The organism is Blastococcus sp. SYSU DS0533 (assembly GCF_054050775.1).
Window position 1 is genome coordinate 112755 of sequence record NZ_JBJGZZ010000001.1, and the last position, 55923, is coordinate 168677.

General features: G+C 74.2%; 52 protein-coding genes, 4 tRNA genes and 1 pseudogene (2 of these 57 running past the window's edge). 34 read left to right on the top strand and 23 right to left on the bottom strand.

Going from position 1 to position 55923, the window contains the following annotated elements:
• From ACI79W_RS00555 to ACI79W_RS00590, 8 genes are all read left to right on the top strand, one after another.
• Positions 1-991 carry the 3' portion of an ABC transporter substrate-binding protein gene (locus ACI79W_RS00555; RefSeq protein ID WP_456560143.1) on the top strand. Its footprint begins 185 nt before the window's first position, so the window shows 991 of its 1176 coding nt (coding positions 186-1176); its start codon lies off the left edge, out of view; it ends in the stop codon at positions 989-991.
• Between the two features lie 84 nt (positions 992-1075).
• Positions 1076-1975, top strand: a complete 900-nt coding sequence (locus ACI79W_RS00560) for a branched-chain amino acid ABC transporter permease (RefSeq protein WP_456560144.1) — start codon at positions 1076-1078, stop codon at positions 1973-1975.
• Positions 1968-2864, top strand: a complete 897-nt coding sequence (locus tag ACI79W_RS00565; RefSeq protein ID WP_456560145.1) for a branched-chain amino acid ABC transporter permease — start codon at positions 1968-1970, stop codon at positions 2862-2864. Before ACI79W_RS00560 ends, ACI79W_RS00565 begins: the two co-directional genes overlap by 8 nt.
• Positions 2851-3639 carry an ABC transporter ATP-binding protein gene (locus ACI79W_RS00570; protein WP_456560146.1) on the top strand — a complete coding sequence of 263 codons (789 nt, stop codon included), beginning with the start codon at positions 2851-2853 and terminating at the stop codon, positions 3637-3639. The genes ACI79W_RS00565 and ACI79W_RS00570 overlap by 14 nt, the downstream gene beginning before the upstream one ends.
• The gene (locus ACI79W_RS00575; protein WP_456560147.1) at positions 3636-4397 is read left to right on the top strand and encodes an ABC transporter ATP-binding protein; all 762 of its coding nucleotides are present in this window, start codon (positions 3636-3638) and stop codon (positions 4395-4397) included. Before ACI79W_RS00570 ends, ACI79W_RS00575 begins: the two co-directional genes overlap by 4 nt.
• The gene (locus ACI79W_RS00580; protein ID WP_456560148.1) at positions 4397-5137 is read left to right on the top strand and encodes an aspartate/glutamate racemase family protein; all 741 of its coding nucleotides are present in this window, start codon (positions 4397-4399) and stop codon (positions 5135-5137) included. The genes ACI79W_RS00575 and ACI79W_RS00580 overlap by 1 nt, the downstream gene beginning before the upstream one ends.
• Before the next feature lie 67 nt (positions 5138-5204).
• Positions 5205-5591 (top strand): RidA family protein, encoded by a 387-nt coding sequence (locus ACI79W_RS00585; protein WP_456560149.1) that lies wholly within the window; start codon positions 5205-5207, stop codon positions 5589-5591.
• 49 nt (positions 5592-5640) lie between these two features.
• Complete coding sequence (locus ACI79W_RS00590; RefSeq protein WP_456560150.1) at positions 5641-6903, top strand: D-amino acid dehydrogenase; 1263 nt, start codon at positions 5641-5643, stop codon at positions 6901-6903.
• 545 nt (positions 6904-7448) lie between these two features.
• On the opposite strand, the gene ACI79W_RS00595 is transcribed toward ACI79W_RS00590, so the two are convergent.
• Both ACI79W_RS00595 and ACI79W_RS00600 read right to left on the bottom strand, forming a co-directional pair.
• Complete coding sequence (locus ACI79W_RS00595) at positions 7449-7670, bottom strand: DUF3073 domain-containing protein (RefSeq protein ID WP_236828763.1); 222 nt, start codon at positions 7668-7670, stop codon at positions 7449-7451.
• A 162-nt stretch (positions 7671-7832) separates the two neighbouring features.
• Complete coding sequence (locus tag ACI79W_RS00600) at positions 7833-8897, bottom strand: Glu/Leu/Phe/Val family dehydrogenase (RefSeq protein WP_456560151.1); 1065 nt, start codon at positions 8895-8897, stop codon at positions 7833-7835.
• 136 nt (positions 8898-9033) lie between these two features.
• Here ACI79W_RS00600 and ACI79W_RS00605 point away from each other — a divergent pair, with 136 nt between their 5' ends.
• From ACI79W_RS00605 to ACI79W_RS00620, 4 genes are all read left to right on the top strand, one after another.
• Positions 9034-10026: a sugar ABC transporter substrate-binding protein gene (locus tag ACI79W_RS00605; RefSeq protein WP_456560152.1), complete on the top strand. Its 993-nt coding sequence runs from the start codon at positions 9034-9036 to the stop codon at positions 10024-10026.
• A gap of 170 nt (positions 10027-10196) precedes the next feature.
• On the top strand, positions 10197-11081 hold the full coding sequence (locus ACI79W_RS00610) for an ABC transporter permease (RefSeq protein WP_456560604.1): 885 nt from the start codon (positions 10197-10199) through the stop codon (positions 11079-11081).
• A gap of 20 nt (positions 11082-11101) precedes the next feature.
• A complete protein-coding gene (locus ACI79W_RS00615) occupies positions 11102-11896 on the top strand; it encodes an ATP-binding cassette domain-containing protein (protein WP_456560153.1) in 795 nt (264 codons plus the stop codon).
• A gap of 172 nt (positions 11897-12068) precedes the next feature.
• Entirely contained in the window at positions 12069-13436 is a 1368-nt protein-coding gene (locus ACI79W_RS00620) for a M23 family metallopeptidase (RefSeq protein WP_456560154.1), read from the top strand.
• Between the two features lie 17 nt (positions 13437-13453).
• Here ACI79W_RS00620 and ACI79W_RS00625 read toward each other — a convergent pair whose 3' ends face one another.
• Entirely contained in the window at positions 13454-13984 is a 531-nt protein-coding gene (locus ACI79W_RS00625) for a hypothetical protein (protein ID WP_456560155.1), read from the bottom strand.
• Between the two features lie 58 nt (positions 13985-14042).
• On the opposite strand from ACI79W_RS00625, the gene ACI79W_RS00630 reads away from it, so the two are divergent.
• From ACI79W_RS00630 to mftG, 3 genes are read left to right on the top strand one after another with little or no spacing between them, the layout of a single operon-like run.
• Positions 14043-14912: an MBL fold metallo-hydrolase gene (locus ACI79W_RS00630; RefSeq protein WP_456560156.1), complete on the top strand. Its 870-nt coding sequence runs from the start codon at positions 14043-14045 to the stop codon at positions 14910-14912.
• Complete coding sequence (locus tag ACI79W_RS00635; protein WP_456560157.1) at positions 14909-16222, top strand: class I adenylate-forming enzyme family protein; 1314 nt, start codon at positions 14909-14911, stop codon at positions 16220-16222. The genes ACI79W_RS00630 and ACI79W_RS00635 overlap by 4 nt, the downstream gene beginning before the upstream one ends.
• Positions 16215-17738: a mycofactocin dehydrogenase MftG gene (mftG, locus tag ACI79W_RS00640; RefSeq protein WP_456560158.1), complete on the top strand. Its 1524-nt coding sequence runs from the start codon at positions 16215-16217 to the stop codon at positions 17736-17738. Before ACI79W_RS00635 ends, mftG begins: the two co-directional genes overlap by 8 nt.
• A gap of 147 nt (positions 17739-17885) precedes the next feature.
• On the opposite strand, the gene ACI79W_RS00645 is transcribed toward mftG, so the two are convergent.
• Positions 17886-18101, bottom strand: coding sequence for a hypothetical protein (locus ACI79W_RS00645; RefSeq protein ID WP_456560159.1), 216 nt, complete (start codon positions 18099-18101; stop codon positions 17886-17888).
• A gap of 215 nt (positions 18102-18316) precedes the next feature.
• Here ACI79W_RS00645 and ACI79W_RS00650 point away from each other — a divergent pair, with 215 nt between their 5' ends.
• The gene (locus ACI79W_RS00650) at positions 18317-18997 is read left to right on the top strand and encodes a phosphodiesterase (RefSeq protein ID WP_456560160.1); all 681 of its coding nucleotides are present in this window, start codon (positions 18317-18319) and stop codon (positions 18995-18997) included.
• Positions 18998-19229: 232 nt separating this feature from the next.
• Positions 19230-20201: a hypothetical protein gene (locus ACI79W_RS00655; protein WP_456560161.1), complete on the top strand. Its 972-nt coding sequence runs from the start codon at positions 19230-19232 to the stop codon at positions 20199-20201.
• Positions 20202-20245: 44 nt separating this feature from the next.
• Here the strand turns inward: ACI79W_RS00655 and ACI79W_RS00660 are convergent.
• From ACI79W_RS00660 to ACI79W_RS00670, 3 genes are all read right to left on the bottom strand, one after another.
• A tRNA-Phe gene (locus ACI79W_RS00660) sits at positions 20246-20319 on the bottom strand.
• Between the two features lie 23 nt (positions 20320-20342).
• Positions 20343-20416, bottom strand: a tRNA-Asp gene (locus ACI79W_RS00665).
• Positions 20417-20430: 14 nt separating this feature from the next.
• Positions 20431-20503: transfer RNA gene (locus ACI79W_RS00670), tRNA-Glu, on the bottom strand.
• A gap of 84 nt (positions 20504-20587) precedes the next feature.
• Between ACI79W_RS00670 and ACI79W_RS00675 the strand changes: the two genes are divergently transcribed.
• Positions 20588-21223 (top strand): AMIN-like domain-containing (lipo)protein, encoded by a 636-nt coding sequence (locus ACI79W_RS00675; protein ID WP_456560162.1) that lies wholly within the window; start codon positions 20588-20590, stop codon positions 21221-21223.
• 24 nt (positions 21224-21247) lie between these two features.
• Here ACI79W_RS00675 and ACI79W_RS00680 read toward each other — a convergent pair whose 3' ends face one another.
• The 3 genes from ACI79W_RS00680 to ACI79W_RS00690 are packed head-to-tail and all read right to left on the bottom strand — an operon-like array spanning position 21248 to position 23727.
• Positions 21248-21580 carry a hypothetical protein gene (locus ACI79W_RS00680; protein WP_456560163.1) on the bottom strand — a complete coding sequence of 111 codons (333 nt, stop codon included), beginning with the start codon at positions 21578-21580 and terminating at the stop codon, positions 21248-21250.
• Positions 21581-21603: 23 nt separating this feature from the next.
• Positions 21604-23157, bottom strand: a complete 1554-nt coding sequence (locus ACI79W_RS00685) for a metallophosphoesterase family protein (RefSeq protein WP_456560164.1) — start codon at positions 23155-23157, stop codon at positions 21604-21606.
• A 51-nt stretch (positions 23158-23208) separates the two neighbouring features.
• Positions 23209-23727, bottom strand: a complete 519-nt coding sequence (locus tag ACI79W_RS00690) for a GtrA family protein (RefSeq protein ID WP_456560165.1) — start codon at positions 23725-23727, stop codon at positions 23209-23211.
• 190 nt (positions 23728-23917) lie between these two features.
• Between ACI79W_RS00690 and ACI79W_RS00695 the strand changes: the two genes are divergently transcribed.
• Complete coding sequence (locus ACI79W_RS00695; protein ID WP_456560166.1) at positions 23918-24793, top strand: Rieske 2Fe-2S domain-containing protein; 876 nt, start codon at positions 23918-23920, stop codon at positions 24791-24793.
• A gap of 28 nt (positions 24794-24821) precedes the next feature.
• On the top strand, positions 24822-25670 hold the full coding sequence (locus tag ACI79W_RS00700; protein WP_456560167.1) for a hypothetical protein: 849 nt from the start codon (positions 24822-24824) through the stop codon (positions 25668-25670).
• A gap of 422 nt (positions 25671-26092) precedes the next feature.
• Here ACI79W_RS00700 and ACI79W_RS00705 read toward each other — a convergent pair whose 3' ends face one another.
• Positions 26093-27592: a malate:quinone oxidoreductase gene (locus tag ACI79W_RS00705; RefSeq protein ID WP_456560168.1), complete on the bottom strand. Its 1500-nt coding sequence runs from the start codon at positions 27590-27592 to the stop codon at positions 26093-26095.
• A 309-nt stretch (positions 27593-27901) separates the two neighbouring features.
• Between ACI79W_RS00705 and ACI79W_RS00710 the strand changes: the two genes are divergently transcribed.
• The 5 genes from ACI79W_RS00710 (at position 27902) to ACI79W_RS00730 (ending at position 30266) form a co-directional block, all read left to right on the top strand.
• Positions 27902-27974, top strand: a tRNA-Lys gene (locus ACI79W_RS00710).
• Positions 27975-28170: 196 nt separating this feature from the next.
• Positions 28171-28293, top strand: coding sequence for a hypothetical protein (locus tag ACI79W_RS00715; RefSeq protein WP_456560169.1), 123 nt, complete (start codon positions 28171-28173; stop codon positions 28291-28293).
• A 53-nt stretch (positions 28294-28346) separates the two neighbouring features.
• The gene (locus tag ACI79W_RS00720) at positions 28347-28913 is read left to right on the top strand and encodes a dienelactone hydrolase family protein (RefSeq protein WP_456560170.1); all 567 of its coding nucleotides are present in this window, start codon (positions 28347-28349) and stop codon (positions 28911-28913) included.
• Positions 28914-29179: 266 nt separating this feature from the next.
• Complete coding sequence (locus ACI79W_RS00725; RefSeq protein ID WP_456560171.1) at positions 29180-29401, top strand: hypothetical protein; 222 nt, start codon at positions 29180-29182, stop codon at positions 29399-29401.
• Positions 29391-30266 carry a hypothetical protein gene (locus ACI79W_RS00730; RefSeq protein WP_456560172.1) on the top strand — a complete coding sequence of 292 codons (876 nt, stop codon included), beginning with the start codon at positions 29391-29393 and terminating at the stop codon, positions 30264-30266. Before ACI79W_RS00725 ends, ACI79W_RS00730 begins: the two co-directional genes overlap by 11 nt.
• A gap of 21 nt (positions 30267-30287) precedes the next feature.
• On the opposite strand, the gene ACI79W_RS00735 is transcribed toward ACI79W_RS00730, so the two are convergent.
• The gene (locus ACI79W_RS00735) at positions 30288-30419 is read right to left on the bottom strand and encodes a hypothetical protein (RefSeq protein ID WP_456560173.1); all 132 of its coding nucleotides are present in this window, start codon (positions 30417-30419) and stop codon (positions 30288-30290) included.
• Positions 30420-30778: 359 nt separating this feature from the next.
• Here ACI79W_RS00735 and ACI79W_RS00740 point away from each other — a divergent pair, with 359 nt between their 5' ends.
• The 3 genes and pseudogenes from ACI79W_RS00740 (at position 30779) to betT (ending at position 34104) form a co-directional block, all read left to right on the top strand.
• Positions 30779-31267, top strand: a complete 489-nt coding sequence (locus tag ACI79W_RS00740; RefSeq protein ID WP_456560174.1) for a diguanylate cyclase domain-containing protein — start codon at positions 30779-30781, stop codon at positions 31265-31267.
• A pseudogene (locus ACI79W_RS00745) lies at positions 31240-31982 on the top strand (EAL domain-containing protein). Before ACI79W_RS00740 ends, ACI79W_RS00745 begins: the two are co-directional and overlap by 28 nt.
• Positions 31983-32112: 130 nt before the next feature.
• Positions 32113-34104: a choline BCCT transporter BetT gene (betT, locus tag ACI79W_RS00750; protein ID WP_456560175.1), complete on the top strand. Its 1992-nt coding sequence runs from the start codon at positions 32113-32115 to the stop codon at positions 34102-34104.
• A gap of 9 nt (positions 34105-34113) precedes the next feature.
• Here the strand turns inward: betT and phaZ are convergent, their stop codons facing one another.
• From phaZ to ACI79W_RS00775, 5 genes are all read right to left on the bottom strand, one after another.
• Positions 34114-34941 carry a poly(3-hydroxyalkanoate) depolymerase gene (phaZ, locus tag ACI79W_RS00755; RefSeq protein ID WP_456560176.1) on the bottom strand — a complete coding sequence of 276 codons (828 nt, stop codon included), beginning with the start codon at positions 34939-34941 and terminating at the stop codon, positions 34114-34116.
• Positions 34925-36685: a PHA/PHB synthase family protein gene (locus tag ACI79W_RS00760; RefSeq protein WP_456560177.1), complete on the bottom strand. Its 1761-nt coding sequence runs from the start codon at positions 36683-36685 to the stop codon at positions 34925-34927. Before ACI79W_RS00760 ends, phaZ begins: the two co-directional genes overlap by 17 nt.
• 149 nt (positions 36686-36834) lie before the next feature.
• The gene (locus ACI79W_RS00765) at positions 36835-37920 is read right to left on the bottom strand and encodes a lysylphosphatidylglycerol synthase domain-containing protein (RefSeq protein ID WP_456560178.1); all 1086 of its coding nucleotides are present in this window, start codon (positions 37918-37920) and stop codon (positions 36835-36837) included.
• The gene (locus tag ACI79W_RS00770) at positions 37917-38504 is read right to left on the bottom strand and encodes a hypothetical protein (RefSeq protein ID WP_456560179.1); all 588 of its coding nucleotides are present in this window, start codon (positions 38502-38504) and stop codon (positions 37917-37919) included. Before ACI79W_RS00770 ends, ACI79W_RS00765 begins: the two co-directional genes overlap by 4 nt.
• Entirely contained in the window at positions 38501-40216 is a 1716-nt protein-coding gene (locus ACI79W_RS00775; RefSeq protein WP_456560180.1) for a phosphatase PAP2 family protein, read from the bottom strand. Before ACI79W_RS00775 ends, ACI79W_RS00770 begins: the two co-directional genes overlap by 4 nt.
• Positions 40217-40339: 123 nt before the next feature.
• On the opposite strand from ACI79W_RS00775, the gene ACI79W_RS00780 reads away from it, so the two are divergent.
• The gene (locus ACI79W_RS00780) at positions 40340-41245 is read left to right on the top strand and encodes an ABC transporter substrate-binding protein (RefSeq protein ID WP_456560181.1); all 906 of its coding nucleotides are present in this window, start codon (positions 40340-40342) and stop codon (positions 41243-41245) included.
• A gap of 8 nt (positions 41246-41253) precedes the next feature.
• On the opposite strand, the gene ACI79W_RS00785 is transcribed toward ACI79W_RS00780, so the two are convergent.
• Positions 41254-42435, bottom strand: coding sequence for an acyl-CoA dehydrogenase family protein (locus tag ACI79W_RS00785; protein WP_456560182.1), 1182 nt, complete (start codon positions 42433-42435; stop codon positions 41254-41256).
• A gap of 123 nt (positions 42436-42558) precedes the next feature.
• On the opposite strand from ACI79W_RS00785, the gene ACI79W_RS00790 reads away from it, so the two are divergent.
• A complete protein-coding gene (locus ACI79W_RS00790; RefSeq protein WP_456560183.1) occupies positions 42559-43266 on the top strand; it encodes a hemerythrin domain-containing protein in 708 nt (235 codons plus the stop codon).
• Between the two features lie 98 nt (positions 43267-43364).
• Here the strand turns inward: ACI79W_RS00790 and ACI79W_RS00795 are convergent, their stop codons facing one another.
• Positions 43365-44405, bottom strand: a complete 1041-nt coding sequence (locus tag ACI79W_RS00795) for a YihY/virulence factor BrkB family protein (RefSeq protein ID WP_456560184.1) — start codon at positions 44403-44405, stop codon at positions 43365-43367.
• 108 nt (positions 44406-44513) lie between these two features.
• Positions 44514-46025: an MFS transporter gene (locus tag ACI79W_RS00800; RefSeq protein ID WP_456560185.1), complete on the bottom strand. Its 1512-nt coding sequence runs from the start codon at positions 46023-46025 to the stop codon at positions 44514-44516.
• Positions 46026-46217: 192 nt separating this feature from the next.
• Between ACI79W_RS00800 and ACI79W_RS00805 the strand changes: the two genes are divergently transcribed.
• On the top strand, positions 46218-46391 hold the full coding sequence (locus ACI79W_RS00805) for a hypothetical protein (RefSeq protein ID WP_456560186.1): 174 nt from the start codon (positions 46218-46220) through the stop codon (positions 46389-46391).
• 55 nt (positions 46392-46446) lie between these two features.
• On the opposite strand, the gene ACI79W_RS00810 is transcribed toward ACI79W_RS00805, so the two are convergent.
• Entirely contained in the window at positions 46447-48243 is a 1797-nt protein-coding gene (locus tag ACI79W_RS00810) for an acyl-CoA dehydrogenase (RefSeq protein ID WP_456560187.1), read from the bottom strand.
• 117 nt (positions 48244-48360) lie between these two features.
• Here ACI79W_RS00810 and ACI79W_RS00815 point away from each other — a divergent pair, with 117 nt between their 5' ends.
• Complete coding sequence (locus tag ACI79W_RS00815) at positions 48361-48807, top strand: hypothetical protein (RefSeq protein ID WP_456560188.1); 447 nt, start codon at positions 48361-48363, stop codon at positions 48805-48807.
• A complete protein-coding gene (locus ACI79W_RS00820) occupies positions 48804-49973 on the top strand; it encodes a zinc-dependent alcohol dehydrogenase (RefSeq protein WP_456560189.1) in 1170 nt (389 codons plus the stop codon). The genes ACI79W_RS00815 and ACI79W_RS00820 overlap by 4 nt, the downstream gene beginning before the upstream one ends.
• A gap of 139 nt (positions 49974-50112) precedes the next feature.
• On the opposite strand, the gene ACI79W_RS00825 is transcribed toward ACI79W_RS00820, so the two are convergent.
• Both ACI79W_RS00825 and ACI79W_RS00830 read right to left on the bottom strand, forming a co-directional pair.
• Positions 50113-51885, bottom strand: a complete 1773-nt coding sequence (locus ACI79W_RS00825; protein WP_456560190.1) for an MDR family MFS transporter — start codon at positions 51883-51885, stop codon at positions 50113-50115.
• Positions 51882-52385, bottom strand: coding sequence for a MarR family winged helix-turn-helix transcriptional regulator (locus tag ACI79W_RS00830; RefSeq protein WP_456560191.1), 504 nt, complete (start codon positions 52383-52385; stop codon positions 51882-51884). The genes ACI79W_RS00825 and ACI79W_RS00830 overlap by 4 nt, the downstream gene beginning before the upstream one ends.
• A 175-nt stretch (positions 52386-52560) precedes the next feature.
• On the opposite strand from ACI79W_RS00830, the gene hrpA reads away from it, so the two are divergent.
• Positions 52561-55923, top strand: partial view of an ATP-dependent RNA helicase HrpA gene (gene hrpA / locus ACI79W_RS00835; protein WP_456560192.1) — the 5' portion only. It continues 588 nt past the right edge of the window; the window shows 3363 of its 3951 coding nt (coding positions 1-3363); its start codon is at positions 52561-52563; its stop codon lies off the right edge, out of view.

Here is a 55923-nt window from a genome sequence, read left to right on the forward strand (position 1 = left end):
CGCCTCGATCGGCGAGGACCAGCGTCGTGGCATCGAACTGGCCGTCGCGAAGATCAACGAGGACGGCGGGGTCCTGGGCGAGGACCTCAACGTCATCGTCGAGGACTCGGCCGGCGCGGCCAACGCCGCCATCGACGCAGCCAGGAAGCTGACCAGCGTCGACGAGGTCGCCGCCGTGATGGGGGAGTACTCCTCCGGCGTCACGGTCCCGCTCGGTCAGTACCTCCAGCAGGAGGGCGTGATCCACATGAACGTGGGGTCGTCCTCCCCGGAGATCGCCGGCATCGGCGACAAGTCCTTCTCCGTGATCGGCCTGGACACCATCGCCAGCAAGTTCGCCTCCGAGCAGCTGGCGGAGCGCGGACTCATGAAGGCGGCGGTGATGGTCCCGAACAACTCCTACGGCGAGGGCATCGTCGACCCGTTCACCGAGGCCTACGAGGCCGCAGGAGGCCAGGTCACCGAGACGATCCTCTACACCGAGGGCCAGACCAGCTACCGCGCCGAGCTGGAGCGCATCGCCGCGTCGTCGCCGGACGTCATCCTCTACAGCGCCTACGGCCAGGACTCGTCCGTCATCAACCAGCAGGCCTTCGAGGCCGGTATGCAGGAGACCCCGTGGTTCGGGATCTACCTGACGATGTGCACCTCCGACTCCGCGCCCGAGACGGTCGAGAACCAGATCGGCATGGACGTCAACTACGTGGGGCCCGAGGGGCAGGACTACCGGGACGCATACGAGGAGGAGTACGGCGAGGACTTCGCCTCCACCTTCAGCGGCTACACCTACGACGCCACGATGATGCTGGCCGAGGCCATCGAGAAGGCCGGGTCCACGGACGCCGACGCGATCGCCGAAGCGCTCGCGAGCATCGGTCAGGGCTACGCCGGCGTGACGGGTGACATCACCTTCGACGACCAGAACCAGCGGTCGGAGCAGCCCTACCTCGTCCTGAGGTACACCGACGGCGAGGTCGTCGAGGAGAGCTGAGCGGGACCCGGTCCGGGCCCGCCGCCGCGGGCCCGGACCGGTGCCTGACTCGTTCCACCAACTCCCTGCCCGGAGGGCGGACGCGTGCTTACCCAGATCATCATCGACACGCTCGTGCGCACGTCGCAGCTGAGCCTCGTCGCCGTCGGGCTCTCCATGACGTGGGGGATAGTCCGGTTCGCCAACGTCGCGCACGTCCAGTTCGCGCCCGTGGGCGCTTACCTGGCCCTCGTGGCGGCCTCGGGCATCGGCCTGGGCGTGGTCCTCGGATCGGTCGTCGGCATCCTGTCCGCCGGCGTCCTCGGGGTGCTGCTGCACCTCTTCTTCTTCCGCAGGCTGTCCTCGTTCAGCAGCGCGACGGCCCTGATCGGTTCGCTGGCGCTCTCGATCGTCATCACGGCCACCATCCAGGCGATCGCCGGCCCGCGCCCGGAGCGGCTCCCGCTGCCGCCGGCGCCCGGACTCCGCGTCGGCGAGGCGGTCGTGACCCAGGCGCAGATCTGGATCGTCGCCCTGACGGTGGTCATCTTCGCGGTGCTCTTCCTCGTGCTGGCCTTCACCGACGCCGGTCGCGCGGTGCGCTGCACGGCAGCCAACCCCGACCTCGCCTCGGCCAGCGGCATGGACGTCCGGCGGGTGTCGACGTCGGTCGTCTTCCTGGCCGCCGCCATGGCGGCCACGGGAGGCGTGTTCATCGCCGCGGACACCTCCATCTCCCTGGAGATGGGCAGCACCCTGCTGCTCGCCGTGTTCGCCGCCGTGATCATGGGCGGCATCGGCAGCGTCGCAGGCTCGCTGCTCGCGGCGGCGGTGCTCGCTCTCGCGGAGAGCACGGTGCTGCGCGTCGACTTCGGCGCCCTGGTCGGCTCCGAATCGCTGCTGGTCCCGGTGAGCTACCGGCCGGCGGTGGGGTTCGTCGCCGTCATCCTCGTGATGCTCCTCCGCCCCCAGGGGCTCTTCGGCCTGGGAGGCCGCCGTGCTTGATTTCCTCCTGTACGTCGCGACGGTCGCGGCGATCTACGCCCTGTTCGCGCTGAGCCTCAACCTCCAGGCAGGCGTCACCGGGCTGCTCAACTTCGGCCACGTGGCGTTCTTCGGCATCGGCGCCTACGCGTCCGGCATCGTCGCCCTCCACGGCGGCAGCTGGCTGCTCGGCATCGTCGTCGGCGTCGTCGCCGCCAGCCTGCTCGGCGCGGCGATCGGTCGCCTCGGCCGGACCCTGGCGGCCGACTACTGGGCGATCGTCACCCTGGCCGTGGCCGAGTGCTTCCGCCTGATCGTGGTGAACGAGAGCGCGCTGACCGGTGGACCCCAAGGGATCAGCGGCATCGCCGGCCCCTTCACCGGGCTCACGGGGATCGGTTCCTCGCTCGCCTGGCTCGCGCTGTGCGTCGCGCTCGCGGGCGTGGCCTACCTCATCGCCGAGACGCTGACCCGCATGCAGTTCGGCCGGGTGCTGCGGCTGCTCCGCGAGGAGCCGATGCTGGCCGCCTCGCTCGGGCACAACATCACCGCCGAGAAGATGCGGGTCCTGGCCGTGGCCGCCCCCATCGCGGCGGTCGGCGGCTCGGTCTACACGCTCTACATCTCCTACATCGGCCCCAACCAGCTGTTGCCGATCGAGACCTTCCTCGTCTTCACGATGCTGATCATCGGCGGGATGGGCAACAACCGCGGTGCCGTCTTCGGTGCCCTGGCGGTCCAGCTGATCTACGCCGGGAGTCGCTTCCTCAAGGACGTCTTCCCCATCCCCGAGCAGAGCGCGAGCAGCGTCCGGCTCCTGGTCGTCGGCCTCGTGCTCACGGCCTTCCTCATGACCCGCCCCCAAGGGTTGTTCGCCGAGAAGCTCCGGAGGATCGATGTTCACCAGTAGCGGCGTGGGAAAGTCGTTCGGAGCGGTCCAGGTCCTGCGGGACGTCGACCTCGAGATCGCACCGGGTGAGATCGTCGGGCTGGTCGGGCCCAACGGCTCGGGCAAGACCACCCTGCTCAACTGCCTGTCCGGCTTCCTGAACCCCGACGCCGGCACGATCGAGTACGGCGGGGCCCGGCTGGACCGGCTCGCCGACTGGCAGGTGAGCCGGATGGGCATCCGCCGCACGTTCCAGACGGCGGCGCAGCCGATGAAGATGACGGTCCTCGAGGCCATGTTGTGCGGAGCCTCGCTGCCGATCGGAAGCGCTCCCGTCCGGGGACTCCTCCGCCGCAAGGCGCGGGCGGCCGAACAGCAGATCGCTGTGACCAAGGCGCTGGAGCTGCTCGACTTCCTGAGCCTGAGCCACATGGTGGAGCAGCCGGCTGGACGGCTGTCGGGCGGGCAGAAGAAGCTGCTCAGCCTCGGCGTTGCGCTGATGACCGACCCGAAGGTCCTCCTCCTCGACGAGCCGACGGCAGGGGTCAACCCGACTCTGCGGGTCACGATCGCCGACCGCCTCAAGCGGATCAACGCGCAAGGCACCACGCTGCTGGTCATCGAGCACGACATGGCCTTCATCGGCCGCCTGTGCCAGCGCGTCTACGTCCTGGACAAGGGCAGCGTGATCGCCTCCTGCCGTCCGGACGAGTTGAAGGACAACCCCCGCGTCGTCGAGGCCTACCTCGGCGCGCCCCGCCCCGCGCACGTCGCCACGGGAGTGAGCACCTCATGAAACTGAAGGCCAGGGACCTCACGGCCGGCTACGTGCCGGGTGTGAACATCCTCGACGGGATCTCCTTCGACCTCGCCGACCGGGAGATCATGACCGTCATCGGGCCCAACGGGTCCGGCAAGTCGACGTTCCTCAAGTGCCTGATGGGGTTCGTCCCGGCACGGACCGGAACCGTCACCGTGTCCGGCACCGACTGCACGCGGGTCCCCGCGCACCGCCGCGTGCGCCGGCACCGGATGGCCTTCGTGCCGCAGTTGGACAACGTCTTCGGGCCGCTGAGCATTCGCGACAACGTGCGTGCCGGGGGACAGCACATGCGGCGACGGGAGCGGGAGCGCCGGGCCGACGAACTGCTCGGACGCTACCCGGCGCTGGGCGAGCGGCAGCAGGCCCGCGCCGACTCCCTGTCCGGCGGGGAGCGCCAGCTGCTCGCCGTGTGCCGCGCCCTCATGCCGCGGCCCGACGTCCTGCTGCTCGACGAGCCGTCGGCGGGTCTCTCCCCGGCCAAGGTCACCGAGCTCTTCGACACCATCGTCGGGATCCGGGCGCAGGAGGACGTCACGGTCCTCTGCGTCGAGCAGAACGCCGTCCAGTCGCTGGCGGTCAGCGACCGCGGCCTGGTCCTCGTCCAGGGGAAGGTCGCCCTGGAGGGCGCCGCCCACGAGTTGCTCCTCGACCCCCAGGTGAGCGAGCTCTACCTCGGCGGCCTGCCGGCAGCGACGCCCGAGGTGGAGTCCGTGGTCGAGGGGGCCCGCTGATGGCCGTCTACCGCACCACGGCGGCCCGCCCGGTCGCCTACGGCTACACGATCGGCATGCTCTGCGCGGAGTGGAACGTCCCGTTCGTACCCGGGGACCTCAACAACGCCACCACGTTCGGCTTCCCCGTGCGCTACCTGGTCGTCGACGGCGCGGCCGGCTCGGACGTGCTCACCGGCGACGCCGCCGCGTACGGCGAGCTGTTCGTGGCGGCCGCCAAGCAGCTCGAGGCCGAGGGCGTCCGGGCGATCACCGGCAACTGCGGCTACATGGCGGCCTACCAGGACGTCGTGGCGGCGGCGGTTGACGTGCCGGTCTTCATGTCCAGCCTGCTCCAGGCGCCGATGCTCCTTCGCATGCTGGCGCCGTCCCAGCGGCTCGGCGTCCTCGTCGCCAACGGCAACGGGATCAGCGAGAGCGTGCTCTCGGGCGCCGGGATCACCGACCCGTCGCGCCTGCTCGTCCAGGGGCTCGACCACCAACCGCACTTCAACGAGGTGATCCTGCAAGAGGTCGGAACACTGGACGAGGAGGTCATGCGCCGCGAGGTGGTGGAGACCGCCGTCGAGATCGCCCGCGCCACCCCCGACCTCGGCGCGATCCTGCTCGAGTGCAGTGACCTCCCGCCGTACGCCCGCGCCGTCCACGAGGCGACCGGGCTGCCCGTCTTCGACTGGGCGGGCTTCATCCGCTACGTGCACGACGCCACCGACCCGCGCGCCTACCGCGGCACCTACTGACCGGGCCGGCCCGGACCGTCCGGGCCGGCTGTTCCCGCACGTCCCCTTCCACGATCGGAGATCACCCGTGTCCGCAGACCTGAAGATCTACAACCCGAGCACCCTCGGCCCCGCCATCGCGCCGTACTCCCAGGCGGTCGTCGCCAACGGGTTCGCCTACCTCGCCGGCCAGGTGGGTCTCGACGAGGAGAACAACGTCGTCGCTCCCGGCGACATGCGCGAGCAGACCCGGGTCACGATCGAGCGGATCAAGACCATCCTCGCCGAGTTCGACGCCGAGCTGACCGACGTCGTCTCCGCCACGGTCTTCATCACCTCCCTCGACGACTTCGGCGCCTTCAACGAAGCCTGGGCCGAGGCGTTCGGTGACCACCGCCCCGCCCGCGCGACCGTCGTCGCCGGCCTGCTCCTCCCCGGGCTGGTCGTCGAGATCCAGGCCGTCGCCGCGCTCTGATCCGCTCCCGGATCCGCCTCGCGATCCGCTCAGCCCCTACGGAGATCTCATGAAGACCATCGTCCTCGGAGGCGGCGTCATCGGCGTCACCACCGCCTACTACCTGGCGCAGGAAGGGCACGAGGTCGTCGTGGTCGAGGGCCGCGACAGCCTCGGTACCGACGCCACCGGCGGCAACGCCGGCCTCATCGCCCCCGGCCACTCCTTCGCGTGGGCCTCCCCGGCCGCACCCAAGATGCTGCTCGCCTCGCTGCGCGGCGAGAAGACGGCGATCCGCGTCAAGCCGCGCCTGGACGCGAAGCTCGTGACCTGGGGCCTGCAGTTCCTGCGCGAGTGCACCCCCACGCGGGCCGAGGCCAACACGCTGGTCAAGCTGGAGCTCTGCCTCTACAGCCAGCGGCTGCTCGACGAGCTCGCGACTGCCGAGTCGATCGACTACCACCACGTCCAGAAGGGGCTGGCCTACCTCTACCGGAGCCAGGAGGAGCTCGACACCGGGGTCAAGAAGATGGACCTGCTCCGGCGCAACGGCGTCCCGATGGACGTCCTCGACGCCGAGCAGGTGGCCAAGCTGGATCCGGCGTTCGCGTCAGCGGGGGACACCTTCGCCGGAGCCATCCACGTCACGTCCGATGCGAGCGGCAACTCCGAGCTGTTCACCAATGAACTCGCCACGCGCTGCCAGGCGATGGGAGTTGAGTTCCGGCTGGGTGTGACCGCCCAGCGGTTCGTGGTGGACGGCGACCGGGTGACCGGCGTGCAGACCGACGCCGGCCTGCTCACCGCTGACAACTACGTGCTGGCGCTCGGCATCCAGAGCCCGTTCCTGGCGCGGTCCGCCGGTCAGCGGCTGCCGATGTACCCGGCGAAGGGCTACTCCCTGACCGCTGACATCATCGATCCTGATGCGGCGCCGACCGTCGGCGGTGTGGACGAGGCGACGCTGGTGGCCTGGTCCCGCTTCGGTGACCAGCTGCGCATCTCCTCCACCGCTGAGTTCGCCGGCTTCAACCGGGACTGGAAGTACTCGGACTTCTCCAACATCCTCAAGACGGGCAGGGAGATCTTCCCGGGCGCGGTGGACTGGGACAGGGCCCGGATGCGCTCCTGCATGCGCCCCATGACGCCGGACGGCCCACCCATCATCGGACGCGGCAAGCAGGCCAACCTGTTCTACAACACCGGCCACGGGCACATGGGTTGGACCATGGCCTGTGGCTCCAGCCGGATCTTGGCCGACGTCGTGGCGGATCGGAAGCCGGCGCTGGACCTGCAGCCGTTCCAGGTCCGCTCGCACCGGATGGCCGCATGACCGCACCCCGATCCACCGAGGAGGTCGCTGACCTCGCCGGGCCGGCCACGGGACCCGGTTCGTCGTGGAGCGCCGGGTCCGGGAGCGGGGCGCGTCTGCCCGACCTCGCGCAGACCTGAGGTGCGCGCGGCGGCCGTGGCCGCGCTCGGAGGACCCGAGCCGGCCATGGCCGTCGCCGGACCCGCCCACGCCATGTCGGTCACCCGGTGGAAGTCTGGAGCGCGCCGTCGCCCCGGCGGTCGTGGAGTCGAAATCCGTGACAGCGGCTCCGATGCCCTCGGCGAGGAGGTCGTCGCGGCGCCTACCTGCGCGCCGGCTCGTCTCGCCGGGGGGCACCGCGACGGCGATGCCTACCCGCGTCGGCCGGCACCGCCTGCATGCACCACGTCATGCCGCCATGAGCATGGCGAGCGGGTGCCGGCACTGACGGTCGGCCGGTCGATCGCCGAGCCTCGACCGACCGGCGATCGCCACGGCGTACCACGGCACCGCACCCTCGGGGTGCGGTGCCGTGTACGTGCAGACGAACGGTGAGCTGGTCCGCGTTAGCGGCTGGCCGCCCAGTCGTCGTCCGAGTCGTCGTCCGCCCAGCGGTCGGCGTACTCGTCGTCCTCGTCCTCGTCGTCCTTCGCCGCGCTGGGCGCGGTGTACGTCGACGGAGAACCCGCCAGCTCCCGCTGCAGCGCGGAGAGGTCGGTGTTCGGTGAGCTGTACTTGAGCTCACGGGCCACGCGTGTCTGCTTGGCCTTCGCTCGGCCGCGCCCCATCGGCTCGACCCCCTCATTACGGAGTGCGGTGGCCCAGCCAAGCGGCTGATGCGGCCCGCGTGGCGACCCCGACTGAGTGACTATGTCTCGGACAACATTACGACACGGATCGGCGTGGGGCACACGCCCTCCCCCTCCGGAGGTGGGCGAGCCCTCCGCCGCTCAGCGCGGGAGCCGGATCGTGGCCAACCGGCCGACCGCGTCGATCCGCTCCTGGGCCAGCCGGTCGGCCGCGACCGCGGGGGACACGCCCTCGGCGTCGGCGAGGGCGAACACCCGCAGGGCGACGTCGAAGATCCCCGACGCCTTTGCCCGCGCGCGGTCGAACGAGAAGCCGTGCCGCTCGTCCTCCACCTGGATCACGCCACCGGCGTTCACCAGGAAGTCGGGGGCGTACAGGATGCCGCGGTCGCGCAGCCGCTCGGCCGCCCCCGGGTCGGCGAGCTGGTTGTTCGCGCCACCGCAGACGATCCGGCCGGTCAGCGCCGCCACCGTCTCCTCGTCCAGCGCCCCGCCGAGGGCGCAGGGGGCGTAGACGTCGTGCGGTGCCCGCACCAGGGCGGCGGTGTCCGCGGCGGCGCGCACCTGCGGGTGCCGGGTCCGCACCCGCTCCACGGCACCGGGGTCGACGTCGGTGACCACCACGTCGGCGCCGTCCTGCACCACGTGGTCCACCAGCCACGAGCCGACCTTGCCGACGCCGGCGACGGCGACGGTGCGGCCGGCCAGCGACGGGGTCCCCCAGCAGTGCTGGGCGGCCGCCCGCATGCCCTGGAAGACCCCGTAGGCGGTGAGCACGGAGGAGTCGCCGCACCCGCCGTAGGCCTCCGACCGGCCGTGCGCGAAGCGCGTCTCGCGGGCCACGACGTCCAGGTCGGCGTTGTAGGTGCCGACGTCGCAGGCGGTGAGGTAGCGCCCGCCCAGCGACTCCACGAACCGCCCGTAGGCCCGGAGCAGCGCCTCGGTCTTGTCGGTGCGCGGGTCGCCGATGATCACGGCCTTGCCGCCGCCGAGGTCCAGCCCCGCCAGGCTGTTCTTGTACGTCATGGCGGCCGACAGCCGCAGCACGTCGGCCACCGCCGCGTCCTCGTCGGCGTAGGGGTAGAAACGCGTTCCCCCGAGCGCCGGCCCGAGCGCGGTCGAGTGGATGGCGATGACCGCCCTCAACCCCGACCCGTGATCGCTGCAGAAGACGACCTGCTCATGACCGGATGCCAGCACGTCCACGACGAGAGACTAGGCCGCCCGGACGGTGCGGAGCGCCCCGCCGGGAGCCTCCGACGGCGGGGCCGCGAGCGCGCGGGGCATGATCCTGGGCGGAACGGACGCGGGGGCCCGCGCCCGCGAGCACAGGAGGAACCCGATGGCCGCACCGAAGCGACTGCTGGCACTGGCCGTGGCCGCGCCCCTCATCCTCTCGGCGTGCACCACGGACGGCGGCGGTGGCGGGGGCGGGGAGACCTCGGGCGGCGGGGGCGGCGACCTCGGCGTCGCGGTGGTCACGCACGGCTCGGCCGGCGACGCCTTCTGGGACGTCGTGCAGAACGGTGCCGAGGCGGCCGGCGAGGACCTCGGCATCGACGTCGACTACCAGAGCGACGGGGATCCCCAGCGCCAGGCGCAGCTCATCGACGCCGCGGTGAACCAGGGCGTGGACGGCATCGTCGTCTCGATGGCCAACCCGGACGCCCTGCAGGACTCGATCGAGGTGGCGGTCGATGCCGGCATCCCGGTCGTCACCATCAACTCCGGCGGAGACCGCTCCGCGGAGTTCGGCGCGATCGGCCACGTCGGCCAGGACGAGGTGGTCGCGGGCCAGGGCGCTGGTCAGCGGCTGGCCGAGGACGGCGCCACCAGCGTGCTCTGCGTCGTCCACGAGGCCGGCAACATCGGGCTGGACCAGCGCTGCTCGGGCGCCGCGCAGGGCTTCGCCGAGGCGGGCGGGGCGGCGGAGGCCTTCTCGGTGGTCCAGGTCGACATCAACGACCTCACCGGCGCGCAGTCGACGATCGCCTCCCAGCTGCAGAGCGACCCCGGCATCGACGCGGTGCTCACGCTGAACTCCGCGCTCGCCCCCGTGGCGGTGGAGGCCGCTGCGGACGCCGGGTCGGAGGCCCGCGTGGCGACGTTCGACCTCAACGAGGACGTCATCAGCGGGATCCGGGACGGCGACATCTCCTTCGCCGTCGACCAGCAGCAGTACGAGCAGGGCTACCTGCCGGTCGTGATGCTGAAGCTCTACGCGGAGAACCTGAACACCGTCGGTGGCGGGCAGCCGGTCCTCACCGGCCCGGGCTTCGTCGACGCTGACAACGTCGACGAGATCGCCGACCTGGCCGCGGAGGGCACCCGCTGAGCGCCCCGGCGGGCACCGCTCCGGCCGGGGAGCGGGTCGACGAGCGGCTGAGCGCGCCCGGCCCGCTGCGCCGGCTGCTGGTCAAGCCGGAGCTCGGCGCGCTGGTCGGTGCCGTCGTCGTCTTCACCTTCTTCGCCATCCAGTCCGAGGTCTTCCGCTCACCGCGCGGCATCGCCAACTGGCTGGACCCGGCGTCGACGCTCGGCATCATGGCGGTGGCGGTCGCGCTGCTGATGATCGGCGGGCACTTCGACCTCTCCGCCGGCGTGATGACGGGGACGACGGCGCTGACCGTGGGGATCGTGGCCACGGAACTGGGCCAGAGCATCTGGGTCGCCATCGGCGCCGCCCTGGTGCTGGCCCTGGCGATCGGCTTCGCCAACGGCTGGCTGGTCACCCGCACCCGCCTGCCGAGCTTCATCATCACGCTCGGCACCTTCCTGATGCTGCAGGGCCTGAACCTCGGTCTGACCAAGCTGTTCACCGGCACGGTCACCGTCGGGGGGATCGACGACGCGCCGGGTTATGCCGTCGCGGAGTGGGTCTTCGCCTCGCGCGTGCAGATCCTCGGGGCCGAGGTGCGGGTGGCCGTCCTCTGGTGGGTGCTGTTCACCGCGCTGGCCAGCTGGGTGCTGCTGCGGACCCGCTTCGGCAACTGGGTCTTCGCCACCGGCGGGGACGAGGTCGCCGCGCGCAACGTCGGGGTGCCGGCGCGGCGCACGACGATCGCGCTGTTCATGACGACGGCGGCCGCGGCGTGGTTCGTCGGGACGACGCTCGCGGTGCGCCTCACGTCGGTGCAGGCCAACACCGGGATCGGCCAGGAGCTCATCTACATCGTCGCGGCGGTGATCGGCGGGTGCCTGCTCACCGGTGGGTTCGGTTCGGCGGTCGGCGCCGCCCTCGGCGCGCTGATCTTCGGCATGACGCTGCTGGGCATCCCGTACCTGCGCTGGGACGCCGACTGGTTCTACTTCTTCCTGGGGGCGATGCTGCTGCTCGCCGTCCTCGCCAACCGGCTGGTCCGCCGCTACGCCGAGGCGGCGCGGCGGTGACGTCCCCACCCACCCCGCCGATGACGCCCCCACCCACCCCGCCGTTGCTGGAGCTGCGCGGCGTCGGCAAGGACTACGGCTCGGTCATCGCGCTCGACGGCATCGACGCCACCGTGCGCGCGGGGGAGGTCACCTGCGTCCTGGGCGACAACGGCGCCGGGAAGTCGACCCTGATCAAGGTGCTCGCCGGCGTGCACCCGGCCGACCGCGGCGCGGTGCTGCTCGACGGCGCACCCGTGAGCTTCGGCTCGCCGCGGGAGGCGCTGGACGCCGGCATCGCGACGGTCTACCAGGACCTGGCCATGATCCCGCTGATGTCGATCTGGCGGAACTTCTTCCTCGGCGCCGAACCCACCCGCGGGTGGGGGCCGCTCCGCCGCTTCGACGTCGCCCGCGCCAAGGAGACCACCCGGCGCGAGCTCGCGGCGATGGGGATCGACATCCGCGACCCGGACCAGCCGGTGGGGACGCTCTCCGGCGGTGAGCGGCAGTCGGTGGCGATCGCGCGGGCGGTGCACTTCGGCGCGCGCGTGCTCATCCTCGACGAGCCGACGTCCGCGCTGGGGGTCAAGCAGGCGGGCGTGGTGCTGCGGTACGTCGCGCAGGCCCGTGACCGTGGGGTCGGCGTCGTGCTGATCACGCACAACCCGCACCACGCCCACCCGGTCGGGGACCGCTTCCTGGTGCTCAACCGGGGACGCAGCCTCGGGGAGTTCGCCAAGGCCGACATCAGCCGGGAGCAGCTGACCCGCCTGATGGCGGGCGGGGCCGAGCTGGACGCCCTCGCGCACGAGCTGGAGCGGCCCGGCGGCTGAGCACCGGAGTTCGGCGGGCACCGGTGTCGACATACCGATCGCGTCGAAACGGTCACCGAGCGTTCTCAGTGCGCCGTGGCGGGGGCTCCGCGTGTTGCCTTTGTGACTACCGGTGACGGTGGGACCGTTCGCAGGCCAGATCGCCCCACCCTCTTCCCCAGGGAGCGAGCACATGTCCCAGCGCCGTCCGCACGGACCGGCGACTCCGCGGGCCGGCCGCCGCCGGCCCGTCGCGGGCCGCTCACCCCGCCCGCTGCGCACCGCCCTCGTCGGGGTCGTCGCCGGAGCCGCGCTGGTGCTCACCGCCGCGCCCGCGGTCGCCGTCCCGTCGCCCCCGCCCAACCCGAGCGACAGCCAGCTCGGTGCGGCGCGGAGCCAGCAGGACGCGGCCGCCGCGGAGGTGGGCCGGATCCGTGCCCTGGTCGCCACCGCCGAGGCCGACCTGGAGCGCGTCGGCGTCCTGGCCGAGGCCGCCGGGACCGCCTACGAGGCCGCGGTGGAGGAGCTGCAGCTGGCCCAGGAGGCCGCGGACCGGGCGGCCGCCGAGCTGAGGGCCGCCGACGAGGCGGTCGCGGCCGCGGCCCGGCGGATCGCGGAGTTCTCCCGGGACAGCTACATGAACGGCGGCAGCCTGACCAGCTCCGCGGCCCTGCTGGATGCCGAGGGCCCCGGCGAGCTGATCCAGCGCGCCGCGATGCTCGACTACGTCGCGGCCAACCAGCTCGACGTCCTCGGCGAGTTCGAGATCGCCCGGGTCCGGCAGGCCAACGCCGAGTCGAGCGCGCGAGCCACCCGGGACGAGCGCGCGGCCGCGGAGGAGACCGCGGAGGCGGCGAAGGCGCAGGCCGATGCCCAGCTGGCCACCCAGCAGGCCGCCTACGCCGAGATCGAGAGCCAGAAGGCGCAGTACGAGCAGCAGCTCCAGGCGGCGCAGATCCACCTCCTCGAGCTGCAGGGTGCGCGCAACGCCTACGACCAGTGGGCCGCGCAGAAGGCGGCCGAGGAGGCCGCCGCCCGGGAGGCGGCCGAGCGCGCAGCCCGCGAGGCCGAGGCGGAGGCGGAGGCGGCCCGCAACCGTGCCGACGCCGGCGGCGGCGGCAACACCGGTGGTGGCGGCGCGGTCAGCGGCTCGGGCTACGTCAAGCCGACGTCGGGCCGGGTGTCCAGCTGCTACGGCTGGCGCTGGGGAGCCCTGCACGGGGGCGTGGACATCGCCGCTCCCATCGGGACGAGCGTGTACGCGGTCACCGGCGGTGTCGTCCGGCGCGCCGGCACCGCCACCGGCTTCGGCTACGCGGTCTACATCGAGGGCGACGACGGCGCGGTCACCGTGTACGGCCACGTCAACCGGTACTTCGTCTCCGCCGGCGAGCGGGTGTCCGCCGGGCAGCGGATCGCCGAGGTGGGCAACCGCGGGCAGTCCACCGGCCCGCACCTGCACTTCGAGGTCCACCCGAGCGGGCGGATGTACGGCGGCCACGTGGACCCGGTGCCGTGGCTCAACGCGCGCGGGGTGTTCGTCGGCGGCTGCGGCGGATGAGCCGGCGGCCGCGGCGATCAGGTGGTCGGTGCGGTCTCCTCGGTGGGCAGCGCCAGCCCGCACTCCTCGACCAGGTACCGCTCCACGTCGTCGGAGGCCTGGCCCAGCTCCTGCTCCAGTGGGGCGAGCCGCTCCTGGAGGGTGGTCAGCGCGTTCGGGTCGCTGAGGTCGATGTCCTGCAGGGTGGTCGCGATCTGCTCGGCGCCGTCGGCCAGCGCGCTCCAGGAGGTGGCGAGCTCCTCGGGCGCCTCGATCTCCCGGATCTCCTGCGCCGCGTCCCGGAAGAGCTGCGGCAGGTCGGCGGGGTTCCCGGCGGTGGCGCTGCCGGTGAGCCGCTCCCGGATGCCGGCCGCCTCCGTGCAGAACTCGCTGCCGGCGGCCGCCGAGGTCCCGGGCGCGGAGGTCTCCTCGGGGGCGGAGCTCGCCGCGGACGAGGTGGTCGCGTCGGACGCGGTGGTGTCCTCGCCGTCCGATCCCCCGCAGCCGGCGAGCAGGGCGAGGGCGGTCGCGGCGGGGAGCAGGCCGGAGCGGAGCAGGGAGCGGCGCATGGGCGGAGGGTAGCGGCCGGCTGCGCGTCCCGGGAGGTGCGCGGCTAGCGTGCCCGACGTGGCCGTCCCGACCGATCCGCGCGCCTCGTGGGGGCTCCCCGCGCCCGGTGCGCTGCCGCGCACCGCCGAGCTGGAGCCTCTGGTCACCCGCGTGCTGGCCCCCAACCCCTCGCCGATGACCCTCGACGGCACGAACACCTACGTGGTGGGCGCGCCGGGGAGCGGGCAGGCCGTGCTGGTCGACCCCGGGCCCGACGACCCCGCGCACCTGGCCGCCGTGGAGGCGGTGCTCGCCGCGCGGGCGGCGCGCTGCGTCGCGGTCCTGGTCACCCACCACCACGGCGACCACGCCGAGGCGGCGCTGCCCTGGGGTGCCCGGCTGGGCGCGCCCGTCGCCGCGGCCTCCGGGGACGTCGCAGGGCCGGCGGGGCGCCTGCTGGCGCCGGGGGACCGGCTCGCGCTCGCCGGGACGGCGGTCGATGTCGTCGGCACCCCGGGGCACACCGCCGACCACCTGGCGTTCCGCCTGGAGTCGGGCGCCGTGCTGGTGGGCGACCACGTGCTCGGCCGCGGGACCTCGGTGGTCACCCACCCCGAGGGTGACGTGGTGGCCTACCTCAAGTCGCTGCGCCGGGTGCACGACCTGGGCCCCAGCGCCCTCTACTGCGGGCACGGCCCGGAGCTGACCACCGACCCCGGTGCGGTGCTGGAGTACTACCTCGCCCACCGGGCGTACCGCGAGCAGCAGCTGCTCGACGCGCTCGCCGCCGGCGCCGGCAGCGTCGACGAGCTGGTCGCCTCGATCTACGCCGACGTGCCGCGCGAGGTCTGGCCGGCTGCCGCGCAGTCGACCCGGGCCACCCTGGACAAGCTCGCCGCCGAGGGGCGCGTGGAGCTCGCCGGCGACGGCGGGGTGCGGCCGGCGTGACCGACGTCCCCGTCGTGACGGCGGCCGGCAGCGAGCGCGACCAGCGGCGCGCCGCCGCCGCGTTGGCCGCGGCCGGCGTCCGGGAGGGGGACCGGCTGCTGGTGTCGGCGGCGGCCTCGCCCGCGCTGTTGGCCGTCGTCCTCGGGGCCCTGCGCACCGGGATCGTGCCCGTGGTGCTCGACCCGGCGCTCCCTGCCGCGGAGCGCGCGGCGCTGGCCGCCGACGCCGATCCCGCGCTGGACGTCGGCCCCGAGCCCGAGCGGCTGCTCGGCGCAGCCGAGGCACCGCTCGCCCCGGTGCCGCTGGCGCGGCCCATGCACTACACCTCCGGCACGACCGGCCGGCGCAAGGGCGTGTGGTCCGGCGTCCTCGCCGAGGCCGACGCGCGCGCCCTGGCCGGCGAGGAGATCGACCTGTGGCAGTTCGGGCCCGGGGACCGGCACGTCGTGCTCTCCCCCCTGCACCACAGCGCGCCACTGCGTTTCGCCGTCCACACGCTGCTCGCCGGTGGCGAGGTGCTCCTTCCCGGACCCTTCGAGGCCGCCCGTGCGGCGCGGGTGCTCTCCACCCTCCGGCCGACGACGGCGTTCTGCGTCCCCACCCACCTCCAGCGGCTGCTCGCGCGGGACGACGTCGACTGGTCCTCGTTCCGCCGGCTGGTGCACGCCGGCGCGCCCTGCCCCGAGCCGCTGAAGCGGGCCGTCCTCGCGGCGCTGCCCGCCGGCAGCGTCTGGGAGTTCTACGGCTCCACGGAGGCGCAGTTCACCGTCTGCTCGCCCGAGGACTGGCTGGCCCACCCGGGCAGCGTGGGCCGGGCCCGCCCCGGGCGGCGGCTGGAGACCGACGACCGCGGGCAGCTGTGGTGCGCCGTCCCCCGCTGGGCCCGGTTCCAGTACTGGCGGGCCCCGGACAAGACGGCGGCGGCGTGGCGGGGCGACCGGGTGACCGTCGGGGACCTGGGCCGGGTGGACGCCGACGGCACCGTCTGGCTGGACGGCCGGCGTGAGGACCTGGTGATCTCCGGCGGCGTGAACGTGTACCCGGCCGAGGTGGAGGCGGTCCTCGACGCGCACCCGGGGGTCGTGGAGAGCGCGGTGTTCGGCGTCCCCGACCCGGACTGGGGCCAGCGGGTGGTCGCCGCCTACGTGGGCCCCGCCGACGCCGGCGAGCTGGCGGGCTGGGCCCGCGCGCGGCTGGCCCCGGCCAAGCGCCCGAAGTCGCTGCACCCGCTGGCCGAGCTGCCCCGCACGTCGACCGGCAAGGTGCGCCGGCTGGACCTGCCGGGGGCGCTGGGTCTCCCCGGTGGCTGAGCACTGGGACGTCGTCGTGGTCGGCGCGGGCACGGCGGGCTGCCCGCTCGCGGCCCGGCTGGCCGATGCCGGCCGGCGGGTGCTGCTGCTGGAGGCCGGCGCGCACCACCCCGACCCGGCGGCGGCGCCCGCCGAGCTGCGCGACGCGGCCACGCTGCGCGCCGCGGTGAGCGGCCACCCGGCCAACTGGGACCTGCCCGGGCTGCTCCCCGGAGGTCGGGAGGTCCGGGTGCCCCGGGGTCGCGTGACCGGCGGCTCCAGCGCCGTCAACGCCGGCTACTTCGTGCGCCCGACGCCCGCGGACGCCGCCGGGTGGGCCGCCGCGGGCAACGACCTGTGGGCCTGGGAGCGGCTGCTCCCGGCGTTGTGCCGGCTGGAGAGCGACCGTGAGTACGGCCACCGCCCCGGGCACGGCGCCGACGGGCCGCTGCCGGTCACCCGCCCCGCCGGCGGGCCGCCTCTCGCGGAGGCGTTCGCCGCTGCCGCCGCCGAGATGGGGCTGCCCGCGGAGCCGGACAAGAACGCCGGCGCGCCCCCCGGCTACGGCCCGCTGCCGCGCAACGTGGCCGACGGTGTGCGGATCAGCACGGCCGCGGCCTACCTGGCCCCTCGGCGGGGGCACCCCGCGCTCACCGTCCGCGGGGACGTCCGCGTGCTCCGGGTGCTGGTCGAGCGGGCCCGCGCGGTGGGGGTGCGGACGACGGCCGGTGACGTCCGCGCCGACGAGGTGGTGCTCTCGGCCGGGGCGGTGGGGTCGGCGCACCTGCTCATGCTGTCCGGCATCGGCCCGCCCGGCCGGCTCCGCGCCGCCGGTATCGACGTGCAGGTGGCCGCGCTCGGTGTGGGCTCCCGCTGCTCGGACCACCCGCTGGTCTACCTGCCCTTCCGCGCCCGCCCGGGCACCGGCGCGCCGCCCGGCCGCTCACCGCTGGACGGCGTCCTGCACGCGAGCTCCACGGAGGCGGAGGTCCCCGGTGACCTCGAGGTGCTGCCGTGGCTGGCGCCGTTCGCGCAGGTCATGACCGGCCGCGCGGCGCCGGAGGGCGTGGTGGTCGAGGTCGGGGTCGCGTTGCAGCGCACGGTGGGCCGGGGGCGGCTGGTGCTCGCCGAGGACCCGGACGCTCCGCCCGTCGTGGAGTACGGCCACCTGGTCGAGGCGGCCGACCGCCGGCGGATGCGCGAGGGCGTGCGCCTGGCGGCGGAGCTGCTGCGCACCCGGGCACTGGCCGAGGTCGGCGCGCCTGCGGCCGAGCCGGCGGGGGCGGTGCTCGCCGACGATGCCGCGCTCGACGCCTGGATCGCCGCCCGCCTGACCACCGCCGTGCACCTCTCCGGGAGCGTACCCATGGGCCCGGACAGCGACCCGGGGGCCGTGGTCGACCAGGAGCTCCGGGTGCGGGGCGTCGAGGCGCTCCGGGTGGCCGACACCTCGGTGCTGCCGCAGGTGCCCAGCCGAGGTCCGGCCGCCACCGCGGTGCTCGTGGGGGAGCGGGCCGCCGAGCTCATCACCGGCTGAGGTCCAGCCGCTCCGGCTGACGTCAGCCGCACCACGGCGCGGCGCCACGTCAGCTCGCTCCGCCAGACCCGGACGCGGCCGGGGGGTCGGACGCACGCGGGTCCCGGCGGCGCGAGGACGCAGCCGCCGGGACCCGGGCTCGTGGTGTCAGCGGACGGCGGGCATCTCGCTGGTGGAGACGGTCGGGGTCGACCAGGCGTCGGGGTGCGGCCGGCCGGCGTCGGCGGCCCAGTCCGGCGTCCGCGGTCCGTCCTGCGGGCCGCGGCTGGTGGTCGCGGGGCGGGCGCTCAGGCTCACGATCACGGCCAGCAGCACGAGCAGACCGACCAGCACACCGCCGATGACCAGGAACGTCGAGAGCATGTGCTCAACGTAGGCGCCCGATCCCGCGCTGTCACCGGGCAGAAGTCTCCGAAGATGTGCCGCGAGTTCCGCAGAGTTCACCCGCGGTTCCCCCACCAGGCCGCGCCGGTCTCGGCACGTCTCGCCGACACCGTGGTGGCGCACGCCACCACGAGCCGGTGCGTGGCCGGTACCTGCGGGGTAGGTCAGCCGCCGTCGACGGAGTGGAGGATGCGGTGCCGGATCTGGTGGCAGGTGCGGGGCGGCTGGTGGCGGGGCCGCTGGGTGCCGTGGCGCGGTGGCGGCACGGCCGGCCGATCCACCCGCGGGGCGCGGTGCTCGACGCCGTCCTGGAGCGGTACGGGGCCGGGCCGCCGCTAGGGGTGCCGTGGTTGGACGGGAGCGGCACCACCGGGGCCCTGGTCCGGTTCTCCCGCGGTGCCGGGCTCCCGGCCCCGCTGCCCGACGTCCTGGGGCTGGCCATCCGGTCGACCGGTACCGACGGCGCACCGGTGGACCTGCTGCTCTCGACGTGCGGCCGTGGCGTGCTGACGCGGCGGGTACCGGTGCTCCGGGCGGACGCGGCGGCCACCTACGGCTCGATCATGGCCTACCGGTCGGCCGCCGGGCCGGTGCGCCTGGCCGCCTTCCCCGACGTCCCGTCGCTGCCGTCGGATCCCGAACCGGTGGCGGCCGCCGCGGAGGCCGGCGCCGTCGCCTTCACGCTGGCGGTCGCACCCGGGGCGCAGGCCTGGCGGCCCTTCGCCACGCTGCGGGCCACCGGGGCGCACCACCCGCTGGACACCGCGCTGCGCTTCGACGCGGTCTGCAACCCGCCGCCGGGCCTGGTGGCCGACGGCCCGCTGGCCCGTTTCCGGGAGCCGGCGTACGTGACCGCGCGCCGGGTCGGCTCGTGACACGCCGGTCGCGCAGGATCACCCGATGGAGTTGATCACGGGTTGCACGTGAGATCGGTGGGGTAGGCAGGACCGGCGCAGCCGCAAGGACGTCGGTGGGCGCTGAGGACGTCGAGCGGTACCGCGGTGCCGTCGCGAGGCTCGACCGCACGAGGAGATCCGCCGCCGCGTGACGCACGCAGAACCCCCGCTCCCGGGGCTGTCCCCGACGCCCGGGGCCGGAATCCGGGTGGTGTCCATCCCGCACACCGGGCCCTACGTCGACGCCGTGCTGCCCCCCGGGGCGGTCCGGGTGGCTGGTCCCGGGGAACCGAGCCCGTGGCTGGACCGGGCGCACCTGGCCGCCCACGCCGCCGAGGTCGACGTCGTGCACCTGCACGCCGGGCACGGCCCCGTGGAGGTCCCGGAGCCCGAGGCGTGGGCCGAGGAGCTGCAGCGGCTGGGCATCCCGCTGGTCGTGACCGTCCACCAGCTCCGGGACCCGGGGCCCCCGTCGGCACCGTCGGAGGCCCACCTCGCAGCGGTGCTCGCCACCGCGGAGGTGGTCCTCACCCTGACGGTCGGCGCGGCCGACGAGATCGCCGAGCGCTACGGGCGGACGGCGATCGTGGTGGCCCACCCGTCCCTCGCCGTCCCCGACCCCGACCTGGGCGCCGAGCGCGGGCTGGTCGGCGTGCGGGTCGGCCCGGCGTCCAGCGCGGTCCCCGACCCCGGGGGGATGGTCCGCGCGGCGCTGTCCGGCGCGCTGTCGGGCGGCGGCCGGCTGCGCGTCCTGGTCGATGCGGCGGTCGCCCCGGCGCTGGACCCGGGGATCGTCGCCCTCGCGGACGACGGCGAGCTGGAGATCGTCCGGTACGGCCAAGGGGAGTGGGCCGGCCAGCTCCAGCAGTTGCACGTGGCGGTGCTCCCCGAGCGGTGCGGGACGCACTCGCCGGACGTGGAGATCTGCCGGGACGTCGGCACCCGGGTGGTGGCGCCGAGTTGCGGGTGGTTCACCGACCAGTGGTCGGACGTGGTGCCCTACACCAACGACGAGCGCACCGGGCTGGACCCGGTGTCGCTGGCGGCCGCGATCGGTGCGGCGCTGACCCGGCCGATGCCGCGACCGGCCGACCGCGGCTGGCGCGAGGAGCAGCGCGACGCCGTCCGCGAGGTGCACGGCGACGTGTACGCGCAGGTCGTGGCGGACCGCAGCTGGGCATGAACGACGACGGGCCCGGCAGCTGCCGGGCCCGTGGGGTGGAAGTGTGGGCAGGGGCGGGGTCGAACCGCCGACCTCTCGCTTTTCAGGCGAGCGCTCGTACCGACTGAGCTACCTGCCCCTCCCGGTGATCTCACCGGAGAGCGACCCTGACGGGACTCGAACCCGCGACCTCCGCCGTGACAGGGCGGCGCGCTAACCAACTGCGCTACAGGGCCTTGCTGGTGGTGCGTGCCCCCAACGGGGTTCGAACCCGTGCTACCGCCTTGAAAGGGCGGCGTCCTGGACCGCTAGACGATGGGGGCTCGTGTTCGCCGGGGGCAGCGAGAACAATACATGCCCCTCGCGCCTCCTCCGCGCGGGGGTCCCCGGGTGCGAGGCTGTGTCGCGTGCGCGCCCGTCCCCAGGTAGTCCTCCCCGCCGTCGTCGCCTTCCTCGTGGCCCTCTCCGGGTGCGCCGGGACGGCGGACGTGGGGGAGTCGTCGTCCGCCGTCCCCACCACGAGCAGCGCGCCGGTGAGCACCCCGTCGACGAACCCTGCGGGCGAGCCCGGTACCCCCACGTCCGGAGCGCCGCAGTCCGCCGCCGTCGACGCGGCACCGGAGACCGCCGAACCGTCCGCCGACGCGCGGGTCACCGTGCGGGACGTGCGGGTCGGGCTCCACGAGGGCTACGACCGGGTGGTCTTCGAGGTCGGTGGCACCGGGACCCCCGGCTGGGACGTCCGGTACGTCGACCGCGCGACGGAGCCGGGTCGCGGGCAGGAGATCGAGCTGGCCGGCGACGCCGTCCTGCAGGTCCGGATCACCGGTGCCGGCTACCCCTACGACACCGGGGTCGAGGAGTTCGCCGCAGCGGGGCCGGTGCCCGGCTCCGGTACGGAGGTGGTCACCGAGGTGGCCTTCGCGGCGACGTTCGAGGGGGTCACGACGTCGTTCGTCGGGACCCGCGCCCAGGCGCCGTTCCGGGTGTACCCGCTGGAGGCCCCGGCCCGCGTCGTGGTGGAGGTCGCGCACCCGGGCTGAGCCGGGGCGCGCGGGCCGCGCCGCTCAGCCGACGGTGGCCCGCAGCTCGACGGAGTCGTCGGTGACGCTGGAGCAGGCGAGCTCCAGCGGGCCGGCGGCCACGCTCTCGCCCTGGGCGCAGGAGACCGTCGTCCCTCCGACGCTCAGCGAGGCGCGGCCGTCCTGCACGCTGTCGAAGGAGAGCGTGGTGCCGAGGATCTCGGCCTCCGCGCCCTGGCCGGAGAGCGTCACCGTGCAGGTGCCCCCGCTGCAGGAGACGTTCTGCGACGAGAAGCTGCAGCCGGTGAGGGCCGCGAGGGAGAGGCAGCCGGCGAGGGCTCCTGCGGCGAACCGGGCGGCGCGGGTCGTCGACGTCATGCCGCGAGCGTAGGACCCGCTGCTCAGTCCGCCGGGGAGGCAGGCGCCAGCGGCCCGTCTGCGGGGGACGGCGGGCCCGCCGCTCCGCCGTCGGCCGGGAGCTCCGCCCCGTCCGTCCCGTCCGCCGGGGCCTCCGCGCCGGTCGCCGCGGGGTCCGCGGCGACGAGGGTGCGCTCCACGGTGACCTCGGTCGCCCCCAGCCCGCCGAGCGTGATGTCGTCGTAGGCCTGCAGCGCCCCGGTCTCCGGGTCGAGGTAGAGCACCGTGCAGGTGAGCGGCTCGGGGTACTCGCCCTCGAGCGCCCGCAGGCCTGCGCCGCCGGTGGAGCCCTGCACCATCAGCAGGGTGCCGTCCTCGAGCTCCTCCACCTGCCGGTCGTGCGTGTGCCCGGCCAGCACCAGCGGCACCAGCCCGTCCAGCGGCGGCGCCTGCTTCGGGTCGTGGACCAGCGCGATCGCAGGGTCCTCGGCGAGCGTGCGGGCGTAGGCGGCGAGCTCCTCGCCGGAGCGCTCCAGGACGTCGACCCCGGCGTCGTCGTCACCCGTGCTCTTGTCGGGGGTGAACCGGGGATCGGGCGCGCCGACGATGCGGATGCCGGCGACGGTCACGGCCGAGTCGTCCAGGACCGTGACGTTGGGCTGGGCGGCCAGGATCCCCGCCGTGGTGGCCGAGTCGTGGTTGCCGCGGATGTAGACGTACGGGACGTCGAGGTCGCCCACGGCGGTGATCAGCCGGTTCTCGGGCTCGGAGCCCCAGTCGGTGAGGTCCCCGGTGTCGAGGATGCCGTCGACGTCGAACTTCTCCGCGACCTGCCGGGTCAGGTCGAAGCCCGCCGGGTTGAGGTGGATGTCGGAGATGTGCAGCAGGACCACCGAGTCGGCGGTGTTGCTGGGGGTGGGCAGGGCGGAGAGCGTGGCGTAGAGCGTGCCGACGTTGGCCACCAGGTCCTCCAGCGACGCCCGGTAGGCGTCGAACCGGGCCACGAGGTCCTGCGCGCTGCCGATCAGGCTGTTGGCGTTGACCAGCAGGCCGGTGTACGTCGGCTGGGACAGCGCCTCCGGCCGCCACGTCGCGGCCCCCAGGCCGCCGGTACCGGCCAGCAGCGCCGCGGTGACGCCGACGGCGATCAGCGGTTCCCGGCGCCGGCGCAGCACCGCCCAGGAGGTGAGCGCCGCGCCGGCGAGCGCCACCAGCACGGTGACCCAGACCAGCCGGACGACGGCCGACTGCAGGTCGGCCGTCACCCGGTCGACGACGCCGGCCAGCCTCACGGGGTCGGTGGCCAGCGCCTGCGCGCGGGCCTGGTCGACCGACTGCAAGGAGATGTCCAGACGCAGCGGGCCGTCGTAGGCGTCGACCGCGAGGGAGCCCAGCGGGGGGACGGCGACCTCGGCCCCGCCGGACCCGGGGCGGAAGGAGAGCGTGGCGTCGAAGGGGCCGATGGGGGCGGAGACCTTCGCGAGCAGCAGGACGGCCACGAGCGCCCCGGCGAGCGCGAGCGCGACCCGCACCGACCAGAGTCCGGCCGCGCGGGCACGGCCCGGCCACGGGGACGTCGACGCGGTGGGCTCGCTCACCGGACACAGGCTAGGCGATGCCCGGAGAGCAAGATCGGCTCCGACGGCGCGTCAGGTGCGCGCCGGGACCGGGCGGAAGATCCAGCGCAGCGCGATGAACCGCAGGAGGCCGATGAAGGCGGTGACGCCGACGACCGTCGCGATCTGCAGGACGGGCTGGTTGTCCGCGGTGAGGGCGTCGAGCAGACCCAGGGCGGTGCTCGTGGCGAGCAGGCCGAGGACGGTGACGCCGCCGGCCTCCCACTGCGCGGTGAACCAGTGCACCCGCTCGTCGGCGTGGAAGGTCAGCCGGCGGTGCAACTCGTTGGCCAGCACCGTGGACGCCGCCGTCGCCACCAGGTGCGCCGTCAGGTAACCCCAGCCGTGCCCGGCGACGAAGAGCAATGCGTAGACGACGGTGCTGGCCCCGCCGACCAGTACGAACCGCAGGAACTGGGCGGGGATCGAGTCCCCGCGCAGGCAGGCGGTCAGCCGGTCGGGCACCGTGCGGTCCCGGGGCGCCGTCGCGTCCGGCAGGTCACCGACGGTGTCGGCGGCCTGGCCGCGGCGGAGCAGGGATGCGCAGGTCACGGGGGTCCTTCGGCCGGGTGGGTGGGACGGTGGGACAAGGATTCTCCGTGGAAGAACCCTTGTCACCTCTTTACATGCCTGGTGGAGCTGGGATCCACCCGTGTCCTTGCTCACGGTCACCTGTGAGTGCCTCGGCGCAGTCGCCGTAGTCCCGTGCGTCGGGCCGGCGTCACGGGGGTAGGGGCCGCCCATGAGTCTCATGGGCTTCCTGGACCGCATCGCGGACGTGACGGCGTTCGACAAGGCCATCGAGCCGGCCCGGCGTGCCGTCCAGGGCATGCCGAGCGCGGTCAAGGACGTCCTCCACGGCACCTGGCTGGGGCATCCGCTGCACCCGGTGCTGGTGCAGGTCCCCGTGGGTAGCTGGGTGTCCGCCGGCCTGCTGGACGCCGTGCCGCCGCTGCGGCCCGCGGCCACCGTGCTGATCGGCACCGGCGTCGCCGCCTCCGTGCCGGCCGCCCTGTCGGGTGCCGCGGACTGGTCGGAGCAGGGCGCCGGGGTCCGCCGGCTCGGCGCGCTGCACGCCCTGATGAACACGGCGGCGCTGGGGCTCTACACCGGGTCGCTGGTGGCCCGCGCCCGTGGCCGCGGCACGCTGGGTCGCGCGCTGGCCTACGCGGGGCTGGGCGTGGCCGGCAGCTCGGCCGCGATCGGCGGGCACATGTCCTACGCGCAGTCCTCCGGCGCGTCGCACGCGGCGACCGCCGTCCGCGCGCTGAGCACCGACTGGGTGGACCTGGGGCCGCTCGACGACCTGCCCGACGGCCGGCCGACGATGCGCGCCGGCAAGGGCGGCAGCATGTCGGTACCGCTGGCCGTCGTCCGCCGGGGTGCGCGGGTCGATGTCTTCGTCGGCGCCTGCTCGCACCTGTCCGGCCCGCTGGACGAGGGCACCGTGGAGACCGTGCGCGGCAGCGAGTGCCTGGTGTGCCCGTGGCACGGGTCCGCCTTCGACCTCGACAACGGCCAGCCGCGCCGCGGGCCGGCGGCGAACCCGCAGGAGAAGCTCGAGGTCCGCATGGACGCCGGCCGGGTGAAGGCCCGGGTGCCGGGCCGCCACCGCTGAGCTGGCCGCCGCCCTACCCTGCGGCGGCATGGGGCGGTGGGCCGCGACGCTGGCGATGACGCTGCTCCTGGCCGCGTGCGGCGCCGGGCCGGCCGGGCCGCGGTCGGGCCCCGCCCCGGCGAGCGCCGCACCGGCCGCGGAACCGCCGGTGCCGGGGATCGCCGCCGAGGTGGTCCGCCTGCGCACCGACGAGGCCGTCGGCGGGCGGGTCCAGGTGCGGGTCACCCACACCGGGGGTGACCCGTTCACGGTGACCGGGGTGGCGCTGGACTCGCCCGGTTTCGCGCCGCTGCCGCCGTCCGAGGTGACCGCGGCCTTCACGCCCGGGCGGGTCATCGACCTGCCGGCCCCCTACGGCGAGGCGGTCTGCGGCGCCGGCAGCGGAGGACCCACGGCCCGCTTGACGCTCCTGCGGCCGGACGGCTCCGTGGAGGAGGTGCGGGTGCCGCTGGCCGGTGATGCGCTGGCCGGGGTGCACGAGGAGGAGTGCGCGGGGCGCGCGGTGGCCGAGGCGGTCGAGCTCGGGGTGGACCGGCTGGAGGCGGGTCCCGGCCGGCTCACCGGCCGCCTGGTCCTGACCCGGCTCGCGGCGGAGGACGTGGTCGTCGTCGGCAGGGTGGGCGGCAACGTCCAGTTCGACGTGGCAGCGGAGCTGCCCCTGGAGCTGGCCGTGGGTGCGGGGACGACGACGGCCGGCGTGACGTTCGCACCGGCCACCTGCGACACGCACGTCCTGGCCGAGGTGAAGCAACCGCACCTCTTCCCGGTCGGCGTCCGGATCGGCGAGCGGCCGGAGGTGGTGGTCGACCTGCCCGTCGACGACGGCTTGCGGGCCGCACTCACCGCGCTGGTCCGGCAGGAGTGCCTGCGCGGCTGAGACCCGGGGAAGAAGCCGGCCCGGCCGCCCCGGGGGGAACGGGTCAGCCGGGCCGGGGTCGTACCCGCCCGGCGCCGGAGCGCGGGAGCGGACGATGCGGCGGTGGGGCGCGGTGTCGCGCTCCCGACCGGAACGATGATGACGGTACGTAGTCGTCCGGGTCGCCCGCGATCCCCTGAACGGGTGGTCCGGCCTCAGCGGGGGTGACACCGTGCACACGAGGTGTGGATCGCGGGGCTCCGTGGGCACCGAGGGGCGGTGTTCTTCCTCTTCTCCAGCCGTCTGGGCTGCCTGGGCTCGCTGCTCGTGTCGGCGCTGCTGACCCTCGTGCTGCTCCTGGTGCTCGACGTGCTGTGACGACGACGCCCGGGGAACCCGTCCCGGAGAGACCGGTTCCCCGGGCGCGGGGTCGTGCGGGCGGATCAGCCGTTGAGTTCCAGCGTCTGCATGGTCTCGGCACGCACCTCGGCCAGCAGGGCCGGCTCGTCGTTCAGCGGGCGCCCGTAGGAGGGGATCGCCTCCTGCAGGCGCGGCCGCCAGGCGTCCAGGCGCTGCGGGAAGCAGCGCTCGAGCAGCGTGAGCATCGCCGAGACGGCCGTGGAGGCGCCGGGGGAGGCGCCGAGGAGACCGGCGATGCTGCCGTCCCCGCCGACGATGAGCTCGGTGCCGAACTGCAGCACGCCCTTGCCGGTCTTCGGGTCCTGCTTGATGACCTGCACCCGCTGACCGGCGGTGACCATGTCCCAGTCGTCCTTCTCGGCGGTGGGCACGAAGGCCTGCAGGGTGCGGTGCCGGGCCGAGCGGGACTGCAGCAGCTCGCCGATCAGGTACTTGGTCAGCGCCATCTCGGTCCGGGCCACGCCGAGCATGGAGCCGAGGTTGTTCGGCTTGACGCTCTTGGGCAGGTCGAACATGGAGCCCGCCTTGAGGAACTTGGGCGAGAACCCGGCGTAGGGCCCGAACAGCAGCGAGTACTCGCCGTCGATCAGTCGCAGGTCCAGGTGCGGCACGGACATCGGCGGGGCGCCGACGGCGGCCTGGCCGTAGACCTTGGCCTGGTGGCGGCTGACCAGCTCGGGCGAGCGGGTGCGCAGGAACATGCCGCTGACGGGGAAGCCGCCGAAACCGCGGATCTCGGGGATGCCGGCCTGCTGCAGCAGGGGCAGCGCTCCGCCCCCCGCGCCGACGAAGACGAACCGGGCGCGCATCGTCACGCGATCCCCGGACCGGGTGTCGCGGACGGTCACCTTCCAGCGGCCGTCGCTCTCCTTCTCGAGGGCGTCCACCCGCTGGTTGACGTGCACGTTCACACCGCGGGTGGCGGCGTCGTCGAGCATGAGGCGGGTGAGGGCGCCGAAGTTGACGTCGGTGCCCGCAGCCGAGCGGGTGGCGGCGACGATCTGCTCGGGGTCGCGGCCCTCCATCATCAGCGGCAGCCACTCGGCCATCTCGGCCTGGCTCTCGGTGTACTCCATGCCCGCGAACAGCGGCTGGGCGCTGAGCGCGGCGAACCGGTTGCGCATGTAGGTGCGCCCGTCCTCGCCGCTGACGAAGCTCAGGTGGGGGACCGGCGAGATGAACTCCTTGGGCGACCCCGTCATGCCCGCGCGGACCAGGTGCGACCAGAACTGGCGCGAGACCTGGAACTGCTCGTTGATCGTGATGGCCTTGGTGGGGTCGACCTGCCCGTCGGGACCCGCCGGGGTGTAGTTCAGCTCGCAGAGGGCGGCGTGCCCGGTGCCGGCGTTGTTCCACGGGCCCGAGCTCTCACCGGCGACGGCGCCGCCTGACTCGAAGACGGCGACGCTCCACTCGGGGGCGACCAGGTGCAGCAACTGCGCCAGCGTGGCGCTCATGATGCCGCCGCCGACGAGTACGACGTCGGGATTCGCGCTGTCGGGAACGCTGCGCTCGGAAGTCACGTCTGCCTCTCTGGCTGTGTGCTCGGCCCGGCGCCGCGGCGCCTCCTCCTCGATCCTCGGCCTGATCGGCCGCTGCATGCGATCGCGGGCGTATGAGGTATGTCACCGCACCTCGTGGGCGCAGCCTCTCAAGGTTAGGACCGCTCCTGCCGGGGCCGCTGCGCGGGCCGCCTCAGGGTCGCTCGTCCGTCTCCTCGGGGCGCGGTTCCCGGCCGTGGATGCGGCCGTCTCCGTCCGGCGACGGGGACGGAGGTGCGACCGGCGGTAGCCTTCGGCCGGGTGCCGCCGGTCCGTCTGCCGTGCGTGCCCGGGCCTCTAGCTCAACTGGCAGAGCAGCGGACTTTTAATCCGCGGGTTGTGGGTTCGATCCCCACGGGGCCCACCGACCCGGGCGACCGTCCTGCGGGCCGCTGCACTCGTCGGGTCCGAGGCCGGCACGGGAGACGCTGACGGCTGACGACGCCCGATCGGGCGGTCCTCCTCGCTGCCGGGTGCGGACCTTTCCCCTGGAGGCGAGGCTTTCCCCGTCGCCGCCACTCGTGGAGCCGCGCCGAGCAGGCCGGGAAGGAGCCGTGCAGGTGGAGTCCCTCCTCGCAGCCGGTGTGGGCATCCTGGTCGCCGTCTCGATCGTCGGCCGGTACGTGCTGCTCGCACGGCTCGCCGGCAGGCGGAGGAGCCTCCGCGACGCCCCGGGCGGATGAGCGCCGCGGCGCAGGGGACCCACCTGGTCACCGCGAACCACTAGCGTCCGCCCATGGCCGAGATGGTGCTGTTCCACCACGCGCAGGGGCTGACCCCCGGCGTCCGCGCGTTCGCCGACGACCTGCGGGCGGACGGGCACGTCGTGCACGCGCCCGACCTCTACGAGGGGCGCACCTTCGCCACCCTCGACGAGGGCGTGGCGCACGCCCAGGAGATCGGCTTCGGCACCGTGCTCGCGCGCGGTCGCGCGGCCGTGGAGGAGCTGCCGGAAGGGCTGGTCTACGCGGGCTTCTCCCTCGGCGTCCTGCCGGCGCAGCTGCTGGCGCAGACCCGCCCGGGAGCCGCCGGGGCGGTGCTCATGCACGCCGCCGTCCCGCTCGGGGAGTTCGCCGACGAATGGCCCGCCGGGGTGCCGGTGCAGTTCCACGTCATGGACGCCGATGACCAGGGGGACGTCGACGTCGCGCGCGAGCTCGCCGCGGCGGTGGGCGGCGCCGAGCTGTTCCTCTACCCGGGGGACCGGCACCTGTTCACCGACCGGAGCCTCGCCGACCACGACCCTGCGGCCGCGGCCCGGGTGCTCGAACGGGTGCGGGCCTTCCTCGCCGCCCGGGGCTGACCCCGACACGCCGGCGCGCCGGGGCCGCCCCCGGGATGACCGACCCCCCGGTGGAGCGCCGCCACGCTCACGGACCGGCGGTTTGTCGACAGGTCGGCGGCCCGGAGGAGGGGTGACCGCACCCGCAGGACGCCTCGTGCAACGAATGGGAAACGGGCCAGGTCCGGAGCCCGTCGCAAGGGCCGTCGCGAGGCCCCGTCGTCCCTAGCCTTCGGGACGTCCGCGGTGCTTCCCAGCCGCGGAGAACCACCTGCGAGGAGCCCCCTGTGCACGCCACCGCATCACCGGTCCGCAAGCCGTCCTCCCCCGCCCCGGAGGGCGCCGACGAAGGCCTGGCCCTGCTGCGCGAGCTGATGGTGGACGAGCCGGCCGCTGCGCCCCCGGCACCCCGTTCTCCCCATCCCGGGTGGGCCGCCCGGGTGCAGGACTGGACCCACCGCGCCTCGGCCTGGGGCGAGGGGCCGCAGGGGGCATGGCGTGCCTGGTGAGCTGCTGGCGGTCCTCGCACCGGTGCTCGGCTGCGGTGCGCTGATCGCCGTCGTGGTCGTGCTGGGTGCCAGCTCCACCGCCCGCTACGAGTTCGAGCGGAACGCCGTGCAGGCGCAGCAGCGGGCGGCCGTCCAGGCCCCGCAGGCCGCTGGACCGGCCCGGGCCTCCGGCGACGCCCCCGCCGCCGAGGCCGGACGCGGCGAGCTCCAGCGGCCCGCGGCGGAGCGGTCGGCCGTCGGGCTCGCCACCGACCCGACCGGGCCGGGCCTGCCCACGGGGCCCAGGGCGACGGGCTGGTGGCTCGTCGCCGAGTACGACGGCGAGGTGGTGGCCGGCCCCTTCGCCGACGCGATCGACGCCGGCTGGGCTCGGCTCTCGGCGGACCTGACCGACACCACGCGGGTCGTGCACGGGGGCCGGCGCCCCGGTGGCGCCGTGGTGCCCCGGCAGGCGCCGGAAGAGTGGGAGTGGCTGGCCGACCTCGGCGACCAGCTGGACCGGCTCGCGGAGGACTGGGACCCGTTCATGGTCGACGACGAGGACGTGCTGGCCACCCTCGCCGTGGACGTCACCTCCGCGCTGCTCGAGGCGGGGCTGCCCCTGCACGACTGCGAGGGCCGGGACGCGGCCGGGCACGCCGCGGGCGGGGTCTGCCTGACCCCGCACCCGGACGGCGCGGGCGTCCTCGTGACCTGGCGCCAGCACGACCGGATGAGCGTGCACCAGGCGCGCGGCGGTGCCATGGAGACCGCCGTGCAGCGGACGATGACCGCCGCCGTCGCCGCCGTGCTGGGGCAGATGGGCTTCGGCGTCGTCGAGTTCGGGTCGCCCGGCTGCCACCTGGTGACCGCGCCGGGCCGCTGACGGCGTCGGGCGCCGGAGGGGTCAGCAGGGGCGGGCGGCCTCGGGTGCGGGGGGCACGACCAGCACGGGCCGCTTGCGCAGCCGGGCCGGAAGGCGCCGGCCGGCCGACGGCAGGGGCACGGCGTGGGCGGAGCGGACAGGCAGATCGATCACGGATCTCCTCGAGGCTTCGGTGTACCGCGAGCCTGCCCGGTGGGTCTGACGGTTTCCCCTGCCAGAGCTGTGCAGCACCTGGCATTCCCCGCCCGTGACGCGTCTCACCTGCACGGGTGGCAGTTCCCTCAACCGTTCGGCACCACCGCCGATAGGAGCAGCGCGCGCACGACCCCGGACGTGGACCGCCGACGCCGGCGCGGAGCGCGCCGAGGTGGCCGTCCGCGCGCTCGCCCTGCTCGACGCCGCGCGCAGCGCGTGGAGCAGGAGATGATCGCGGCCCTCTCCCTGTCGATCATCGCCGACCCGGCGGCCGCCGCGGCCCTCGGGCTGCCCACCGCGGCCGGCGGTCCGGCGAGATGACCGGGTTGCTCTGCGTCGACCTCGACGGCTTCAAGGCGGTCAACGACGCGCACGGCCACGCGGTCGGCGACCAGGTGCTGCGCCAGGTGGCGACCCGGCTGGGCGCCGCCGTGCGCCCCGGTGACGTCGTCTGCCGCCTCGGTGGCGACGAGTTCGTCGTCCGCGTGGAGCCCGTGCACGCCGAGCACCACCTGATCGACCTGGCCGGGCGGCTGATCGCGTCCATCAGCCGGCCGGTCCCCGTCGGGACTGCGACCGCCGGCGTCGACGCCGGCGTCGGCGTGGCGGTCAGCCGCGACGGCGGCACGGACGCCGACGTGCTCTTCGCCGAGGCAGACACCGCCGCCTGCCGGGCCAAGGCCCACGGCCGGGGCCGGGCGGAGATCTTCGACGAGACGTGCGCCTGCAGCTGGCCGAGCAGGAGGCCGCCATCGCCCGCGGCCCGGCCGGCGGCGAGATGCACCTGGTCTACCAACCGGTCGTAGACGTCGCCTCGGACCTGCTCGCCGGGTACGAGGCGCTGGTGCGCTGGGAACGGCCGGGTGCGGGCCCGGTCCCGCCCGACCGGTTCGTCCCGGTGGCCGAGCGCTCCGGTGTCATCAGGGACACCGACCGCTTCGTGCTCGCCGAGGCCACCCGGCAGCTGGCCGCGTGGCGGGCCACCACCCCGGTGACCCCGGACCGGCCGGAGCCGACCGTCGCGGGCAACGTCTCCGGCCGGCACCTCGCCGACCGGCGGGTCGTCGCCCACGTCGCCGATGCGCTCGCCGCCTCGGGCTCCCGGCGCGGCTGCTAGTCCTCGAGGTGACCCAGACCGTCCTGGTGGACGACCCGGCCGCCTACGACGACCTGACCGAGCTGCGGAAGATGGGTGTCGGCATCGCCATCGACGACTTCGGCACCGGGTACACCTCGATCGGGCAGCTGCGCAGCATGCCCGTCGACACGCTGAAGATCGACCGCAACTTCGTGGCACCGGCGGAGCCCGCCCGCCTCGAGCTGGTGGCCCTGATGATCCGGGCGGCGCACACGTTCGGGCTGACCGTCGTCGCCGAGGGGGTCGAGGAGGAGGCGCAGCTGGAGCGGCTCCGCGTCGAGGCCTGCGACCGGGCGCAGGGCTGCCTGCTCTCCCGGCCGCTCCCGGCGGCCGAGGCGGAGGCCCTGCTGCGCCGGGACAGCGCGACCACCCCCGCCGGCTGAGCCGGGCGGCGGGAGCTCCGCCGAGCTCGGACGCTGCCGGGAACGCCCAGGTGTGCCACCATCCGCCGGTGAGCGGCACACCTCTCCCCCCGGCCTCCCGCCCCGTGCCCACCGGGCGGGGTGAGCCGGCGTGAGCGACCTCGACGTCCGGCCCGCCGAGGCGGGGAACGGGCTGAAGCGCCGCGTCTTCTACGGCTCGGTGGCCGGGGTCCTCGCCATCGCGCTGTGGGCGACGGCGAGCCCGACGTCGGCCGCCGAGGCCATCGGCTCCCTGGTCGGCTGGACCTCCGAGTGGTTCGGCTGGTTCTACATCGCCTTCGCGACCGCGGTGCTCGTCTTCGTGCTGGCCATCGCCTTCTCGCGGTACGGCAAGGTGAAGCTCGGCCCCGAGCACTCCACCCCGCGGTTCAGCACCTTCGCCTGGGCGTCGATGCTCTTCGCCGCCGGCATCGGCACCGACCTGATGTTCTTCGCCGTCGCCGAGCCGGTCACGCAGTTCCTCGCCCCGCCGGTGGGGGAGGGCGGGACCCCGGAGGCCGCCGCCGAGGCGACCGTGTGGACGCTGTTCCACTACGGCATCAACGGCTGGGGCATGTACGCGCTGATGGGCATGGCCCTGGCCTACTTCGCCTACCGGATGAACATGCCGCTGGCGATCCGGTCGGTGCTCTACCCGATCTTCGGCAAGCGGGTGCACGGCACGCTGGGGGACGCCGTCGACATCGCGGCGGTCCTCGGCACGATCTTCGGCGTCGCGACCTCGCTCGGCATCGGCGTGGTCCAGCTGAACTACGGGCTGTCGGTGCTGTTCGGCATCCCCGAGGGCCGCGCCGCCCAGCTCGGCCTGATCGCACTGGCCGTGGGGGTGGCGACCGTGTCGGCGGTCAGCGGCGTCGACCGCGGGATCAAGCGGCTCTCCCAGCTCAACGTCGTCCTCGCCCTCGGCCTGGCCGCCTTCGTCCTGGTCACCGGCAACACCGCCTTCCTGCTCAACGGGCTGGTCCAGAACGTCGGCGACTTCGTCAGCAGCTTCCCGGGCCTGACCACGGAGACCTTCGCCTACGACCGGCCCGACGAGTGGCTGAGCGCCTGGACGCTGTTCTTCTGGGCGTGGTGGATCGCCTGGGCGTCCTTCGTCGGGCTCTTCCTGGCCCGCATCTCGCGCGGGCGGACGATCCGCCAGTTCGTGGCCGGCACGCTGCTGCTCCCGTTCAGCTACATCCTCATGTGGGTGTCGATCTTCGGGAACAGCGCGATCGACCGGATCCGGCAGGGCGACGCGGCGTTCGGCGAGACGGCGATGAACCTCCCGGAGCGCGGTTTCTACACGCTCCTGGCCGACTACCCGGCCTTCCCGTTCATCGCCTCGATCGCGACCTTCATCGGGTTGCTGTTCTACGTGACCTCGGCCGACTCGGGCGCGCTGGTGATGGCCAACCTCTCCTCGCGCCTCCGCCGGCCCCAGGACGACGCGGCACCGGGCGTGCGGGTCGTCTGGGCGGTCGCCACCGGCGTGCTCACCGCCGCCATGCTGCTGGTCGGCGGCGTGCCGGCGCTGCAGAACGCGACGGTCATCATGGGGCTGCCGTTCGGCTTCGTCATGCTGCTGGTGATGGTGGGCCTCTACCGCGCGCTGCGCAGCGAGGCCGACCGCGCCGTGTACCGGCACCGCATCGCCCCGTCGGGCCGGCCGGCCGCGCGGCGCCGCGCCCGGCTGCGCCGCCGGCGGGCACCGGGCCCCACGGGTCGGGAGCGGGTGGACCAGTACCTGCACGAGACGGCGCGGCCCGCCCTGGCGGAGGCGGCGGCCGAGCTGCGCGCGCGGAACCTGCCGTCGGACACCCGGTGGGTGGTCGACGACTCCGGGGTGCCGTGCGTCGAGCTCACCGCGCAGGGCCACGACGGTGCGACGTTCCGCTACCGGATCCGGCCCGGTCGCGCCCCGCACCGCGGCGGCGGTGCCCGGGCGTCGTCGGACCCGGGGGCCTCGCAGCTCGACGTCCAGGTGGAGCCGGGCGGCCCGGACGGCGCGACGGGCTACGACGTCATGAACTTCACCCACGCGCAGCTGATCGACGACGTCATGGACCGCTTCGAGCAGCACGTCGCCGCCCGGGGCTGACCGCGGCGGTCAGCGGTCGAGGAACGACTCGATGACGGGCGCCAGCTCGTCGGCCTCGGTGACCAGCGCGATGTGCCCCCCGCGGTACACGTGCAGCTGCGCCCGGGGGATCAGCCGGGCCATCACCCGCGCGTTCACCACCGGGATGATCGGGTCGTCGTCCCCGGCGACGACCAGCGTCGGCTGCCGGATCAGCCGCAGGAACGGCAGGCTGCTCCAGCCGGTGCTCGAGGCCAGCTGGTAGTAGTAGCCGCGCTGCGGGCCGACCCGGGTGTGGGCGTGCAGCGCCGCCGCGGCGCGCTCGGGCTCGGTTCGGACCGTCCCGCCGTAGATGTGCCCGGCGATGCGGCGGGCGTACTCCGGGTCGCGGTGCCGCCGGGGGGTGAGCATGTGCGCCAGCACGCGGGGGCTGGCCGGCACCATGAGCGAGCCGGTCGCCGTCGCGGCCAGCACCAGCCGCCGGCAGCGGCGCCGGTGCTGCACCGCGAAGTGCTGGGCGAGCCCACCGCCCCAGGACAGCCCGAGGACGTCGACCGGCCGTGGGTGGCCCAGCCGGTCCAGCAGGCCGGCGACCACCGGGCTGAGCGTCGACAGCAGGTACGGGACGACGGGCGGGGGTGATCCGCCGACCCCGGGCACGTCGAAGCGGATGACGGTGCGCCGGGGGTCCAGCGCGTCGACGAAGGGCTGCAGCACCTCCAGGCTGGCCCCGATGCCGTTCATGAGCAGCAGTGGGGGCACGGCCTCGTCGGTGCCCGGCCGCACCGAGGTGCGCAGCGTCCGGCCGCCGATGGTCAGGCTCCGGACGACCTCCTGCTTGCTACTTGTCGAAGACATACGTGCCCGGTGCATCGGCCAGCGGCTCGAGGCCGTTCCCGCCCAGCTGCCGCGGGGCGGGGATCTCCTCGCCCGACCGCTCGCCGAGCCACGCCACGTAGTCCGGCCACCAGGAGCCCTTCACCGTCTCGGCCCGGCGCAGCCACTCCTGCGGGTCCGGCGGGGTGGAGGGCGCCACCTGGAACGTCGACTTCGGATTGCCCGGCGGGTTGACCAGCGACGCGATGTGGCCGCTGGTCGAGAGCACGAACCGGCTCTCCCCGCCGAGGAGCTGGGTGGTCCGGTAGCAGGCCTGCCACGGGCAGAGGTGGTCGGCGACGCCCGCGGTGACGTAGGAGTCGACGGTGACCGCGGAGAGGTCCACCGGGGTGCCGAGCATGCTCGCCCGGCCCGGCTGGGTCAGCGCGTTGCCCAGCGCCACCTCGATGAAGTCGCGGTGCAACGCGGCGCTCATCCGGGTGGTGTCGGCGTTCCAGAAGAGGATGTCGAAGTTCGGCGGCGGCTTGCCCTGCAGGTAGTTGTTGACCCAGTAGTTCCAGATGAGGTCGTTCGGCCGCAGCCAGGCGAACACCTCCGCCAGCTGCGCCCCGTCCAGGTAGCCCTTCTTGCGCGAGCGCTCGATGGCGGCCCGCACCGCCTCGGGGTCCATGAGCGCGGACATGGTGCCGGCGCGCTCCCAGTCCAGCACCGTGACGGCGAAGCTCGCCGAGCGGACCCGGTCCCGGGCGCCGGTCGCGGCCAGGTGCGCCAGCACCATCGCGGTGATGATCCCGCCCGAGCAGAAGGCCTGGACGCTCGCCTGCTCCCGGCCGGTGATCCGCTCGACGGCGTCCAGCGCGTCCAGGATGGCCTTGCCGTAGGTGTCCAGGCCCCAGTCGGCGTGCCGCTCGTCGGGGTTCCGCCACACGATCATGAACACCTGCTGGCCGCCGGCCAGGTAGTGCTCCACGATGCTGCGCCCGGGTGCGAGGTCGGTGATGTAGTACTTGTTGATCGTCGGCGGCACGATGACCAGGGGCACCGACCGGACGGTCTCCGTCGTGGGCCGGTACTGGATGAGCTCGAAGACGTCGGTGCGGAAGACCACCGCCCCGGGGGTGACGGCGAGGTCCTCACCCACGGTGAAGGCGTCCGGCTCGACCATCGAGGGCACCCGCGGCGGGCTCGCCAGGTCGTGGACCAGGCGCCGCAGGCCCTCGACGGCGTTCTTCCCTCCGGTGTCGATGACGGCCTTGAGGGCCAGCGGGTTGAGCACCGGCACGTTGCTCGGGGCCAGCGCGTCGACCAGGTTCGTCGCGGTGAAGCGGACCCGCTCGTCGTCCTGCCAGTCCAGGTCGGCGTCCTCGATGAGCTCCCAGGCCACCCGCGCTGTCGCCAGGTGGGCCTGCATGGTCCGCCGGAGCAGCGGGTTGCCGCTCCAGGCGGGGTCGGCGAACCGCTTGTCCTTCTTGCCCGGCGCGACCTCGGAGCGGCCGAGCACGACCTTGGCGAGCTCCCGGGCCAGCTCACCACCCCGGCGGGCGAGCGCGTCGGGCCGGCGGGCCAGGGCGGCCCCGAACCGCAGCACCGTCCCGGCCGGCGGGACGAGGCGGCGCAGCGGCCCGGCGGCGGCATCCACCAGCACCATGTCCAGGCCGGTGGCGACCTCGGCTACCGGGTCGGGGTTCCCGTCGGCCGGGGCGCCGGCGGGGACGGCGCGCGGCTTCGGGGCGTTGCGGGCCTGGTCGGTCGCGGGCTGGGCCATCGGCGGTCTCCTTACGACGCGCTGCCCCGGGAGACGACGGCGCCTTCCCCGGGGCGCGGTTGTGACCTGGAACACTCAACCACAGGCCGGGAGCTCCGGCAGCGCGCTGCCGACCGCCGGCCGCGCCGGGAGCGGACGGGACCCGGCGGTCACGCCGCCTCGGGCACCAGCGCGGTGCGGGGCGCGGCGCCGGGCGCCCGCCGCCAGGTGCGGTTGTGCCGCCAGAACAGGTAGCAGCCCAGGCCGAGCGGGATCGGGAGGACGTAGGTCAGCGCCCGGAACAGCAGCACGGCGGCGGCCACCTGCGCCCGCGGCCCGCCGGCGGCCGCCAGGCCGGCGATCAGCGCCACCTCCACCACGCCCAGCCCGCCGGGGGTGAGGGGGACGGCCGTGAGCAGCCGCGCGAAGGCGAAGACCACCAGCGCCTCGGCCGCGCCGACCTGGTCGGCGCCCACGCCGGCGAACCGGAGCGCGAGCAGCAGCAGGAGGAACAGCGACAGGTGGCTCACCAGCGTGGCGAGGGTGATCCAGTGCCAGCGCGCCCGCAGCAGCAGGACGGTGCGGTCGCGGAACTTCGTCGTCGCCCGGTCCCAGCCCTCCACCGGGCCGCGGCCGAACGGGCGGCGCGCGGCCGATGCCGCCCGGGCGGCCGCCCGGCCGAGCCGGGCCGCCCCGGTGGCGCTGCGCAGCGCGACCGCCAGCAGCGCCACGGTCCCCCCGAGAGCGCCGAGCGCCGCGAGCCCGGCGGCCACCCGCCCGGCCGACGGCGGGGCGGAGAACGCCAGCAGCGCCAGCGCCAGGACGGGGAGGCCGAGCTTGGCGAAGTTGTTCCACAGCCCGGCGACCAGCAGCGCCACGGAGGTGCGGGAGCGGGAGAAGCCCCACGAGAAGTTCATCGCGTAGGTGAGGCCGACGGCGATCGCCGCCCCCCCGACCACGGTGTTGGAGACGGCGGTCGCGGCCTCGGTGGCGACCGTCGCCTGCCGAAGGGTCATGCCGGGGGTCGTGGCGACGACGACGAACTGGTAGGTCGCCAGGTTCCACCCGGCGGCCAGCAGCAGGACCGAGACCTCCACCCACGTCATGCCGGCGATCGCCGCCCACACCTGCGAGAGGCTGGTGAACTGGGGCAGGAACCAGGCGAAGACGGCGACGACGAGCCCCGCCGACAGCAGCGGCCCGAGGGCCCGGGACCACCGTGGGCGGCGGGACCGGCCGCCGGCGGGGGCGCTCACCGGTCACCACCCGGGGGGTCGAGGTGCAGCTCGCCGTCGGTCTGGTCGAGGACGGCGGCCCGCACCTGGTCGCGGGTCACCGCGCCGATGCCCTGGGTCGCCACGGCGAGCGGCTCGGAGCGGTTCTCGCCCGACAACCGGAAGAGCACGCGCACGCACCCGCCGTCGAAGACGTAGTACCGGGTGCCGACGTACTGCGGGCTCACCTCGCCGACCTGCTCCCACCGGCGCATCCCCTCCCGCTCGCTCGGGATCTCCGTCGCCCCGGTCGTGTCGCACGAGGCGGTCAGCGCCACCTCCAGCGCGTGCACCCCGTCGCGGTCGGAGTCCAGCCAGAAGCGCGCGGAGCTCTCGGTCGCCTCCAGCCCGGCCAGCTCCCACCCCAGGGGCATCGCCTCCAGGCAGGGCACCCTCGACGCGCTGGGCACCGACTGCGCCATGAGGACGACGCCGTTGGCCGGGAGCCCCTCGTCGCCCTCCTCGCACGCCAGCGTCTCCTCGCCCAGCACCACCGGCTGCCCGCAGCCGGCCAGCAGGCCCGCCGCGAGCAGGGGCAGCGCGGCCCGGCGCGCTCGCGCGGTCACAGCGGGGACCCGAGCAGGCCGGCCGACACGTAGACGGCGATCCCGGCCGCCGCGAGGGTGACGACGGTGAGCCCGGCCCGCCGCCAGGTCCAACGCTGGATGCGCACCGGGGGCAGGCGGAAGGGCAGCAGGGCGAGGAACTCCTCCTGCAGGTCCCGCCCCTGGCGGCGGAGCATACGCCGCAGCTGCGACGGCATGGTCAGCCCGCGGGTGGCGGCGAACGCCTCGGCGATCTCCTCGTCGCTGAAGTGGAGCCGCGCCCGCCGGTACACCCGCTCCGCGTCGGTGCGCAGAGCCAGGACCAGCATCATGTTGGCCAGGTCCACGGCCTGCCGCCACGGGCTCGGGCGCACCTCGGCGAAGGCGGAGTCGATGAGGTAGAGCGCGCCGTCGCGGACCAGCAGGTTGGCCGGCTTGATGTCCCGGTGGGCCATGCCGATCTCCCACAGCCGGCGCACGATCGCCAGCCCCTGGTCGATGACCGCGTCGTCGACCTCCGCCTCGCCGGCCTCCTGGGCGCCGGCGATGAACTCGGTGACCAGCAGGTACTCCCGCTCGGGCGTGATCTCGACGATGCCGAGCGGCTGCGGGACCGGCAGCCCGCCGTCGCACAGCACCCGCAGCACGTAGTCCTCGTGCTGCACCAGCCGCCGGACGCTGTCGAACGGCTTCTCGTCCTCCAGCCGGCCGTACAGCAGCGTCCGGCCGAGCTTGTACCAGCGGTCCGAGCGCACGTGGGTGGCCGCGTAGAGCTTGCCGAACACCTGGCTCTCGCCGTCCCCCTGCGGGTCGTGGGCCTTGACCGTGATCCGCAACGGCGTGGAGCCGCCCGAGCCGGCCAGGCCGAACGGCGTGACGTCGGTGACCACCAGTCCCAGCTGGTCCTGTAGCGCCCGGACGATGGCCGCGCCCCGCTCGCCGGAGACGTCGAGGTGGGCGGGCCGGGCGCGGGTGTAGCGCACCGGGTGCACGGCGTTGGGCGTCAGCAGCCGGAAGGCGGCCAGCGGCGTGGCCACCCCGAGGACCACGCCGGCCAGGACGCCGGTCGGGTGGTCCTGGGCCAGGTAGAGCCGGGAGGCGGCGGTGACCACGAGCAGCCCGCAGACCACCCACTTGCCGATCGCCCGCTTCCGGCCGGGTGGGACCAGCGAGTAGAGGGTGCTCACCAGCAGCGCGGCCAGCACGGTCACCGGGAGCGACGGCATCGCGAACCCCGACCAGTCGCCGAGCACCTCGACCTCGAACGGCCGGGGCCGCTGGAGGGTGGTCGCCATCGCGGTGCCGACGTTGACCACGAACAGGCCCACCCCCAGCCAGACCAGCAGGTGCCGCCAGCGGCGGAAGGCGGCGAGCAGGACCAGGTCCGCCAGCCAGAGGGCGTGCAGCGCCTTCGCGCTGGCCAGCAGGCCGGCGACCTCGGCCACCGCGGTCAGCGCGGGCGACCGGGTGCTCGCGATCGCCTGGAGGATCCGGGTGTCGGCGACGTCGACGTACCGGATGGTCCCGGTGACCACCACGGCGAGGCAGGCGAGCAGCACCAGGACGCTGAGCCCCAGCCACCACCTGCCCGACGTCCGGAGCTGGCGGGGCAGCGGCGGTGGCTCGCCCGAGGGGCGGCGACGGCGGCGGACGCGTGCGATCGGGGGCGGAGCGGGGCGCTCGACCGGCCCCGTCGCCCGTGGCTCGGGCAGCGCCTGCGGCAGCGACGCCATGGCCGAGATGCTGCACCTCCCCGCGCGCGCGGACCATCCCTTTCTCCCCGGTCCGGCGCTACGGTGGCGCCTCCGCGTGATCGCCACCGGAGGTCGGCGGCGCGCGGCCGGGAGCGGCGGGAGGTGGCTGCCCTGCGCGCTGGCCGGGCCCTCGTAGCTGTGCTGCTGGCGCTCGCCGCCGTACTGGGCTGCACCCGTGCGGAGCCCCCGCCGCCGGACCCGGACGTGATCCGGTTCGCCTCCTACGACTTCCCCGAGAACCAGATCCTCGTCGAGGTCTACGCCGAGGCCGCCCGCCGCCGCGGCCTGCCGGTCTCGGTCCAGCACGGCATCGGCACCCGGGAGGTGGTGTCCCCCGCGCTGCAGCAGGGCGTGGTGGACGTCGTCGTCGACTACCTCGGGACGGCGCTCTCGTTCGCGCGCCCGCGGTTCCCCCGCCCGCCCGAGGAGCCGGGGCAGATGCACGCCGTCCTCTCGCGCACGATGGGCGGGCGCGGGGTGGACGTCCTGACCCCGGCCGCGGCGGAGGACCAGAACGGCTTCGTCGTCACCGAGGAGTTCGCCGCCGAGCACGGGGTGAGCCGGCTGTCCGACCTGGCGCCGCTCGCCGGCGACCTGGCCTTCGGCGGGCCGCCGGAGTGCCCGGAGCGGCCGTTCTGCCTGCTCGGCCTGGAGCAGGTCTACGGGCTGCGGTTCGGGACCGTGACCAGCATGCCGTCGCGGGCGGCGACGCTCGAGGCGCTGCTGTCCGGCCAGGTGCAGGTCGGCATGCTGGAGACGACGGACGCGCGGCTGGCCACCGCGCCGGTGGTCCCGCTGGCCGACGACCGCGGGTTGCAGCCGCGGGAGAACGTGGTGCCGATGGTGCGGTCGGAGGTGCTCGACCGGTGGGGCGAGCCGTTGCGCGAGGCCCTCGACGGCGCGAGCGCGCGGCTGACCACCGGCGACCTGGTCGAGCTCAACCGGGCGGTCGAGTTCGACGGTCGCACGCCCGCCGAGGCCGCGCGGGCCTGGTGGGACGCCCAGTAGGGCCGCCGTCAGACGATGGCGCTCGTCCCGGTCACCCCACGGCCGACGATGAGGGTGTTCACCTCGCGGGTGCCCTCGTAGGAGTAGATCGCCTCGGCGTCGGCGACGTAGCGGCCCACGTGGTTCTCCAGCAGGATGCCGTTCCCGCCCATGAGCTCGCGGGCCCAGCCGACGGTCTCCCGCATGCGCATGGTGCAGAACGCCTTGGCCAGCGACGCGTGCTCGTCGGTCATGGTGCCGGCCATCTGCAGCTGCGAGAGGCGGGCGCACATCGCCGCCGAGGCCGTGATGTTGCCGAGCATCCGCACCAGCAGGTCCTGGACGAGCTGGAACTCGGTGATGCGCTGCCCGAACTGCTCGCGCCCCAGGGCGTAGCGCAGCGCGTGCTCGTAGGCCCCGCGCGAGCACCCGACCGCCGACCACGCCACACCGGCGCGGGTCGCCCGCAGCACGTTCGCCGTCTCCCGGAAGCTGTGCGCCTCCTGCAGCCGGTTCTCCTCCGGCACCCGCACGCCCTCCAGGATGATGTGCGCGTTCTGCACGGCCCGCAGCGCGATCTTGTCCTGCAGGTCGACGGTGGTGAACCCCGGCGTCCCCTGCTCGACGACGAACCCGAGCACGCGGTCGGTCTCCACGTCCCGCGCCCAGATGATGACCAGGTCGGCGAAGCTGGCGTTGCCGATCCACTTCTTCTCGCCGTCGAGCACCCACGAGTCGCCGTCCCGGCGGGCGGTGGTGCGCAGCCCCCGGGCGACGTCGGAGCCGTGGTCGGGCTCGGTCAGCCCGAACGCGCCGATCAGCTCCATGCGCGCCATCGCCGGCAGCCAGCGCTCCTTCTGCTCCTCGGAGCCGCAGAGGTCGATCGACCCCATCGCCAGGCCGCCGTGCACGCCCATGAACGTGGAGATCGACGGGTCGCCCTTGGACAGCTCCATGGCGATCATGCCGTCGACGAGCGAGGACCGGCCGGGGCAGCCGTGGCCCTGGATCGCGGTGCCGGCGATGCCGAGCTCGGCCATGGCGGGGATGAGCTGGCGGGGGAACTCCGCGCGGGTCCAGTACTCGTTGATGATCGGCGTGACCTGCTCGTCCATGAAGGCGCGCACCCGGTGCAGCAGGGCCCGGTCGTCCTCGTCGAGCAGCGCCTCGAGGTCGTAGAAGTCCGACGTGATCGTCGACGGGTCGCTCATCGCGGTACGGCCTCCTGGGTGGGGATCGGTGGCCTGCACCTACCCGGGGGCGGTGGGGGCAACCAGGCATGCGGCCCCGGTGCCCCGGGCACGGAACCACCACCGACCGACCGGAGGAACCCCGTGACCAGATCCATCGCCGACCAGACCATCGAGGAGCTGGGCGGGCCGGGCAGCGTGCTCGCCCGCCAGCGCCGCGACCACCAGGAGCTCGACCGGCTCCTGCAGGAGCTCGACGGCGCCGAGGGCGCCGCGCAGGAGGAGGTGCTCACCCGCATCGACCGCCTGGTGTTCAGCCACGCCTTCGCCGAGGAGACGGTGCTCTGGCCGGTCATCCGCCGGGTGCTGCCCGACGGAGACGCGCTGACGCTGCAGGTGGAGGAGGAGCACCAGGAGGTCAACGAGCTGGTCAGCGCCCTCGAGCGCGGCGGCCTCGACGACCCCGGGCGCCCGGAGCGGCTGCGCCGGCTGGTCGAGGTGCTGCGGGAGGACGTCCGGGACGAGGAGGACGTGATGCTGCCCCGGCTCCAGGAGCGGCTGAGCCCCGAGGAGCTGCGGGCGCTGGGCCGGCGCTGGGCGCTGATGGCGCGCATCTCGCCCACCCGGGCCCACCCCACCGTCTCCCGGCGCCCACCGGGCAACGCGCTGTCCGGTCTCCCGCTCTCGCTGATCGACCGCACCCGGGACGTCGTCGACGCCGGGGTGCGCCGCGCGCCGGACCGGTTCGTCCCGGCCGGGCGGGCGGTGAGCAAGGGGCTCGCCGCCGTCGCGGGAGTGGTCGAGAGGGTGCCGCTCTCGCGCCGCGGGGACCGGCCGCCCACCAGCCGCTGACGCCGCCGAGGGCCCGGAGCCGCGGTCGGCCGGGCCCCCGCGCGCGACGGCCCCCTCCCGCAGCGGGAGGGGCCGTCGACGTCCGCGGGCGCGGTGCCTCAGGTCGTCTGCTTGTCCTGGGGCTCGTCGCGGGCGTCGAGCTGGATCTCCTTCTCGGCCCGCGGCACGCCGTCCTTCAGCTCCTTGGTGCGCTCCACCTCGGCGTCGAGCTCGATGCCGAACAGCAGCGACAGGTTGATCAGCCAGAACCAGATCAGGAAGATCACCACGCCGGCGAGCGCCCCGTAGGTGGCGTTGTAGCTGCCGAAGTTCGCCACGTAGAAGGCGAAGGCGGCGGAGGCGACGACCGCCACGAGGATGGCGACGCCCGCACCGGGGCTCACGAACTTGAAGCCGCGCAGCTTGGCGTTCGGCGTCGAGTAGTAGAGCACCGCGATCATCAGCGCCAGGATGACCAGGATGACCGGCCACTTGGCCCAGCTCCAGACGGTCAGCACGGTCTCGCCGAGGCCCATGGCCTGCCCGATCGCGTCGACCACCGGGCCGCTGAGCACGAGCATGGCCACGATCAGCGCCGCGAACAGGATGCCGACCAGGGTGATCAGGATCTGCAGCGGCTTGAGCTTGTAGAACTTCCGGCCTTCGCGCGTCTCGTAGACGACGTTCGCGGCCCGGGTGAAGGCGCCGACGTAGCCCGAGGCGGTCCACAGGGCGCCGAGGAGACCGAGCACGAGGGCGAAGCCCAGCGGCGCGCTCTGTCCGGCGACGTCCTCGATGACGGGGTTCAGGGTCTCCGCCGCGGACTGGGGCACCACCGCTGTCAGCGCGGTGGTGAGCTCCTCGGGGTCGGTGAAGAGCCCCACGATGGCCGCCAGGGCGGTCAGCGCCGGGAACAGCGCCAGGACGCCGTAGTAGGTGAGCGCGGCAGCCCAGTCGGTGAGGTCGTCCTCGCTGAACTCCTTGAGCGTGCGCTTGATCGTGCCGCCCGTCGTGGGCTGGGGGTCGGCGCCGGTGGGCGCGTAGTCGGCCCGCGTGCCGCTGACGTTGTCGTCGTGCGGCGCAGGATCGCCGCCGGCGCGGTTGTCGGTGAAGCGCGTCTCAGCCTTCGTGCGGCTGGACGAGCCGGTGGGTCGAGCCATGTGGGGGTCCTCCAGGGACGAGGGCGGTCGCGCCTCTCGATGCCCCGGACGGAGTCGTTCCATGCCGGACGCGCCGGTAACGGTTGTGCAGCACCGGTCCCGATCGCGTCAGCGCACGCCCGAGACGGGCGACCACTCGCCCGCACCGGCGGTGGCCTCCTCCACCTCCGCGAGCGGGTCGTGCCGCCGGTGGTGGCCGCTGCGCCGGTCGCCGCGCACCCCGATCAGGGCCACCAGCACGACGACGGCCGAGGCGCCGACCCCGATGAGCGCGACCAGCGTGAAGGCCAGGGCCCGGGGCAGGCCGGTGGCCGGGTCGAGGCTGCCCGCGATCAGCGTGACCGCGAGCGTGCTGCCCAGCGCCTGGCCCACCGAGCGGGCGATCGAGTTCACCGCGTTCGCCACACCCGTCTCGTCCTCCCGGACGGCGCCGACGACGAGCGCGGGCAGGGCCGCGTACGCCACCGTGACCGACACCTGGGTGAGCAGGCCGGCCGCGACGACCAGCCACGGCTCCCCGCGCGCCCCGGCGAGCAGCCCGAAGCCCGCCACCCCGGACAGCGCCCCCGCGGTGAGCGTCGGCAGGCCGCCCACCCGGCCGACGACCCGGCCCGCGAACGGGGCGAGCAGGATGCCCACCACCCCGCCGGGGAGCAGGTAGACCACCGCAGCCTCCAGCACGCTCGCGTCGAACCCGTACCCGGTGACGGCGGGGTCGGCCTGCACGTACTGCAGGACGGCGAGGAAGGAGGCGAAGAGCGCGATCCCGCTCATGACGCCGGCCACGTTGGGCACGACGGTGCGCCGGTCGGTGAGCATCGCCGGCCGCACCAGCGGCTCGGCGGTCCGCCGCTGCAGGAGGACCCACCCCGCGAGCACGGCGACCGCGCCGGCGGCGCAGCCGATCGTGCCCGGGGAGACCCAGCCCCAGGTGGGCCCCTGGGAGAGCGGCAGCAGCAGGAGCACCAGACCCAGGCCCAGCACCAGCGCACCCCACCAGTCGATGCGCCCGCGGGCGGAGACCGGGCGGCGGGGGAGCAGCCAGGCGGCGAGCACCAAGGCCAGCAGGGTGATGGCCAGCCCCAGCCAGAAGGCGTGCCGGTAGTCCCCGCCGTCCCCGGTGAGCAGCCCGGTGGCGACGAGGCCGACGACGCCGCCGACGGCGAGCGTGCTGCTCACCACAGACATCGCCACGCTGAGCCGCTCCTCGGGGAGCTCGCGGCGCAGCACGCTGATCGACAGCGGGAACAGGCCGTAGGACGCGCCCTGCAGGACGCGTCCGGCCAGCAGCAGCGGCAGGGACTCCGTGAGGACGATCAGGAGCGTGCCCAGCGCGACCGCGACGAGGATGCCGAGGATGACCGGGCGGGCGCCTCTCAGGTCGCCGAGCCGGCCCAGCACCGGGGTGAGGACCGCAGCGGCCAGCAGGTTCGCGGTGAGCACCCAGCCGGCCGCGCCGGGCGAGACGCCGAGCTGCTCCTCGATCCGCCCGAGCGCCGGGACGACCAGGCTCTGCAGCAGCGAGAGGGTGGTGACACCGAGGGAGAGCGCCACGACCAGGGCCACCGGGCGGGTGCCGCGAGCCGCACCGGCCCCGGGGGCTGCTGTGGCGTCGGGCACGTCCTGATGCAACCACGCCGCACCGCCCCGCTCAGCAGCGGGAACGGCTGTGCAACGTGTCACACCCCCTCAGGTGAACTCCCGGAACCGACGATTGAGACAGCGGCGAACGGGGGACAGTGAGGCCCGACGACGTGCCGCCGCCCCTGACCCGGCGGCGGCATCCGCGAGTTCTGCGAGGAGAGAGATCTGATGATGTTGTGGCCGGCCGTGACCCTGCTGGGGTTCCTGGTCCTGACGGCCCTGGTCATCGCGATGGGCACGCAGTCCACCGCCCGGTACGAGCAGGAGCAGCGCGCAGCCACCCGCGCCGCGAAGGCGCGCCCCGCCGGTTCCGAGACCGTGGGAGCCGCGCGCGCCGCCTGAGTGCAGCACCCCGACCGCGCCCCGCCGCCCGTCCGGACGGCGGGGCGTCGTCGTCTCAGAGCCAGGCGTCGCGGGCGTCGAGCACCGTGCGGTCCAGGGACTCGAGCAGGTCGAACCAGGCCCGCGTGCGGGGCAGCTCCCAGCGCCAGAAGTACCGGGCCGCGGCGCGCTTCCCCTCGTGGAAGTCGGTGCTGCCGGCCTCGGCGGCCAGCGCCTGCTCGAGCCACAGCCAGCCGACGACGACGTGCCCCGCGGCCTCGAGGTAGACGTGCGAGTTGGCCAGGGCGAGGTCCGGGTCGCCGGTGCCCCAGAGGGTCGCCGTGACCGCACCCATCCGGGCGACCGCGGCGTCGAGGTCGGTGGCGAAGCCCTCCCACTGCGTCCCCGCGGCGCGGGCGGTCGTCGCACCGATCGCCTCGCCCAGCAGCGCGAGCCCGGCGCCCCCTTGCATGACCACCTTGCGGCCGAGCAGGTCCAGCGACTGGATGCCCTGCGTGCCCTCGTGGATCGGGTTGAGGCGGTTGTCCCGGTAGAACTGCTCCACGGGGTAGTCGCGGGTGTAGCCGTAGCCGCCGTGCACCTGGATGGCCAGGTCGTTGGCGGCCAGCCCCCACTGCGAGGGCCAGGCCTTGGCGATCGGGGTCAGCATGTCCAGCAGGAGGTGCGCTCTCGCCCTGTCCTCGGCGGCCTCGGCCGTCTGCTCCTCGTCGACCAGGCGGGCGCAGTACAGGCCGAGTGCCAGACCGCCCTCGGCGTAGGTCTTCGCGGCCAGCAGCATCCGGCGGACGTCGGGGTGCTCGACGATCGGCACCATCGGGGAGGCGGGGTCCTTGGCGCCGGCCGGGCGGCCCTGGGTGCGGGTGCGTGCGTACTCCAGCGCGTGCAGGTAGCCGGTGTAGCCCAGCACCGTCGCGCCCATCCCGACGCCGATCCGGGCCTCGTTCATCATGTGGAACATGTAGGTGAGCCCCTTGTGCTGCTCGCCCACCAGGTAGCCGACGGCGCCAGGCTGCCCACCGGGCGTGTGCACGCCCTCGCCGAAGTTGAGCAGCGTGTTCGTCGTCCCCCGGTAGCCCATCTTGTGGTTCAGCCCGGCCAGGACGACGTCGTTGCGCTCGCCGAGCGAGCCGTCGGGGTTCACCAGGAACTTGGGGACGATGAACAGCGAGATGCCCTTCACCCCGGGCGGGCCGCCGGGGATCTTGGCCAGCACGAGGTGGACGATGTTCTCGGTCAGCTCGTGGTCGCCGCCGGAGATCCACATCTTGTTGCCGCTGAGCCGGTAGGTGCCGTCGTCCTGAGGCACCGCCTTGGTGGTGATGTCGGCGAGCGAGGAACCGGCCTGCGGCTCCGACAGCGCCATGGTGCCGAACCAGCGGCCCTCGATCTCGGGGGCGACGTAGGTGTCGATCTGCTCCCGGCTGCCGTGCGCCAGCAGCAGGCGGGCGTTGCCCATGGTCAGGAACGGGTAGGCCGAGGTGCCCACGTTGGCGGCCTTGAACCAGGCGAAGACGGCCTGCCCGACGACGTGCGGCAGCTGCATGCCGCCGAACTCCTCGTCGAACTCGCCGGCCATCAGGCCCGCCTCGGCGAACACCCGCAGCGCCTCGGCGACCTCCGGGATCAGCTCGACCTTGCCGTCGACGAAGCGCGGCTCGTTCTCGTCGGCCTTCCGGTTGTGCGGGGCGAAGTGCTCGGTGGCGATCTGCTCGGCGAGGTCGAGCACCGCGTCGAAGGTCTCCCGCGAGTGCTCGGTGAACCGCGCGCGCTTCGTCAGCGACTCGACGTCGAGCCACTCGTTGAGCAGGAAGTCCAGGTCACGGCGGGACAGGATCAGCGACGACGACGGCACGGGGTCTCCAGGCGCGGGTACGGCGACGAGGTGCGAACCACTTCACACTAGGCCGGTTGCCCGGCGGCCCGGAGGGGGTAGGGCGGGAGCGCCCGCAGCCGACCCGAGGAGCACGCCGTGGAGCTACCCGCCATCGTCAGCCGCGCGGGGGGTGCGCTGCTGAGCACCCTGCAGCACGTGCGCCTGCCCGGAGTCGGCCAGGCGTCGGTCACCGACGACCCGGCCACCGCCGCCCGCAGGTGGCGGGCGGTCACCGTGCTGCGCACCGCGGAGGAGGTCGGCGCGCTGCCGCCGCCGCTGGACCGGTTCGGCGACCGCATCGAGGTGCGCACCGAGGCCGCGCCGGGCGACCGGGGCACCGAGCTGTCGGCCCGCTTCCTCGGGACCCCGTCGGAGGCGGAGATCGGCGAGCTCAGGGCCGCGCTGCGCGAGGCCAAGCAACTGCTGGAGGTGGGGGAGGTGCTGCGCGTGGAACCGCAGCCGCACGGCGTCCGGAAGCCGACACCGCAGGGCGCGGCGCTGGAGGGCATGACCCGCGAGGCACCGAAGGAGGGAGTGCTGTGAAGGCGGCGACCTGGGCGGGCGTCAACGAGATCGCGGTCGAGGACGTCCCCGAGCCGACGATCCTCAACGACCGCGACGTGATCCTGAAGATCCGCCAGTCGGTCACCTGCGGCTCCGACCTGCACCTCGTCGGTGGCTACATCCCGTTCATGCGTGCGGGCGACGTCATGGGCCACGAGTTCATCGGCGAGGTCGTCGAGGTGGGCAAAGAGGTCCGCGACCGGAAGGTCGGCGACCGCGTCGTCGTCGCACCGTTCGCGGCCTGCGGCGCCTGCTGGTACTGCAAGCAGGAGCTCTACTCCCTCTGCGACAACGGCAACGCGAACCCGGGCATCACCGAGGGGCTGTGGGGTCAGAGCCCCGGCGGGTGCTTCGGCTACTCCCACGCCATGGGCGGCTACGCGGGGAGCCACGCCGAGTACATGCGCGTGCCCTATGCCGACGTCGGCACGTTCGTCGTCCCGGAGTCGATCTCGGACACCCGGGCGCTGTTCGCCTCCGACGCCGCCTCGACGGGGTGGATGGGCGCCGACCTGGCCGGCACGAAGCCCGGGGACGTCGTCGCGGTCTGGGGCGCCGGAGGCGTGGGGCAGATGGCAGCCCGCGCGGCGATGCTGCTCGGCGCCGAGCAGGTCGTGGTGGTCGACCGGGTGCCGGAGCGGCTGGCGCAGGTCCGCGAGCACGTCGGTGCGGAGGCCGTGGACTACACCACCACGGACGTCATCGCCGAGCTGCGCGAGCGCACCGGTGGTCGTGGGCCGGACGTCTGCATCGAGGCCGTCGGCATGGAGGCGCACGCGCCCGGCACACCCGGCATCTACGACCAGGTGAAGCAGCAGCTGCGGCTGCAGACCGACCGGCCGACCGCCGTCCGCGAGGCCGTCATGGCCTGCCGCAAGGGTGGCTCGGTCTTCACCCTGGGCGTGTTCGCCGCGATGGTGGACAAGTTCCCGCTGGGCGCGGCCATGAACAAGGGCCTCACGATCCGTGGCGCCCAGGTGCACGCCCAGCGCTACATCCCGGAGCTGCTGCGCCGCATGGAGAGCGGCGAGCTGGTCACCGAGCACCTGGCCACCCACGTCATGCCGCTCACCGAGGCGCCGCGGGGTTACCAGCTGTTCAAGGACAAGGACGAGGGCTGCGTGCGGGCGGTCTTCCAGCCGTGACGTCGTGACACCGTCGTCCTCCGGACGACCACCGCGATCAGGTGCCGTCCCCGTCCTGCGCTGAACCCGGTCGTGCGTGGCGGCGGGAGGCGTCCGGCCCCGCGCCGCCACGTGCCGTGCGACGGTGCGCGCCGGGGTGTCAGCGCGGGGCGTCGGGCCGGTCGCCCGGCTGCCCCACCGGCGGCGGGACCGAGGTGGGAGCGGCCGCGCCCACGGCCTCGGTGGCCTCCTCGGCCGGGTCGCGGGGATCTGTGGTCGCCGTCCCGGCCGTCTCCCCCTGCCGGGCCTGGATGCCCGACTGGTTGCTCAGCGCGAGCTGGGGGAGGAACAGGAAGACGAAGAACCCGACCGCCACGACGCCGGCGGCGATCAGGAACACCAGGTCGATCGAGGTCGAGAAACCCACCTTGAACGGCTCGGCCAGCGCGGCCGGCAGCTCCTGGATGAACGAGGTGTCGTCGAGGGCGCTCCCGCCGGCGGCGGCGAGCTGCTGGAACTGCGGGGCCAGCTCCGGGTTCGCCCGCACGGTGTCCTCGACGGCGGCGTCGATGTCCTGCGGCAGCCGGGTGAACAGGACCGACAGGAACGCCGCCGTCCCGAGGGTGCCGCCCATCTGCCGGAAGAAGGTCACCGACGAGGTGGCCACGCCCATCTCCCGCGGGGAGACGGCGTTCTGCACGGCGAGGATCACCGGCTGGAAGTTGAAGCCCAGCCCGAGCCCGAGCAGGACCATGAACGGCACGAGCGTCCAGACCGAGGTGTCGGCGTCGACCAGGGCCGACATCGCCAGCAGCGCCGTCACCATGAGGGCGATGCCGACCAGCGGGAAGACCTTGTACCTGCCGGTCTTCGAGATGGCGATGCCCGAGCTCATCGCACCGACCATGATGCCGGCGACGAGCGGGATCATCTGCAGCCCGGCCACGGTCGCGCTGGAGCCCTGGACGATCTGCAGGTACTGCGGGAGCAGCAGCAGCCCGCCGAACATCCCGGCGCCCATGACGACCGAGCCGATCCCGCTGACGGCGAAGCTGCGGTTGCGGAACAGCCGCAGCGGAAGCAGCGCGTCGTCCCGGTAGGCGCGCTCGGCCAGGACGAACAGGACGAACCCGACGGCGCCGATGACGTAGCAGGTGAGCGCGCCGGAGGAGGCCCAGCCCCAGATGCGGCCCTGCTCGGCGACGACGAGCAGCGGGACGAGGAACGTCATCAACGCGAGCGCGCCCGGCCAGTCGATCCGGTGCGGGCGCCTCTCGTGCGGCAGGTGCAGCACCCGCCACACGGCGAGGAAGGCGGCCACGCCCAGCGGCACGTTGATCCAGAAGATCCAGCGCCAGCCGTCGACGCCGAGCAGCGAGCCCTGGCCGGCGAAGAACCCGCCGATGACCGGGCCCAGCACGCTGGAGGTGCCGAAGACGGCCATGAAGTAGCCCTGGTACCGCGACCGCTCCCGGGGCGGGACGATGTCGCCGATGATGGCCAGCGCCAGGGACATCAGACCACCGGCGCCGATGCCCTGGACCGCCCGGAACGCGGCCAGCTGGTACATGGTGTCGGCGATGCCGCAGAGCGCCGAGCCGACGACGAAGATCGCGATCGCGAACAGGTAGAACGGCCGCCGGCCGTAGATGTCGGAGAGCTTGCCGTAGAGCGGCGTGGCGATCGTCGACGTGATCAGGAAGGCCGTCGTCGCCCAGGCCTGCAGGTCGTAGCCCTGCAGGTCGTCCGCGATCGTGCGGATCGCGGTCGCGACCACGGTCTGGTCCAGCGCGGCGAGGAACATCGCGACCATCAGGCCGACCAGGATCGTGACGATCTGCCGGTGGCTGAACGCGCCGCCGGCATCAGGCGCGGCGGCAGCCGCGCGGGCATCGCGGCGCGCGGCCGCGGTGGTGCGGGTGGTCTGGCTCATCGGGTCTCTCTCGCTGGTTCGGTGCCGGAGGTGGCCGCGTTCTCGGCGGCTCCGGGCAGGTCGGCCGCGATGTCGTCGATCAGGCGGCCGAAGAGGGTGGTGAAGGTGGCCAGGGCGTCCGCGTCCCAGCCGGCGGTCACCCGCTCGAGGTGCGCGGTCCGCTCCCGGTGCAGCGCGTCCACGGCCGCGCGGCCGGCGTCGGTGACGACGAGGCGGCTGGCGCGCCCGTCGCTCTCGTCGGCGACGCGGCGCACCAGCCCTTGCTCGACCAGCCCGGCGACGTGCCGGCTGACCGTCGAGGGGTCGGCGTGCACGAGCTCGGCGAGGGCTCCCTGGCGCAGCGGGCCTTCCCGCACGAGGGGGAACAGCAGCACGAGCGCCGCGCGGTCACGGGTCTCCGGCGCAGGCAGCTGGTTCTTCAGGGCGTGCACCACCCGCATGAAGCGGGGGAGCTGCTCGGAGAGGGTGCGGACCTCGGAGAGCCGATCGGGCCGGGGCACAGCACCTCCGGGAAGGGGTGTAGGGGCATGTCCGTTGCAAGGAGCAAGCAACGAGTTGCAAGGTACACGCATCCAGTGCGGGCCGGGGCCCGACCGCCTCCACCGGGTCAGTGCGATCCTGGGGAGGCCGGGCCTCCGGCGCCATCCTTCTGCCGAGAGGAACGCGAGCCCCACCGTGAGCGCCCCCACCGACGATCTGCGGGAGCGGCTGCCGGCGCTCGCGATCATCGACGAGCACCGGCTGCGCCGACGGCTCGACGGGCTCCGCCGCACCAGGGACGCGCGGGCGCGCGAGCAGCAGCGCGAGCGCATCTCCGCCGACGTCGCCGCGGCCGAGGAGCGGATCGCCCGGCGCCGGGCGGCCGTGCCGGCGATCTCCTACCCGGAGGACCTGCCGGTCAGCGCGCGGCGCGACGACATCGCCGCCGCCCTCCGGGACGCGCAGGTCGTGGTCGTCGCCGGGGAGACCGGGTCGGGCAAGACCACCCAGCTGCCCAAGATCGCCCTCGAGCTCGGGCGGGGTGTGCGGGGCCGCATCGGGCACACCCAGCCCCGGCGGATCGCCGCGCGCAGCGTCGCCGAGCGGATCGCCGAGGAGCTGGGCACGCCCCTGGGCGAGACGGTCGGCTACAAGATGCGCTTCAACGACCAGGTGTCGGACGCGACCCTGGTCAAGCTCATGACCGACGGCGTCCTGCTGGCCGAGATCGCGCACGACCGGCTGCTGCGCCAGTACGACACGATCATCATCGACGAGGCCCACGAACGGAGCCTCAACATCGACTTCCTGCTGGGTTACCTGGCGCAGATCCTGCCGCGGCGTCCGGACCTGAAGGTGGTCATCACCTCGGCGACCATCGACGTCGAGCGGGTGGCCCGGCACTTCGGGGACGCGCCGGTCGTGGAGGTCAGCGGGCGCACGTACCCGGTCGAGGTCCGCTACCGCCCGGTCATCGACCCGGACGAGCCGGACTCCGACGAGGACCGCGACCAGGTCACCGCGATCCTCGAGGCCGTCGACGAGCTGGTCGCGGAGGGGCCCGGTGACATCCTGGTCTTCCTCGCCGGCGAGCGGGAGATCCGGGACACGCAGGACGCGCTCGTCGAGCGGGCGCTGCCCTACACCGAGATCGTCCCGCTGTACTCGCGCCTGTCGGCCGCCGACCAGCACAAGGTCTTCGCCCCGCACACCGGACGGCGCATCGTGCTGGCCACCAACGTCGCCGAGACCTCGTTGACGGTGCCGGGCATCCGCTACGTGATCGACCCCGGCACCGCGCGGATCTCGCGGTACAGCCATCGCACCAAGGTCCAGCGGCTGCCGATCGAGCCGGTGAGCCAGGCCTCGGCCCGGCAGCGCTCGGGCCGCTGCGGCCGGCTCGGCCCGGGGATCGCGATCCGCCTCTACACCGAGGCCGACTACGAGTCCCGCCCCGAGTTCACCGACCCGGAGATCCTCCGGACCAACCTCGCGTCCGTGCTGCTGCAGATGGCCGCGCTCGACCTGGGCGCGGTCGAGGAGTTCCCGTTCGTCGACCCGCCGGACCGGCGGGCCGTCGCCGACGGGCTCGCGCTGCTCGAGGAGCTCCACGCGCTCGACGAGGACGGCGCGCTGACGGCGACCGGTCGGTCGCTGGCCGCGCTGCCGCTCGACCCCCGCATCGCCCGCATGGTCGTCGAGGCGGACCGGCGCGGCGTGCTGGAGGAGGTGCTGGTCATCGCGGCCGGCCTCACCATCCAGGACCCGCGCGAGCGGCCGACCGAGCACCAGCAGGCCGCCGACCAGATGCACGCCCGGTTCGCCGACGAGCACTCCGACTTCCTGGCGCTGCTCAACCTGTGGCGCTACCTCGGGGAGCAGCAGGAGGCCCTGAGCGGCAACCAGTTCCGCCGCACCGTCAAGCGGGAGTTCCTGCACTACCTGCGCATCCGCGAGTGGCAGGACCTGCACGGGCAGCTGCGCGGCGCCGCCCGGCGGCTGGGCATGGCGTTGCCCGGCCCGGCGACCGAGCCGGACGAGCGCGGCATCACCGCCGCGCTGCTGGCCGGGCTGCTCTCCCACGTCGGGATGCAGGCCGAGCCGGTCAAGGGTCGCGACGGCAAGCCGGGGCGACCGGGACGCGAGTACCTCGGCACCCGGAACACCCGTTTCGTCATCGCCCCCGGGACGCCGCTGGCCAGGAAGCCCCCCCGCTGGGTGGTGGCCGCCGAGCTGGTCGAGACCAGCCGGCTGTTCGCCCGCACGGTCGCGCGCATCGACCCGGAGACGGTGGAGAAGCTCGCTGACCACCTGGTCAAGCGCCAGTACTCCGAGCCGCGGTGGGACGCCAGGCGGGGCTCCGTCGTCGCCACCGAGCGGGTGACCCTCTACGGGTTGCCGCTCGTCGTCGGCCGCCGCGTGCAGTACGGCTCCATCGACCCCGTCGTCTCCCGGGAGCTGTTCATCCGGCACGCGCTGGTGCAGGGCGAGTGGACGACGCACCACCGCTTCTGGGCGGAGAACCAGCGGGCGATCGAGCGGGTCGCCGAGCTCGAGGAGCGCGCCCGCCGGCGCGACATCGGCGTCGACGACGACACGCTGTTCGAGCTGTACGACGCACGGATACCGGCGGAGGTCGTCTCCACCCGGCACTTCGACAAGTGGTGGAAGCGGGCGCGGCACGAGGAGCCCGACCTGCTCACCTTCACGCCGGAGATGCTGACCAACACCGCCGCGGCGGCGCAGGTGCGCCCGGAGGACTTCCCGGACGAGGTGCGGCTGGGTGGTGGGCTGACGGCGCCGCTCACCCTGCCCCTGTCCTACGCGTTCGCCCCCGGGAGCGCCGAGGACGGCGTGACCGTCGACGTGCCGCTGGGTGTGCTGGACTCGGTCGTGCAGCGCACGTCCGGGGAGTCGCTGGCCTTCACCGTGCCGGGCCTCCGCGAGGAGCTGGTGACGGCGCTGCTGCGCACCCTGCCCAAGGGCCTGCGCCGGGCGCTCGTGCCCATCCCCGACCGGGTTCGGGCGGTGCTGCCCGGGATCGACCCGGGGGAGCCGCTGCTGCCGGCGCTGGAGCGCGAGCTGCGCCGGGCCGCCGGTGTGGTGGTCCCGCCCGACGCGTGGCAGCCCGGCCAGGTGCCCGACCACCTGCGCGCCACGTTCCGGGTGCTCGACGACCAGCACCGACCCCTGGCCACCGGGAAGGACCTCGCCGCGCTCAAGGCGCAGGTGGCGCCGCAGGCCCGGGCCAGCCTGGCGCGGGCGGCCTCGGACCTCGAGCGCACCGGGTGCACGTCCTGGGAGTTCGGCAAGCTGCCCCGCACCGTGGAGGTGCGCCGCGGCGACCACGTCGTCACGGCCTACCCGGCGCTGGTGGACGAGGGGACGACGGTGGGGATCCGCGTCGTCCCGACCGAGGCCGAGGCGGTGCGGCTGACCTGGCGCGGCACCCGGCGGCTCCTGGTCCTGGCCGCCGGCTCGCCGGTCAAGCAGGTGGTCAAGGGGCTGGGCCCGGCGACCCGGCTGGCCCTGCAGTTCAACCCGGACGGCGAGATCCCC

What these genes read in the sequence shown, in the direction of transcription:
- ACI79W_RS00570 (WP_456560146.1), top strand. Translation starts at nt 2,851, where the DNA reads ATGTTCACCAGTAGCGGCGTGGGAAAGTCGTTCGGAGCGGTCCAGGTC.
- ACI79W_RS00575 (WP_456560147.1), top strand. Translation starts at nt 3,636, where the DNA reads ATGAAACTGAAGGCCAGGGACCTCACGGCCGGCTACGTGCCGGGTGTG.
- ACI79W_RS00580 (WP_456560148.1), top strand. Translation starts at nt 4,397, where the DNA reads ATGGCCGTCTACCGCACCACGGCGGCCCGCCCGGTCGCCTACGGCTAC.
- ACI79W_RS00590 (WP_456560150.1), top strand. Translation starts at nt 5,641, where the DNA reads ATGAAGACCATCGTCCTCGGAGGCGGCGTCATCGGCGTCACCACCGCC.
- ACI79W_RS00595 (WP_236828763.1), bottom strand. Translation starts at nt 7,670, where the DNA reads ATGGGGCGCGGCCGAGCGAAGGCCAAGCAGACACGCGTGGCCCGTGAG.
- ACI79W_RS00605 (WP_456560152.1), top strand. Translation starts at nt 9,034, where the DNA reads ATGGCCGCACCGAAGCGACTGCTGGCACTGGCCGTGGCCGCGCCCCTC.
- ACI79W_RS00615 (WP_456560153.1), top strand. Translation starts at nt 11,102, where the DNA reads ATGACGCCCCCACCCACCCCGCCGTTGCTGGAGCTGCGCGGCGTCGGC.
- ACI79W_RS00620 (WP_456560154.1), top strand. Translation starts at nt 12,069, where the DNA reads ATGTCCCAGCGCCGTCCGCACGGACCGGCGACTCCGCGGGCCGGCCGC.
- ACI79W_RS00625 (WP_456560155.1), bottom strand. Translation starts at nt 13,984, where the DNA reads ATGCGCCGCTCCCTGCTCCGCTCCGGCCTGCTCCCCGCCGCGACCGCC.
- ACI79W_RS00645 (WP_456560159.1), bottom strand. Translation starts at nt 18,101, where the DNA reads ATGCTCTCGACGTTCCTGGTCATCGGCGGTGTGCTGGTCGGTCTGCTC.
- ACI79W_RS00680 (WP_456560163.1), bottom strand. Translation starts at nt 21,580, where the DNA reads ATGACGTCGACGACCCGCGCCGCCCGGTTCGCCGCAGGAGCCCTCGCC.
- ACI79W_RS00695 (WP_456560166.1), top strand. Translation starts at nt 23,918, where the DNA reads ATGAGTCTCATGGGCTTCCTGGACCGCATCGCGGACGTGACGGCGTTC.
- ACI79W_RS00700 (WP_456560167.1), top strand. Translation starts at nt 24,822, where the DNA reads ATGGGGCGGTGGGCCGCGACGCTGGCGATGACGCTGCTCCTGGCCGCG.
- ACI79W_RS00720 (WP_456560170.1), top strand. Translation starts at nt 28,347, where the DNA reads ATGGCCGAGATGGTGCTGTTCCACCACGCGCAGGGGCTGACCCCCGGC.
- ACI79W_RS00740 (WP_456560174.1), top strand. Translation starts at nt 30,779, where the DNA reads ATGACCGGGTTGCTCTGCGTCGACCTCGACGGCTTCAAGGCGGTCAAC.
- phaZ (WP_456560176.1), bottom strand. Translation starts at nt 34,941, where the DNA reads ATGTCTTCGACAAGTAGCAAGCAGGAGGTCGTCCGGAGCCTGACCATC.
- ACI79W_RS00760 (WP_456560177.1), bottom strand. Translation starts at nt 36,685, where the DNA reads ATGGCCCAGCCCGCGACCGACCAGGCCCGCAACGCCCCGAAGCCGCGC.
- ACI79W_RS00775 (WP_456560180.1), bottom strand. Translation starts at nt 40,216, where the DNA reads ATGGCGTCGCTGCCGCAGGCGCTGCCCGAGCCACGGGCGACGGGGCCG.
- ACI79W_RS00785 (WP_456560182.1), bottom strand. Translation starts at nt 42,435, where the DNA reads ATGAGCGACCCGTCGACGATCACGTCGGACTTCTACGACCTCGAGGCG.
- ACI79W_RS00795 (WP_456560184.1), bottom strand. Translation starts at nt 44,405, where the DNA reads ATGGCTCGACCCACCGGCTCGTCCAGCCGCACGAAGGCTGAGACGCGC.
- ACI79W_RS00805 (WP_456560186.1), top strand. Translation starts at nt 46,218, where the DNA reads ATGATGTTGTGGCCGGCCGTGACCCTGCTGGGGTTCCTGGTCCTGACG.
- ACI79W_RS00825 (WP_456560190.1), bottom strand. Translation starts at nt 51,885, where the DNA reads ATGAGCCAGACCACCCGCACCACCGCGGCCGCGCGCCGCGATGCCCGC.